Origin of the sequence: Ensifer sp. PDNC004 (assembly GCF_016919405.1) — a bacterium.
In the GTDB taxonomy this organism is placed as follows: Bacteria; Pseudomonadota; Alphaproteobacteria; order Rhizobiales; family Rhizobiaceae; genus Ensifer.
Genome location: NZ_CP070353.1, coordinates 57,672 through 114,510, shown reverse-complemented (window position 1 = coordinate 114,510; position 56,839 = coordinate 57,672). Strand labels below are relative to the sequence as shown.

The window sequence follows — 56,839 nt, the reverse complement described above, 5'->3', positions numbered from 1 at the left end:
GCAGACAGGAATGGCACGCCGAGCTTTCGCGCCCGGATCGCGCTCCAGGCCGCGTTCTTCGCACCACCGCCGACACTGCGGAGTGAACGGAGCGCCGGCCCGCCGAGCGACGTCAGCCGCTGATAGGCGAGGCTCTCGACCCCTGCGATGCCCTCGAAGATCGCCTTGAGGAAGGTCGCGTCGTCGGCCGGTCGCGGGCTCATGCGCGGGGCGAAATCCGGATCGGCGATCGGAAAGCGCTCGCCGGGCTTCACCAGCGGATAATAGCCGAGCCCGGTGTCGATGGCCGGATCGATCCCGGCCGAAAGTGTTGCGATCCGCTCCGGCGAGAAATGCTCGGCCAGCACCACGCCGCCCGTATTGGACGCTCCGCCCGCCAGCCACATCTCGCCGATGCGGTGGCTGTAGAGCCCGTATTCCGGCGCAAACAGCGGCCGGTCGGACAGCATCTTCACCGTCAGCGTCGTGCCGAGGGCGCTCACGCCATCACCCGGACGATCGGCGCCGGTGGCCAGAAACGAGGCGCAGCCGTCCGTGGTGCCGGCAACCACCACCACGTCATCCGAAAGCCCGAAAGCATCGGCCGCTTCCGGAGCAATCGTCGCGATCGGCGCGCCGGCCGGCAGCACGTCGGGCAAAAGCTCGACGCGTGCGCCGGTCCTTTCCATCCAGTCCGGCCAGGACCGCGACACGGGATCGTAGCCGGTCTTCAGCGCATTGTTCTCGTCGGAGACATCGTAGAGACCGGTGAAATGCCCCGCGAGCCAATCGGCCTGATGGATCACCCGGAAGACACCCGGCAGCGACTGAAAGGCGAGAAGCTTGGCAAGGCCGGAGGTGGCGCCATGGGCAGCACTTTCGCGCGGTGCATGGGCCGAGACCGCGTCGAGCAGCGCGCGGTCGGCAACCGGATCGTTGTACATCATTGGCGTCGCCAGCGGCGCGCCCGTCCGATCGACCGGCAGCATCGTGCCCGACGTGCCGTCGATCGAAAGTGCAACGACCTTCCGCCTGTCGATACAGCCAAGCGCTTCCGCAAGCGCCGCCTGCACCGCTTTCCACCAACCCACGGGATCGCGGTGATCCGCGGAGAAAGCCGAGAGCTTCGCCGCACCTGATGCGACGACGGTCCCGTCCACCGCCATGGCGACCGCACGGGCGCCCGAAGTGCCAAGGTCGATGCCGACGACGAGCTTGTCGAATTGGCCGCTCATTGCAGCACCTGCCCCGCGCGGTTGAGCTGCTGTCGGTATTTCTCGGCATCCCAGCCGAGAAGTTCGGCGTTTTCGGCTTCCGTCAGGTAGCGCAGCCGAGCGTCCGCCGGAATGCGGGTCGTCACGTCAGCAAGGCATCGCGCCATGGCGAAGGCGCCGGCGGAAATCTCCTTCTGCACCAGCACGCCCTTGCCCGGGAAGAGCAGCAACGGCGGCGGGCTGTTACCTGCCGCACGCAGCTTCGTCTCGATCGAAAGGGCGGTCTCGCCGGGCGCGGCGACCACGACACCCTTGCCAAGGAAGATGACATGGTCGGGGTAGAGGCTGCCGCCGGCGGCAAGCCGGCAACTGTCGAGATCTGCAGCGACCGAATGCAGGGCAACGTCCTCCGGCAGACGGTAATCGCTGTCGACCGCCAGGCGCGAAAGCGCCGCCACATCGGCGGCGGGAGCGATCCTGCGTGCGCCGGTCAGCCGACGGGTAATATCCGTGAGCAGGATCGCCGCATCGACCACGGTTTCAGCAGCGACCACCAGGCCGTGATTACCGAGCACCAGCACCGACGTGTTGTCCTGCATCCGTTCGGCAATCGCCCGCGCAAGCGGCAGACCCGGCCGGGCGTAGGGCACGAAGACATGGGGGTAGCCGGCAAGCCGCTCGGCAGCGATTGCCGCACCGTTGGTCTGCACCGCCGTCGCGATCGTCTCGACGCAGTGCACATGCACCACCACCTTTTGCGGCATCAGCGCATGCACGGTCGTTTCGATCGAGGGGCGCAGGCCCGAGGGGTTGCGCTCGGCGATCACGAAATCCTGCGCCTTTTCTGTCGCCGGGTCGTTCGCATCCAGTGCTTCGAGCAAGGGCTCGAGCGCCACCGGCACCATGACGTCGCGCTGGCGGGCATGCGCCAGCCACAGGCCAGACGCCTTGATCCAGAGCGTTCCGCCCTCCTTGATCGAGGTGTTGCCGCCCGCCCCTTGCACCAGCAGCGGGTCCGCCCCGACGCGGGCCGAAAGATCGAGAAGCGCTTCGAATTCCAGACTTCGCATCCGTTCTCCTTCAGGCCGCGGCCTGCTGGCGGTCCAGCCAATGGGTAAAAGCCTGCCGCTCGGCCTGCGTCATGTGCAGACCATGCTTGGTGCGCCGGTCAAGAATGTCGTCCGCCGTCAGCGCCCATTCGTTTTCAATCAGGAAGCGCGCCTCGCACTCACGGAAGAGCGGACCGAAGGCCGGACCGAGATCGTCGAGCGACGTGGCGCCAGCCAGCAGCGCATGTGTCCGGGTGCCATAGAGGCGCGCGTAGTGCTTGGCGAGGTCCGATGGCAACCAGCGATAGCGAGCCTTGAGCTCGCCCAGGAACAAATCGAAATCGGCCTCCGCCATGTCACCGCCCGGCAGATGCGCCTTCGCCGTCCAGGCCGGCCCCATCCTGGGGAAGAAGGGCTTCAGCCGTTCCAGCGCATGTTCGGAAAGCTTGCGAAACGTGGTGATCTTGCCGCCGAAGACCGAAAGCAGCGGCGCCTGCCCGTCGGCCGCATCGACCTCGAAGATATAGTCGCGGGTGACCGCCGACGGGTTTTCGGCATTGTCGTCATAAAGCGGGCGCACGCCGGAGAAGCTGTGGACGATATCGTCAGACGTCAGCTGCTGCTTGAAGTAGCGGTTCACCGATTTCAGGAGATAGGCGATCTCGTTGTTATCCGCCGCCACGTCCTCGGGCCGACCCTCATAGGGAATATCCGTCGTGCCGATCAGCGCCAGGTCGTTCTGGTAGGGATTGATGAAGATCACGCGCTTGTCCGGGTTCTGCACCAGATAGGCCTGCCGCCCCTCCCAGAATTTCGGCACGACGATGTGGCTGCCCTTGACCAGCCGCACGCTGCGGCTGGAGTTCAAGCCGCCGATCCGGCCGATGACGTCGTTGACCCAGGGACCGGCGGTGTTGACCACACAGCGCGCCCTCGCCTCGGTCTTGGCGCCGGTGCGCGTATCGGTCATCTCGATAGACCAGAGCCCGTCGCGCCTACGGATCGCGCTGCAGGCGGTGCGCGTCAGCACCCAGGCACCACGATCACGGGCATCGAGCGCGTTCAGAACGACGAGACGCGCGTCGTCCACCCAACAGTCGGAATATTCGAACGCCTTGCGATACGCACGCTTGATCGGCGCGCCCTCGGGCGCGGTCGCAAGGTCGAGGCTGCGGGTGCCCGGCAGACGCTTGCGGCCGCCGAGATGGTCGTAGAGGAAAAGCCCGAGCCGAACGAGCCAGGCCGGCCGGTCCTCAGGGTTGTGCGGCAGCACGAAACGCATCGGCCAGATGATGTGCGGCGCGGATTGCAGCAGCACCTCGCGCTCGATCAGCGCCTCGCGCACCAGGCGGAACTCGTAATATTCGAGGTAGCGCAGGCCGCCATGCACCAGCTTGCCGGAGCGCGAGCTGGTGCCCTGGGCCAGATCGTCCTTCTCGCACAGCAACACCGAGAGCCCGCGCCCTGCCGCGTCGCGTGCAATGCCCGCACCGTTGACGCCGCCGCCGACGACGAACAGATCGTATATTCCGGTCTCGGAACTCAACGTCGTTCCTCCTGTCATCAGCACGGATTGACCGGCGGCAGACCGGCGATATAGCGGCGGACTTCCTCGGCCGCCATTTCGGCGGCAAAGGTGACGGTGCGCACCGAGGCGCCGGCGATATGCGGCGTCAGCGTCACGTTCGGCAGCTGCAGCAGCGGCCAGCCCTCCGGCACCGGCTCGATCGCGAAGGTTTCGAGCATCGCTGCCGACAGATGGCCGCTCACCAGATTGTCGTAAAGCGCGTCGTAGTCGCAGAGCGGTCCGCGTGCAGTGTTCACGAAGATTGCGCCGGGCTTCATCTTGGCAAAGGTCTCGGCGTTCATCATGTTGCGCGTCTCTTCGGTGACCCGCGGATGCAGCGTCACGACATCGGAGCGGGAAAGCAGCGTGTCGAGCGAGACCTGCTCGACGCCGGCGTTGAGATCGTCGGCCGAGAGCTGCACATAGGGATCATGCACCAGCACCTTGGTGCCAAAGGCCCGCAAGAGCCGTACCACCTTGGTGCCGATATTGCCGTAGCCGATGACGCCGACGGTCATCTCGCAAAGCTCGCGGCCGGTGCGATCGGCGCGGTAGAGATCGCCGCGCCATTCGCCCTTGCGCAGCGCCTCATGGCCGGTGCGGATCAGCCGCGTCTCGGCAAGGATCGCGCCGAGCGTGAACTCGGCGACGGCGTTGGCATTGCGGCCGGGCGTGTTGACGACACGAACGCCGGCATCGCGCGCGGCTCCCATGTCGATATTGACAGGACCGCCGCGCGAGACGGCGACGAGCTTAAGGCCGGGCAACGCCTCGAGCATTCCGCGCGACAGCGGCGCGAGCTGCGTCACCAGGATTTCCGCGTCGGCGATGAAGTCGATCATTTCTTCCGGCTTGCCGAGATATTCCTTGAGACCGTCCATGCCTTCGACGGCATAACCGTGCTCCATCGGCACATCCGGCCAGGGCAGTTCGAGCGTGCGGATGTCATGGCCGTTGCCGGTTGCCTCGACGATCTTGTCGCGAAACACGTCCGGCAGCATGAACCGGTCGCCGATAATGGCTATCTTCTTCATTTCGATGTTTCCTGTTGAGTTCCCGCGGCCGCACCTTGGGAGAGTGCGTGCCAGACGGGCCTGAGCGCTGTGCGCGACTGCTGGTAGGTGGGGAAGAGTTCGTCATAGCGGCGGGCAAGCGCCGGGTCGGCGGCTTCCGCGGGACGCTGATAGGGCGTAACCCAATCGCCGAGGCAATCGGCCATCGAGGGATAGATGCCGAGCGAGACGGCGGCGATCATCGCCGCACCGGCAGCCCCCGCCTCCTCCCGCTCGCTCGTCTGGACGCTGGCGCCAATTGCGGCGCCAAGAATGCGGCGGAGCGAAGCGCTGCGGGCAGCGCCACCCGTCAGGCGAATACGCCCGGGCAGCGGCCCCATCTCGGCGTAACAATCGCGCGCGGCCATGGCGAGCCCGTCAAGGACCGCCTTCACCATGTCGGGAAAGCCGTGGGTGATCGAGAGCCCGACGAAGGACGCCCGCGCCGTCGCATCGACGAAAGGTCCGCGCTCGCCGGCCTCCGAAATATAGGGCTGGAAGATGAGCGGCGTGTCCTTCGCGTCCGCCAGCCAGCCATCGACATAAGCGAGCAACTCGCTCTTGGATTTCTCCACGCCCATGCCCTTCAGCAGGCCGGATGCGAGCGAGAGGATCCAGTCGATATTGAGCGTCGCGGCCATGTTCGACTGCATCTGCGCGTAGGCGCCGGGGATCGGCATGCACATGGTGTAGCCGGTCAAGTCCCGGTTCAGCCGCACATCGTCGGCGCCATTGGCGAGCCGCATATGCATGCCGGTCGAGCCGATGATCGAGCAACCCGTATCGGTGCCCGGATCATAAAGCCCGGCGCCAAGCGCGGTGCAGACGACATCGACGTAACCGAGCACGATGGGCGTGCCCTCGGTGAGGCCGGTGATGGCAGCGGCCTCAGCCGTAAGCGCGTGATGCGTCGCCGCACCGTCGACGATCTCCGGCAGAACATGTTTCAGCTTTTCGAGCCCGAGAAAGCGGATGACATCGTCGTTGTAGCTGCGGGTGCGAAAATTGCCGAAGCTGAAATTCGCCTCGGAGGGATCGGTCGCCCGCTTGCCGGTCAGCTTGAAATAGAGCCAGTCCTTGCAGTGGAACGTGGTGGCGACGCCCGAGAGCATCTCGGGCGCATGGTCGCTCATCCAGCGAAGCTGCGGCCCCTGCTGGCAGGCGGCAAGGCCCGAGCCGGTGCTCTCGAACCGGGCGATATCGCCGCTGTCGGCGCGAAGCCGCTCCACCGTCTCGCCGGCGCGCGCGTCGAGCCAGAGCCAGCCCTTGCCGACCGGCGCACCCGCTCTGTCGATCATCCAGGTGCCGTCGCCCTGACCGGTCACCGCGATCGCGGCGACGCGGCCGGCGAGGTTTCCGATCTTGTCGGAGAGCTGCTTCAGCGTCGTTGCCGCGTCGGCCCAGGTGCGGTCGAGATCCTGCACGCTGCCGGCGCGGCCGACGGCCTCATAGGCGTTCGGCAGCGCCGCCGTGGCGATCTGCCGGCCGCGAAGATCGAAGGCCACCGACTTGATGACCGACGTCCCCGCATCGATGCCGATGAGGATGTCCCGCATCAGGCGAGCTCCTGTCCATGGCTGATCGCCCGGCCGCTCTCGCCGTCGAAGACGTGCAGGCTCGACGGGTCGAGATGGATGCCGATCGGCTGGCCGACATCGAGCTCCGTGCGGTCATGCTCGACGAGCACCAAGGTGCCGCCGGCGAAGTCCGCGGCAATATGGGTCTGGTCGCCGAGCCACTGGTTGACGGCGACCCGTCCGGTCACGCCATCGGCGCTGCGGCGCACCGAATAGGGCCTGATGCCGAGCACCACCTTCTGCCGTTTGATCAATTCGTCGCGCACCGCATGCGAAAAATCGGAAGCCGGATATTCGAGCCGCACGCCGTCCTTGAGGCCAAAGGCCATCTTGCTTTCGGAGCCGGTGACGCTCGCCTCAAAGACATTCATCGGCGGCTCGCCGACGAACGTACCGGTGAAGAGATTGGCCGGCCGCTCCTTGATCTTCTGCGGCGTGTCGAACTGCTGCAGCACGCCACCTTCCATGACGGCGATACGGTCGGCAAGCGCGTTGGCTTCCGTCTGGTCGTGGGTGACGAGGATCGCCGTCAGCCCGCGCTCCTTGATGAAATGCTTGATGCGGCCGCGAAGCAGCGCGCGAAGCTGCGGCTCGAGCTGTCCCATCGGCTCGTCGAGCAGGTGCAGGTTGGCGTCGCGGATCAACGCTCGTCCGAGCGAAGCGCGCTGCTGCTGGCCGCCGGAGATCGAGCTTGGATAGCGCCCGAGAATGTCCTCGATTTCGAGCAGCTTGGCGATGCCGGCCACCTTCTCGTCGACGACCCTCTGCGAGAGCTTGGAGGCCTTGAGCGCGAAGGCGATGTTCTCGCGCACCGTCAGCGGCGGATAGAGCGAGTAACCTTCGAACGCCATGGCGACGTTGCGGCGCACCGGCGGCAGGGTCTGGACCTCGCGTCCGGCAAGCGAGATCGTGCCGCGCGACACCGCCTCGAAGCCGGCGATCATGCGCAGCGTCGAGGTCTTGCCGCAGCCGGACGAGCCGAGCAGCGCGATGATCTCGCCCTTCCTGACATCCATGTTCAGCTTCTTCACGGCATGCACGCCGTAGTCGACGGGGCCGTAGAACTTGTCGACGTCCTTGATCAGAAGGGCGGTGTCGGTCATGCCGCTTCTCCATTGCGCTTGGCTGCAAGGTCGGCGCGCGGCAAAAGAGCACCGCCCGCCTTGTCGAAGAGAAAGGCCTGCATGCCATTGACGGCAATATGGGCAGGCCCTGCGGTCGGACCAGGCGTGCCGGCCGGCCGCGACACCAGGATTTCGCGGCCACGGGCGGTCAGCGCCAACGTTACGGTCTTTTCGTTGAGCGGCGTTTCCGCCTCCACCGTCACAGGGATGGCACCCGGTGCTGCCGCATCGACGAAGCTGATCGTCTCGGGACGCAGGCCAAGCACGCACTGGCGGCCGACGACATCGGCGCCGTAATCCCCAAGCCGCACCCGGACGTTCGAAAGCTCGACGAAGACGTCTCCACCGCTGCGCTGCGGCGTGACATCGAGCAGGTTGATGGTGGGATCGCCGAAGAGCCGGGCGATCTCGATATCGGCAGGCGCGTTGTAGATCTCCTGCGGCGTGCCGATCTGGCGGATACGGCCAGCGGCCATGACCGCGATCCGGTCGCCGAGCGCCATCGCCTCCTTGTAGTCCTGGGTGACGTAGACGACCGTCGCGCCTTCAGCAGCCAGGAGCCGCGGCAGTTCAAGCCGCATCTCGAAACGCAGCTTGGCATCGACGTTACGCAGCGGGTCGTCGAGCAAAAGCAGCGGCGGCGAGCCGACAAGCGCACGGGCAAGGGCCGTGCGCTGCTTCTGGCCGTTCGACAGTGCCTTCGGGTGATGCGTCAGCACATGGTCGATCTTCAGCAGCTTGGCGACCTTCTGCACGCCGGCGGCGATCTTTTCCTTCGACGAGCGCGTCGCCGTCAGCGGGCTTGCAATGTTGTCGAAGGCGCTCATATGCGGGAACAGCGCGAAGTTCTGGAAGGCCATGCCGACGCCGCGGTGCTCGGCGTCCACATCGGTCATGTCCTCGCCGCCGATCAGCACCCTGCCCTCGTCCGGCTCGATGACACCGGCGACGAGGCGCAGGAGCACCGTCTTGCCGGCGCCAGAGGGGCCGAAGAGCACCAGCCGCTCGCCATCGGCGACGTCAAGAGTGAGGTCGTCGAGAACCGTCTGGCTCTTGTAGCGCTTGACGATGTTTTGCAGTTGCAAGGTGGTCATGAGTTACCCTTTCACCGCGCCGAGCGACAGGCCTTCGACGAGGTAGCGCTGGGCGTAGAGTGCAAGTGCGAGCGTCGGCGTGACCGAAAGAACGATGGCCGCGGCGATCTGCCCGTATTGGATGCCCGATGAAGTGACGAAGGCAAGTGCGCCGACCGTCACCGGCTGCTTATCGGCGGACGCCAGCACCAGCGCGAACACGAAGTTGTTCCAGGCGAAGATGAAGGCGAGCAGTCCGGCGGCAGCAATGCCGGGGCCGGCAAGCGGCAGCGCGATCTTGCGGAAGGTCGCAAACCAGGAATGGCCGGCGATGCGATAGGCATATTCGACGTCGGCGGAGATGTCCTCGAAGTAGCCGCGCACGATCCAGAGGATCAGCGGCAGGCAGATCAGCTGGTAGACCCAGATCAGGCCGAAGTAGGTGTTGGAGAGGCCGAGCCACTGGAAGTACTGGGTCAGCGGCAACAGCACCAGGAGCGGCGGCGCGAAGCGGAACGAAAGCAGCGTGAACGCGATGTCTTCCGAGCCTTTGAACTTGTGACGGGCAAAGGCGTAGGCCGCAGGCACGCCAAGCACCAACGCCACGGCAACGGAGGCGACCGACAGGAAGATCGAATTGCCGAGATTGCGCATGAAGGCGATGTCGAGCGTGCCCGCCGCCGTCTGCAGCTTGCCGGTGATCAGCGCCGCATAGTTGGACAGCGTCGGCGAGAACACGACCGACGGCGGGATGGCGAGGATCGTCTCGTTCGTCTGGAACGACATCAGGAAGATCCAGAAGATCGGGAACATGAAGAAGACGACGACGAGCGTCAGGGCGAGACCGCGCAAAGTCCGTTCGAGCGGAGACATGGTTTCCATTGGTCCCTCCTTTACGCTTCGCCGCGTGCGCGTTCGCGCAGCCGCAGCCAGTTCTTGATGAAGACGTTGGACAGCGTGTAGGTGATCGCCCACAGGATGATCAGCAGTGCTGCCGAACGGCCGACATTGGTCGACTGGAAGAAGTTGAGATAGGCCTCGACCTGGAAGACGGTGAGCGTGTTGCCGGGCCCGCCTTGGGTCATCGCGTAGATGATGTCGAACTGCTGGATACTGTCGAGCAACCGGAACAGCGTCGCCGTCAGGATGTAGGGTGTGAGCATCGGCAGGGTGATGCGGAAGAAGACGAAGCTGCGCGGAACGCCATCGAGTGCAGCCGCCTCGAAGGGCTGGGTCGGCAGCGACCGCAGGCCCGCAAGCAGCAGGATCATGATGAAGGGCGTATAGACCCAGATGTCGACGAGCACGACGGTCAGAAGTGCGGTATCCGGCGAGGATGCCCAGCGAAAATCATGCAGACCGATCAGGCTTGCGAGATAGCTGAGGATACCGAAGCTCGGATTGGTCATCAGCTTCCACATCAAGGCGGCGAGCGCCGGCGCGATCATCAGCGGCAAGAGCAGCATGATCGAGATGAAATTGTTGACCGCGGAGCGCCGCTGCAGAAGCAGCGCGATGCCGAGGCCGAGCAGCAGTTCCAGCGTCACGGTGAGGCCGGCATAGAGCAGCGACACCTTGAGCGTGTTCCAGAAGGCCGGATCGGTGAAGAAGTTGAGATAGTTTTCGCCCCAGTTGAACTGGCGCGCCCAGGGCTGGCTGAGGCGATAGCGCTGGAAGGAATAGATGACCGCCGTGAAGAACGGGATGAGGATGCCGATACAGACGAGCAGCGCCGGCAGGCTCAGCACGTAGGGAAGCATCTTCCTGCTGATCCTGAAACCGGAGGCTGGTCTTTTGAGGGTTTCTGTTGAAGCCATGTCGAGCTCCGTTCCTGACGTCTTTAAAGAGCACGCGGCACGCGGCGGCCTTCAGGCGTCGCGCCAGTTCCTCGGCATCTCAGGTTGATTTCGATGCGGCCTCAAAGAGGTCGCAACAGGCCGGCTCAGCCGGCATCGCGGGATGCCCGGCGCCACCGGAGCGCCGTGCGTTCAGACGAACGCACGAAGGACGCTCTGGCACTCTGGCGCCGGGCATCGCTTGGGAGGCCTATCAGCCGAGACCCGCCTCTTGGAGCTGGCGGTTGATGCTTTCGACGAGCTGGTCGAGACCTTCATCTACGGGCACCTGCTTGGCCACCATCTTCTGCAGCGTCGATGCCCATTCGGTGGTGACGTCGAAGAACAGCGGCTGCGGCGTGAACTTGATGGAGGCGCCGGCGGCCGAGGCGTCGAACATTTCGACATAACCCGGATACTTGCCGTTCAGCTTCTCGCGGAACATCTCGTCCTTCCAGATCGACTGGCGAACCGGATCGACGAAGTCCATCTTGGTGGCGCCGAACAGCGCGTGCTCCGGACCGGAAGCCCATTGCAGGAAGTACCAGGTGGCGTCCTTGTCCTTGGAGAAGTTGGACATGGCAAGCGACCAGATCCAGATGTTCGGCGTCGAGGCGGTCGCTTCCGGGTTGGCGGCAAAGGCCGCATAGCCGAGCTTGCCGGCCATCTTGTTGTCGCCGCCGTTCATGAAGTAGCCGAGGCAATCGGCGTCGAAGATCATCGCCGATGCGCCGGCGCCAAGGTCGGTGCCGACCTGGTACCAGGTGTAGGTCGACCAGTCCTTCGGACCGCTTTCCTGGATCATCTGCACGAACTTGGCGTGATAGGCCTTGGATTCCGCCGTGCCCATCGCTGCCGACAGCTTGCCGTCAGCCGAAACGTTCAGGTCCTTCTGGTTGAAGTTCGCATAGCCCGACAGGAAGCCGGGATGGATCGTTGCCCAGGAGCGCGAACCGCGAACGCCGATGCCGTAGATGCCGCCGATGTCCTTCTGCAGCTTGGCCGCAACCGTGATCATGTCGTCGAGGTTCTTCGGCAGCTCGACGCCGGCCTTGTCGAACATCTCGCGGTTATAGGTGATGTTGTTCTGCTCGAATGCCCACGGAATGCACCACTGCTTGGCATCTTCCGAACCGAGCGCCCCGCCCGGCTGGCCGTTCCAGGCGCAGGAGTTCTTCACGCCAGCCAGGAAATCGTCCCAGTTGTAGTTGGGGTTGGTCTTGGCCGGGTCCTTGATCCACTCGTTGAGGTCGGCGATCCAGCCGGCCGGACCGTAGGTCCAGGTCATGTAGGCGCCGGTCATGAAGGCATCGTATTCGGCCGAGCCCGACGACAGCGCCGCCGTCACCTTGTCGAAATAGACGTCTTCCGGGAACACGTCATAGGTAACGTCGATGCCCGTCAGGTCCTTGAAGGCCTGCAGGTTGGCAATCATCGCATCGGCGTACGGATGCTTGTTCAAAAGCAGCTTCAGCTTCTTGCCGGAATGTGCCTTCCAGTCGAAATCGGCGGCCAGCGCCTGCGTCGACATCATGTTGAACAACGTGCCGGCCGTGCCGGCTGCCAGGCCTGCAGCCCCCAATCCCTTGAGCATGCCGCGGCGGTCCACCTCCCCACGCAGGAATGCGCTGATGAGGTCCTTCTCCTTCTCGTACATTCGTCTTCTCCTCCGTTGCGGGTATGATTGCGACTGCCGGCTACCCCACCGGTATTCCTCCCTTTAAGACCGCGAGCAGATCCTCCCTGCCCTCATGGCCTCGAATGTCTCAGCGCCTCATGCGCCGTCGGCGGCCAGCGCCCTCGCAGTCCTCTCGTCGGTAATGAGACCGCTCAAATGCCCGCTGGCGAGAACGGCGCGGATGGCCGGCACCTTGATCTTGCCGCCGGCCACAGCGACCGTGCGGCGGTTCTTCAGGTCCTCGCGGCTGAGCGTAAACGTGCGGTCGGAAAGCGTGGTTTCGACCGGCTTGCCGTCGCGGTCGAAGAAATGGCCGAGGAGCTCGCCCATTGCCCCGCCCTTCTGGATGTCCTCGATCTCGCTGGTCTCGATCATGCCGGTCGAAACCAGCGAGGCTTCGCGCTCGACGGTGCCGATACCGACCATCAGGAGATCGGCGGTCTTGGCGAGATCGAAGACCTCGCGCACGCCGCGCTGGCTGAAGAGCACGTCGCGATCCTCGACCGTGTTGGCGAAGAACGGCACCGGCATGACATAGGCCTCTGCCCCGGTTCGTTCCGCAAGCCGGTGGATCACGTCGTGCGGGTTGGCGGAGAACTTGCGGGTGAGCCCGCCAAGCAGCGAGACGAAGCGGGTATTGCCGCTCGAAATCCGCGGCAGATACTCGACGCAGGCCGCAAGCGTACGGCCGTGGCCGACGCCGACCAGCGCCGTTTCGCCGCGCTCGATCTCGCGCTTCAGGAACTGCGCGCCGGAAATGCCGAGCGCCTTCAAGGGCAGCTCGTCAGAGTCAAAGTCCGGCACCACCTCGCAATAGTCGAGGCCATAGCGGGCCGAAAGCGCCTGCTCGAGTTCGACGCATTCGGAAACTTCGCCGTCGATATAGACCTTCACCAACCCTTCCTGGTTGGCCTTCATGATTAGCCGGTGGGCTTTCAGCGAGGTCAGCCCCAGCCGCTTGGCGACCTCCGCCTGGGTCAGGCCGCCGGCATAGTGCAGCCAGGCCGCCCGCGTCGCCATGCTGGTCTCGTCGTCACGAATGCCCGTCCCGCCAATCGTCATTGTTTCCACCCGGCTCTTGTTGCGTTGCATGATATTTTTTGCACCGCGTGATATTTTTATCCGTTAATGAAAGAAATTTCATGGCGTGAAAAAAATGTCAATAGCGCCTGACAAATGAGCGATCACGTTTGTGAAGACGCGGTTGAGCGCTCGCGGCGGCCGCACGCAATGGCAGCGGCCGTCGGCAGGCAACGGAGATCGGGAGCTTCTTGAAAACTGGGAATGCACCGCACGACGGACGATCGACTGACCGTCGGCGGTGCACGGGTCGCCGGATTATTGCCCGAGGTTTCGGAGGTAGAGCGACAGCAATTGCGTCTGCGAGGAAATGCCGAGCTTGCGGTAGACGTTGCGGCGGTGGACCTTCACCGTGCCGGTGGAGATGCCGAGCCGAAGCCCGATCGATTCCGACGAATGGCCCTGCAGCACCAACTCGATGATCGAGGCTTCGCGCTCCGTCAGATTGAGATGTTGCCAGACGCCGTCGGCCGGCGGGTGTGTCGCCTTGCGTTTGCTGCGCCCGGTTTTCGCCAGCGCCGCATCGAAGCGGCGGCCGAGATCGGCCCAATGATGGCGTACCAGGCCAGAGACCAGCGGCTCCACCTTTTTCAGAAGCGCAAACTCAGCAGTGCTGAAAGTCCCCGTTGCCTCGCGCCGCATCAGCGAAAGCACGACGGTGATCTGCTCGTCGACCGGCACGAAGAAACCGACCTCTTCGGCAAGCCCGGTCTGAACGTAATAGGTGCGGTAGTATTCCGAGGAGAAGAACCGGTCGGGCGCCAGCTCCCGCATCCGCCAGACGCCGGGCTCGCTCTTGATCGCTGCGTGGTAGAACGGGTCCAGCAGGTAGGGCCCGGCCTGGTAGAGGCTGACGAAGAGCACGTGATCCCTGGCGTTGAAGGTGCTGTAGAGATCGATCGGCCGTTCCTTGCCGCGATAGGCGAAAACGACCACGTAGTCGAAGGTCATCAGCTTTGACATCAACCGCCGATAAGTGGAGCCGACGGTCTCGTCGTCCATCGCCGCACCCGCCACCAGCGGCGCCATGACCTGAAAAAGTCCTTCGAGATCGACGCTCAAACCGCCCTCCCGGCCGGTGTTTCCTGCTCTGAGGTATACTCCTCACACAGAGCAATCCGCGTTGAAATACCTCTCTCGGGGTATATACCGGCTAGGCATGTGGTGACTAGGCTGCGTGTCAATGACGGTGGAGTGCCGGGATACGAGATCCTGGCGACATCCGAAAACAACCGCAGGGAACAGACGTGACATCCGCTTCGACGAACGACATCGAGTTCCGTTCGGTCGCCAAACGTTATGGCGCCGTGACGGCCGTTTCCGACATCAATCTCGAGGTGCCGCGCGGCGCCTTCATGGCGCTTCTCGGGCCGTCGGGCTGCGGCAAGACCACCTGCCTGCGCATGATCGGCGGCTTCGAGCAGCCAAGCGAAGGCACGGTCTTCATCAGCGGCGAACCGATGAACGGGGTTGCCGCCTATCGCCGCCCGGTCAACATGGTATTCCAGCATTATGCGCTGTTCCCCCATCTCGATGTCGAAGCCAACGTCTCCTACGGCTTGAGGCAGATGCGGCCGCGCATCGCCAGCGCCGAGATCGCCCGCCGCGCCCAGGAGGCGCTGGAAATGGTACGGCTCGGCGGCTTCGGCAAACGCCGCATCCACGAAATGTCCGGCGGACAGCAGCAGCGCGTGGCGCTCGCCCGCGCCATCGTCAACAAGCCGAAGGTGCTTCTGCTCGACGAGCCCTTGGCAGCCCTCGACAAGAAGCTGCGCACCGCCATGCAGATCGAACTGCAGACCCTGCAGCGCGAACTCGGCATTACCTTCGTGCTCGTCACCCACGACCAGGAAGAAGCGCTGTCGATGAGCGATTTCGTCTGCGTCATGAATTCAGGTCGCATCGTCCAGGTCGGCCCGCCGCAGGAAATCTACGACCGGCCCGCAAGCCTTTTCGTCGCCGATTTCGTCGGCAAGACCAATCGTATCGACGCCACCGTCGACGGCGCCTCGTCGCTCGTCCTTGCCAATGGCGCCCGCTTCGCCACCTCCGCCGTCAACGGCACAAAAGGTGCAGCAACGGTGGCGCTGCGGCCCGAGGCGATCCGCCTGACGCGCAACGGTGCTGTCAGCACGTCTGCGCTGGCGGGCACGGTCACGCACCGGATCTTCCTGGGGTCAGCGGTCGAATATTCCGTCGCGGTCGACGGTCTCGGCGATTTCCTTGTCACCGCCGAACGCCGCACGCTCGGCGACAGCGAACTGGTCGAACCCGGCGAAAAGGTCGGCCTCGCCTTCGATCCGAACGCGCTTCACGTCTTTCCAGCCTGACATCGCCCGGCTTCGAAAAGCCGGTTCTGCCGCCTACGCATGAACGTCAAACGATAAAGGGAACAGCGTCATGAGCAAATGGTACAGAGAAAATGCCCCGATTACCGCCGACCAGCTCTCGGACGAACTGATGCGCCTGAAGCGCGGCTCGGTCACGCGCCGCCATTTCCTCGGCGTCACCGGCCTTGGCCTTGCGACCGCAGTGCTCGCACGCCAGCCGGGCCTCTTCAATTCCACCGCCTTTGCCGGCGATCTCGGCACGCAGATGTCGATCGCCACCTGGCCGAACTACCACGACCCGGCGACCTTCGAAGCCTTCCAGGCGGCGACCGGCGTTGCGGTCGAAGTCAACGTCTTCGGCTCCAACGAGGAGATGCTGGCGAAACTCCAGGCCGGCGGCACCGGCTGGGACCTCTTCGTTCCGACCAACTACACGATCTCGACCTATGTGAAGCTCGGCCTCATCGACGAGCTCGATATGTCAAAGCTTCCGAACTACGACGCCACGACCGAGACCGCCCGTTTCACGAACGAGGGCACTGTCGATGGCAAGACCTATGCCGTGCCGAAGAACTGGGGCACGACCGGCATTGCGGTCAATTCGGGGAAAATTAAGAAGCCGGTCACCAGCTGGAAGGAATTCTTCGAAATCGCCATGACCGACGGCGACGGCCGCGCCATGGTGCACGACTACCAGCTCACCACCATCGGCAACGCGCTGGTGTCGCTCGGCTATTCCTTCAACTCGATCAAGCCGGAAGAACTCGCCAAGGCCGAGGAACTGCTGATCAAGGTGAAGCCGCATCTCTACGCCATCAACAGCGACTACCAGCCGTCGATGCGCGCGACCGACGCCTGGATGACCATGTGCTGGACCAATGACGGCGCACAGCTCAACCGCGACATGCCGGAAATCCTGTTCACGCTCGGCAAGGACGGCGGCGAGATCTGGTCGGACTTCTACGCGATCCCGAAGAGTGCCGCCAACAAGGCCGCCGGCTACGCGCTGCTCAACTACCTGATGGCGCCGGAAAACGCCATGAAGGAGCACATCGCCAACGGCGCACCGACCACCGACAGCCGCGTCATGAAGCTGCTGCCGGTCGATGTCACCTCCAACAAGATCGTCTATCCGGACGAGGCCGCGCTGACGCCGCTCGAATTCGGCGCCGCCGTGACCCTCACCGACCCCGGCCGCGCCGAACTGATGGCACGCTTCAAGTCGGCTTGATCTTGCATGTGACTGCCCGTCATCCGCCGGCCGGCCCCTTCTCCCCGCAAGCGGGGAGAAGGAACAAGCGGCAGGCTCCCTGCCCTCCTGCTTCTGCCGGAAGAATGCGACCGGGCGGGCGCCACTAGTCCCCTTCGCCCCTCCTGCGGGGACAAGGGGCCGGCAGGCCGGATGAGGGGCTTTCCTCACCGTTTTGCGCGACGACCAAAACATTCCAGAACACAACGGACCAAACCTATGACCGCGGCAACGAATACGAAGAGAAACCTGGTGACGGCGGCGCTGGTGGCGCCGGCCGCGGCCTGGTTGATGATCTTCCTCGTGCTGCCCTTCATCGCCATGCTGGTCTTCGCCTTTGGCGAGCGCGCACCGGAAGGCGGCTATCAAGCGGCCTTCACCTTTGCGCAATTTGCCAACCTGCCAACGCGAGCGGCCGCCTTCTGGAACACGCTGATCCTGGCGCCGATCGGCGCGCTTGCCTGCCTGCTGATCGCCTACCCGGTCGCCTATTACCTCGCGGTCAAGGCGAACCCGCGCTACCGGCTGATCCTGGTGTCGCTCGTCGTCGTGCCCTTCTGGACGAGCCTGCTCGTGCGCACCTATGCCTGGATGTACATTCTCGGCTCCCGCGGCATCCCGAACCTGCTTTCGATGATCGGCATCGAGGATGTCAGGATGCTGAACACGCCGGGCGCAGTCCTGCTCGGCATCGTCTACGGCTACCTGCCGCTGATGATCATGCCGATCTATGTGAGCCTCGAAAAACTCGACCGCCGCTTGCTCGAAGCCTCCGCCGACCTCGGCGGGAGGCCTGTCTCGACCTTCTTCGGCGTCACCCTGCCCTTGTCGCTGCCGGGGGTCATGACCGGCGTCGCGCTGGTGACGATCCTGCTGCTCGGCGAATACCTGATCCCGCAGCTCTTGGGCGGCGGCAAGGTGTTCTTCATCGGCAATGCGCTTGTCGATCTCTTCCTGCAATCGCGAAACTGGCCGTTCGGCTCGGCGATCGCCGTCACGCTGGTTGCCGTCGTCGTGGTGATCCTGATGGTGGCGATGCGCATCGCCTTCCGGGTCGCGGGCACAAGACAGGTGGATCTCGTCTGATGCGCGCCTTCATCTCCTCCGTCTATCTCTTCCTCTATGCGCCGATCGCGCTGGTCGTGCTGTTCTCCTTCAACGCCGGACGCAACGCCAGCGAGTTCACCGGCTTTTCGACCGCCTGGTACGGCAAGGCGCTTGGCAACACCTTCCTGGTCTCGGCCCTGCAGAACAGCCTGCTGATCGCCTTCACCAGCGCCACGCTCGCCGCGATCTTCGGCACCATGGCAGCGCTCGGCATGGAGCGTCTGGCGCCGCGCAACCGGGCGATCTTCGATGCGCTCTTTGCAGCGGCCATCGTCGTTCCCGGCGTCGTCATCGGCATCGCCACGCTGGTGGCGCTCGTCGCCGTCTTCTCCTTCGTCAATCCGGCGCTGGCCACCATCTGGCCCGGCGACCAGCCGCCGCAGCTGGGGCTCGGTTACGGCTCGATCATCGCCGCCCACGGCTTGTTCTCGATGGCGCTGGTGACGATGATCGTCAAAGCCCGCATCGCCAGCCTCGGCCGCGACATCGTCGAGGCGTCAAGCGATCTCTATGCGACGCCGCTCACCACCTTCCGGCTCATCGTGCTGCCGCAGATTCTGCCCTCGATCCTTGCGGGCTTCCTGTTGGCCTTCACCTTCTCCTTCGACGATTTCATCATCGCCTTCTTCGTCGCAGGCTCGAAGACCACGCTGCCGATCTACGTCTTTGCCTCGATCCGCCGCGGCGTGACGCCCGAGATCAACGCGATCGCGACGCTGGTGCTCGTCGCCTCGCTGCTTCTGATCCTGACCGCCCGCATCCTGATGCGGGAAAAGAAAACGAAATCCGGGGAGTGAAACCATGATCCTGAAAGACCGGGTCGCGATCGTGACCGGAGCGGGCTCCGGGATCGGTCAGGCGGGTGCGGCCATCATGGCGCGCGAAGGCGCCCATGTCGTCGTGGTCGACCGCAGCCTTTCGGCAGCAGTAACCGCCGTGGAAGACATCGCCGCGAAGGGCGGCAGCGCCGAGGCGCTGGCGATCGACGTGACGGATGACGCCGCCCTTTCCGACGGCATCGCCGACATCCTCTACCGCCACCGTCGCATCGACATCCTGCACAATCACGCCGGCGCGCAGGTTGCAGGCGATCTGGAGGAGGTCGAAGTCGCAGGCTTCGACCGTTCCTGGAACCTCAATGTGCGCGCCCATTTCATGGCGGCGCGCCTGGTCATGCCGTCGATGCGGGCTGCCGGCCGCGGCGTCATCCTCAACACGTCCTCTTCCTCGGGCGTGCTCTACGACCGCGAGATGATCGCCTATACGACCACCAAACACGCCGTCATTGCCATGACCAAGCAGATGGCCGGCGACTACGCCCGCCACGGCATCCGCGTCAACGCGCTCTGCCCCGGCTGGGTCGACACGCCCTTCAACGAGCCTTTCATCGCCCAGATGGGCGGCCGCGGCGCGATCGAATCCTATATCCGCGAAAAGGTGCCGCTCGGCCGCTGGGCCAGCGTCGACGAGATCGCCGAGTCGATCCTCTTCCTCGTTTCCGACCGCTCCTCCTACATGACCGGCCAGATCCTGGTGGTCGATGGCGGCGAGACGGTGGTGTAGCGAGCCGTTAGGACGGGACAATACCCCGGCAAGCCCACGCAACCGCCGCAAAGGACCGCGGCCCATCCGGCTGGCCGGCTTCGTAGGCGGCGCGAATGGCCGCGTCGAGCTTCGCCCGCATCCCCGCATCCAGCGAGCCGACATACTTGCCCAGCGGCCCCTCGCCCGCAGAGATCGGCTCCCAGAAATCGGCGAAGGACTGATAGTCCATGCGGATCAGGAGCGAGGTCTGCTCGACGTCCGTGAGCCCATTCGCGACGAAACTCTGCATCATTTCGCCCGGCCGCATCATCGGCTGGAAACAGTAGCGGCTGCGCACCTGCTCGGCATTGCCATCCAGCATCGCCGCCACATCGAGCACCATGCGCATGCCCGGCATGCCGCCGAAGTGATCCCACACAGCGGCCGCAACGACACCGCCCGGCCGCACGACGCGGCGCATTTCGGCAACAGCCTTGCCGGCTTCCGGCACGAAGTGCAGCACCAGCAGCGCCAGCGCCCGGTCGAAGGACGCATCGGCAAAGGGCAGCGCGCAGGCGTCGGCCTGCTGGACCTTGATCCGCGGATCGGAATTCGCCTTGATCGTCGCCTCGACGAAGACGGGCGAGAAGTCGATCGCGGTAATCTCGCTGACATCGGCCGCACGCGGCAGCGCAAACGTCAGGCTTCCCGTGCCGCAGCCGACGTCCAGAACCCGCTCACCGTCGGTAACACCCGCAAAATCGATGAACAGCGGCGCAAGCTGCCGGCTCCATCGCCCCATCAGCTGCTCGTAGCCGGCAGCACTCTGCACATTGAAGCTCGACGTCATGATCGCCTCCGGCAGTGAGGCGTGCATTGTAGCGTGCGGCAGGAGCGACACCAAGACACCGACGTGCCGCTTGAGCGCGGTCAGCAGCAACAGTGAGAGGAACGTCGGCAGATCGCCTGCGTGAGTGTACTTTCCGCCCCTGCGCGAGTGAACAATCGCCGCCTTGGGCGGCAAGGTGTTTGGCGCATTTGCGACAATTGCGAAAGTGTGGTGTCTCGACGTTTCGCAACGCAGAGAGGATCAACAGCTTTCGCCTTTTTTTGTAACGGCCCGTTCACGCACAAGCGTCGCAGACAGTTTTATCTATTTCGCACCAGTTTCAGCAACGTCTCCAAGATAGTTTGCGCGGCGAAGCCCACAAACGACATTCGCGGCATTGAAATCACAACGGAAACAGAGAAATGAGAATTGTACGTACCCGTCTTTTGAGCATTTTTATCCTTCTGTCTGGTCTTCTGCTGCTGACGTATTGGCTGAAGGAGCAAGATAAGGACAGCCTATCGCGTCAGACCGCAGCACAGCTCTATTCTGAGCAATGCTTCGCAGGGCCGCATCAGAAGCAGTGGGATGATAGAACGCGTTCGTTCTGCTTCTACTACGACCAAAATGGCGACAAACTTTCAGAGAGCGACGCCGAAGCCCGTTACGAACGACGAAAGGACGCGAGGTCGGCCGAAAAAGACCGACTCCGTTCAATTGGCGCGGAAGTGGCCGAAAATGATTCGTGGCTGTGGCAGCACCCTTGATCAGAAAGCTCTCTTTTTTCCAGTGGCACAGGCGGGCAGCTTTCCAAGCGGCTTTCCAAGCGGTCCACCTGCCTCGCTGAATCCTCAAATGTCCGCGCCGGGTCGGGACGTTGGCGGCATTTGCGACTTAGTTCCGCATTTCCGTGCTCGTCTCTGACATCCAGCCACGGCGCGTCCGCGCCATGAATGCCCCTGCTCGACGCGAGGATGAAAGGTTCTCGCGCCGCCGGCGCGGCGCTGCTGGAACTCTGTGACGAGCGCAGAGATGGGGCGGAAACGCCCCCCAAAGCCGAGCAATTACCCTACACCTTCACGTGCCCGATACCCTTGGCGGCGATCTCCTCGAAGCTCTCGTCATAGCCGGCATCCGCATAGCGGATGACGCCGAGGGACGTGTCGTTGGTCAGCGCATAGTCGAGCCGCTCGTCGGCCTCGACCGTGCCGTCTGCAACAACGGTTACGCCGCAGCTCGTCATGTAGCCGGCATAGCCGCCGCCGCCGGAATGCACGACGACGAGGTCGGCCATGGACGAGCAGAGCAGCATGGCGTCGAGCAGCGGCCAGTCGGCGATCGCGTCCGATCCGTCCTTCATCCGCTCGGTCATGATGTTTGGATGCGCCATGGCGCCGGCGTCGAGATGGTCGCGGGAGAACGCGATCGGCCCCTTGAGTTCGCCGGATGCCACCAGTTCGTTGACGCGTCGTGCTAGGGCCGTGCGCTCCCCGTGCCCGAGCCAGGCGATGCGGGCCGGCAGGCCCTCGAAAGGGATATGCTGGCGCGCAAGCCTGATCCAGTTGGTGACGATGCGGTTGTGCGGAAACATGTCGAGCAGCAGATCGTCGATCCGCGCAATATCGCTTTCCTCTCCCGACAGCGCCATCCAGCGGAACGGACCGATGGCGCGGGCAAAGAGCGGGCGCAGATAGGCCTCGGTGAAGATCGGTATGTCGAAGGCATTGGCAACGCCGCCCTCGCGCGCCTGGGTGCGGATCAGGTTGCCGTTGTCGAAGACTTCCGCGCCCTTTTTCTGGAAATCCAGCATCGCCTTGACGTGCTCGACGATCGAGGCCCGGCTCGCCGCCATCAGCTGTCCCTGGCCGTCGTCGCGCAGCGATTTCACCTGGTCGAGGCTCATGCCCTTCGGCACGTAACCGTAGACAAGGTCGTGCGCCGAGGTCTGGTCGGTCACCACGTCCGGCACGATGCCGCGCCGGGCGATCTCCGGATAGATCTCCGCCGCGTTGCCGACGAGGCCGACGGAAAGCGCCCGCTTGTCCTTGACCGCCGCGTCGATCATCGCGAGCGCCGTATCGAGATCGGGCGCGATCTCCTGCAGGTAGCCGATCTCCCGGCGTTTCTTCGCCCGATCGGCGTCGATATCGACGCAGAGGATCGCCGCTCCCGCCATGCGGCCGGCAAGCGGCTGCGCGCCGCCCATGCCCCCGAGGCCGGCGGTCAGCACGAAACGGCCGGAGAGATCGCCGCCGAAGCGGCGTTCGGCGATGCGCATGAAGATCTCGTAGGTGCCCTGGATCACCCCCTGGCTGCCGATATATTGCCAGGCGCCGGCCGTCAGCCCTCCCCAGCAGATCAGCCCTTTTCGCTGCAGATCATAGAACACCTCGGCCTTCGCCCATTGGCCGACGATGTTGCAATTGGCCATGATGACGAGCGGCGCCTTGGCATGAGTCTTGAGCAGGCCCACAGGCTTGCCCGACTGGATGATGAGCGTCTGGTCCTCGTCCATTTCGGTAAGCGTCTTGACGATGGCGCGGTGCGCCGGCCAGTTGCGCGCCGCCTTGCCGAGCGCTGCATAGACGACGAGATTGTCCGGGTCCTCGCCGACCGAAAGGACGTTCTCCAGGAGCCGCAGCAGCGCTTCCTGCCGCCAGCCCTTGGCGCGCAGCTCCGGCCCGCCGGGAATGGGAAAACCAGGATGACGGGGATTGGCCTTGGGCATCGTCTCGTTCCTTGTTGTTGTCTCGGCGGGGCGGTCCCCAAGTTCACTTCGGCGGCAACGTCTCGACGAAGGTAATCGCCCCATCGAGCAGCCGCTTTCGCAGGGCATCATCGCCATAGGCATCCGCCCCGGCACGCACCCAGCCATGCATCGCCCGCCCGTTCATCACCATCAGCTCGATATCAGGCAGCGCCAGCGCCCAGCCGTCATTGCCCTTGCCGAGCCGGACGAGCAGCGAACCCTCGCGCGCGCCGAGCAGCAGGTTGCCGTGAAGCAGATACGCCCAGCCGCCGAACATCGCCTTTTCCGAGAGCCCGGCGCGGTCGCCCAGCTCTTCGCGGATCAACTCTTCCAGTCCGGCATCGCGCACCATGGCGCAGCTCCCTCAGTTGCCTGCAAGCGCGTAGCGGGCAAGCTCGATACCCATCGCCTTTTCGACCGAGGGATAGACCGTCGGGTCCAGCACGCTGGAAGACAGCGGGATCACAGTCTTCGGCACATGCAGCACGAAGATCCTCATGCCCACTTGCAGCTGGCCGACGCTCAAAGGTTCGCCCTCCGGCGACAGCGTCGTGATGACGTCGGGGAAGGTCGCAAGCCGCGTGCCTTCCGCAGAGTCAACCGCCATATATTCGTTCATCACGTGCAATACCGTCGAGTCAGCGCCCTTCCCCAGCGTCCCCTTTTCCAGTGTAACGGTGCCGATGTCGAAGGCTTCCTTGGTGTAGACGACGGACTTATCGGTGATCGTGCCCTCGGCGAGGATCGCGCCATTGGTCGTCTTGACGATCGCATCGATGATGGCGCTGCCGCCCTTGGCTTCGGCAGCGATAATCGCCTCACCGAGTGCCAGCGCCAGCGAGATGCCGCCGAGCGCCGCATTGGCTTTGACGTAAGATGCCCTGACCGGATTGCGGCAGGAGGCGATGAAGCCACCGGACATGTCGGAAGCGGTGCGCAGGATCGGCGAAACCTTGGCGGTGGCGCCGCGCACCACCAGCTCGATATAGCGGTTCTCGTCGCGGTTGCCGCCGACCGCCGTCTGGATCATCGGCTCGGGTGAACCGGCAAGGCCGATCGAGCCCATGTCGCCGGTCGGGTGCGCGCGGATATCGCCGACCGCGTCCACCACCTTGGTGCCGAGGATCGCCGAGGGCAGCCAGCCGTTGAGCGTCGAGGACTTGCCGTTCTGGCCGATGATCAGGCCCGAAAGCTTTTCGCCGAGCGCCTCCTGCAGCAATTGCACCGCCTTGACGTAGTCGACCCCGCGCATCTCCCACGGCGTGGTCGAGGCCGGCGCGCCGATCGCGGCCGCCGTCGCCACCCAGTCCTGCGCGTCGAGTTCGTCGATCGAGACGAGCTCGGGCTTGCCGATCGAGACCGCAGCATAACCGAGCATGCGCCCATGGTCGGCCCAGCCACCGCCGCCGGCCGCATAGACGGAACCGCCCTTGACCGCCGCCTCGACGTCCTTTTCCTTCAGTATCCGGCCCATCTCACACCTTTTCCTGCAATTTCTTGTCGAGCCTCTTCACCGCATCGAAGAGAACGGCGGCGCCAAGCGCGATATCGTCGTTTTCGGCCCACTCCTCTGGCGCATGCGAACGTCCGCCGAGGCAGGGAATGAAGATCATCGCCGAGCGGGTGATGCGCCCCATCCAGGCGGTGTCGTGACCGGCGCCGGAGGCCATGCGCCGGTGTTTTGCTCCGATCGCGTCGCAGCTTTCTTCCAGCGTCGAAAGCAACAGCGGATCGCCCGGCGTCGGGTGGTTGTCGGAGATCACATTGGCGGGCGGGATGGTCACGCCCGATGCCTCGGCGACACCCTGGCAAAGGGAGCCGAGCGTTGCCAGGAACCGCTCCATCTGCGGCCGCAGCTCGGCACGCGCATCGATCAGCAGCCGGACGCGAGACGGCACCACATTGGCCGCGTTCGGCTCGATCGAGAATTCACCGACCGTCGTGGTGAAATGCCCGTCGCCATGCGAAAATTCCGTCGCCAGCCGCTCGATCTCCAGCACCAGGTGCGAGGCGGCGACCAGCGCATCGCGCCGGTGGCCCATCGGCGTCGTGCCGGCGTGGTCCGCCTGCCCCTCGACGATGATCTCGATGCGAGTGATGCCCGAGATTGCGGTAACGACCCCGACATCGAGCCGGCCAGTCTCCAGCACCGGCCCCTGCTCGATGTGCAGTTCGAGGAACGCCTTGATGTCGGAGCGCTTCGAACCCGAGAGCCGCGACGGATCACCGCCCACTTCGACGATACCCTGCCGCAGACTCAGATCCCCTTGCGTGCGGCTGAGCCAGCCATCCGGCAGCACGCCCGCCATGCCGCGGCTGCCGACGCAGGAAACGCCGAAGATAGACACTTCTTCCGCCAGGAAATCGACGATCTCCAGATCATGATCGAGCTCGATGCCGTTGTCGGAAAGCGCCCGCGCCACTTCGAGCGCCGACGCGACGCCGGCGATGCCGTCAAAGCGGCCGCCCTCCGGCACCGTGTCGGAATGGGAGCCGAGCAGGATGGTGCCGAGCGCCGACTTTTTGCCCTTGCGCCGACCGATCAGGTTACCGGCAGCGTCGATCCGTGTTTCAAGCCCGGCGGCGCGAAAGCGCCGGTCGAGAAAGGCGCGGCCTTCGAGAAACAGCGGCGTGAAGGCGCGGCGCGTATAGGGCCGGTCCGGCTCGGTGATCCCGGCGAGACCGTTGACGATCCCGGCAATGCGGCTCGCATTGACGGGCAGATTGGCCGGAACTTTGTGGGCGGTCTTGCTCATTTCGCCTCCTGAAGCGCCAGAGTTGGAAGCGGCCGGACAAACTGTCCGACACCCGGTTCGGCCAAGACCTGGCGACCATCGAAGGCAAGCCGGCCACGCAGATAGGTCGCAGCCACCCGCCAGGGCAGCCGGATACCGTTATAGGGCGACCAGCCGACAACGTTGTGACCGCTTGCCGCCGCATCATAGACATAGGGCTCCGGCGTCATGACAATGATGTCGGCATCCTTGCCGGGCTCCAGCGCGCCCTTTTTATGGTCAAGGCGGAAGTGCCGCGCCGGGTTCAGCGCCATCAGCTCCGCCGCCCGCGTCAAAGGGATGCCGCGTTCCAGCGCGCCCTTGACGAAGAGCGGCACCATGACTTCGAGACCCGGCACGCCCGACGCATTGGCGAGCATGTCCGGATTGGTCTTGCGGTCTTCCGACCAGCTCACGTGATCGGTCGAGACCATCGTCACCGTGCCATCGGCCACATGCCGCCAGAGCTTTTCCACCTCGGCGCGCGGGCGGATCGGCGGGTTGATCTTGGCCTTGCCGCCGAGACGGCGAACATCGCTCTCCTCGTCGAGCGTCAGGTAGTGGATGCAGCACTCGATCGTCGCCCTGTAGCCCTGGGCGCGGTAGGCAGCGGCGATCTCGTACCCGCGGCCGAGCGAGCAGTGCACAACATGTGCCGGGCAGCCGGTAGCCGCCCCCGTCTCGTAAATCTGGTTGGTGGCGAGCAGCTCCGTCAGCGGCGGGCGCGACAGGCCATGGGCGCGATAGTCGGTGATGCCGGCTGCCTTGACCTTGTCGATCGCCGCGCGCACCGCCTCGTCGTCCTCGTTGTGCACGCCGGCAGCAAGCCCCGTCGGCGCGATCGCACGAAAGCAATCTTCGAGCAAAGCTGCCGGAATGCGGGGGAAGCGCTTGGGGTCGGTGCCGAAGGTCGAGAACTTGAAAGCGGCAACACCGCCCTCCACCATTTCGAGAATGCGCGCCGGTCCTTCCTCCGGATCGACCGTGCCATAAAGCGCGAAATCGACGCGCGCCTGCGGTGCCGCATGGTCGATCTTGCGGCGGAGCGCGTCGGCCGAGCAGACGAGATTGCCCTCGTCATAGGGCATGTCGACAATAGTGGTGACGCCACCGGCGGCTGCCGAGCGGGTCGACCAGATGAAGTCTTCCTGGTTCTTCTGCGACAGCGAATGCACCTGCGCATCGACAGCGCCCGGCAGGATCAGCGCGTTGCCGAGATCATGCCGCTCGCGCGCCGCCGGTGCCGCCCCCTGCCCGACATGCACCACCTTGCCGTCGCTGACCGCCACGTGGCCGCCCTCGACGATCCTTTCGGGGAGAACAACGGTGCCTTTCAGAACGAGATCGAAATCGGACATGCTGCTCTCCCAATCGGATTATTTGTCGAGCGCGAAGAAGTCGTCGAACTCCGGCATCGGCGCGGAGGCGACGAAGGAGCGCAGGAGATCATGGCAGGTGAAGGCAGCCTGCAGCGCCTCGATCTCCTTCGAAAGCGGCCGGTCCTTCAGATAGATCGCGCTGACGGAGCGGGTCTGGTCGTAGGCCCGTTTGACGATCCCCTGCGGCTGGTCGCCGACGAGGTCGATCGCCTGCGCCGAAAGCATCGCCTCGATCGCCGCCAGTTGGCGCAGATCGCGCACCTGCGTTTCCATGCGCTCGACGATCAGCGGCAGGAAGGTCGCCTCCTCCTCGAGCCCGCCCGCCACCACGATCGACTGCGCCGAAAGCGGCACGGCGAGCGACTGCACGCGCATGTAGAGTTCGACCGCCAGCTTCATCAGCGGCCCGAGCCCGGTCGCGACCTCGCCCGGCGCCACCAGATTGACCGAGAGATTGCGGCGGCCGCCATTCGCAAGAAGGATGCAGCGGTTCAAGACGTTGCGCGCTGCGTGCGAAAAGGCGATCTGCGCCGCCTCGATATAAAGCGTCGTGGTCAGCGGCAGCGACGCGCCGGAGGAGTGGACCTGCCCGCCGATGACAACAGGGTTGTCGTCGGAGAGATAGGTCTGCTCTATCAACCGGCCGGCCGCAACCAGCAGCGTATCGACCACCGCGCCGAACACCTGGGCGGTCATGCGCAGGCTCAAGGGATCATGAATCGCCGTCGGCACCGGCCAGTCGGAGATGCCCGATTGGCCATAGAGCCATGAGCCGACCACCGCCTCGCCACGAGTCGAGAGTGTTGCCGCCACCCGCCAGGGATCGGCAGATGCTCCGAGCGCTTGCGACGACATGACCCCGGTGACAAGCAGCACGCGGATGGCCGAGGCCGCTTCGCGCAACACGTTGACTGCCGCCGCGAAGGAAATGGCGTTGACGCTGAGCGCCGCCAGCGCATCGCGCGGCCGCATCACGAAGGGCTCGAGGCTGGCTTCGGCAAGCGCCGTCTCGGCCGAGACGAGACGCCCCTGATAATAGGCCTCGCCGACGCCCGTCAGCACCGAGGCGATCTGGCCCATCAGGCCGATATCGGCGCAGCCCATCGATCCGTGGCGGCGCACCGCCGGAATGATGTCGGCCTCGAGCAGCGCCAGGAACGCCCGGATGAGATCCGGGCTGCAGCCGGTGTGGCCGCGCATCGCAGTATTCACGCGGATCGCGATCGCCATGCGCACGATCGCCGGTGCGAAGAACTCGCCGGTCCCGAAATGGTGGGCGCGCACCAGCGCATTGTTGAATTCGGCGAGATCATCCGCCGTCCACAGGCGATCCTTCATCGAGCCGACGCCGGTGTTGGAACCATAGACTGGCAGCCCCATGGCGACGCGGTCGGCAACCACCTTGTGGGCGGCCGCCACCCGTTCCATGTCGCCGTCATCGGCCACCGGCCGGACCCGTCCCGTCCCGATGTCGCCGAGCGTCGCGAAATCCAGCGGTTTCCCGCAAAGAACAGTGGTTTTGGCCTGATGCAGCATGCCGATGGGTATCCTTCCGCGCCGGGCTCGCCTCGGTTTCGAAACGGTGCGCGGATGTTTGAAACTCTCGCAACCGTCGCTCGCAAATGGCCGGTTGCCGAAAGCATGCTATGCGCTTATCGCCGCTGCATGCTATATCCCAAATCTGGAACGGGCGATGCAAAATCCGGAACATGGCGATCGCAAGCCCTGCCGGCGGGGATGGACGAATGGATCTGGCAACGATCGCGCTGGTCGACGCGGTGCTCGGCGAAGGGGGCATTCGCCGCGCAGCAGTCGTCAGCAAACGCGCGCCATCAAGCGTCAGCGCCGCCGTCAAACGCTTCGAACAGGCGATCTCGATGCCGCTCTTCCGACGGGAGGAAACCGCCCTCGTCCTGACGCTGGAGGCCCGCGCCCGCGCGGTCGACATCCGTGACGCGACGGCAAGGATCGCCGCGATCCTCAAGGTCGCCGGCCGGCAGGAAGGCGAGCCTGTGCCGCCGATCGGCCTCGTCCCGCTCGACCGCTTCCTCCGCATCGCCCGTTCAGGCAGCATCCGCGCAACGGCAAAGGCGCTCGGCATCGGCCAGCCGCAATTGACCCGGCAGATGGTGGACCTCGAGCGCCATCTCGGCAGCCGGCTGTTCGAGCGCTCCCACGGCGGCATCCTTTGCACGACCGCTGGCCAGGCCATCATTCCGCTGGCCGAAGCTCTGCTGGATATCTGGGCGCGGCTGACCCATGCCTCCGCCGATCGCTTCCGCCGCGATGTCGCCACCTGGCGGCTCGGCGCCGTCATGCCGCTTGGTCCGGAAAGCGAGATCGCCCGCATGCTGGCCGCACTGACGGCGAACTGGCACCGCGCCCGCCCGCGTCAGCCGCTGTTCATTTCCAGCACCACGGCCGACGAACTTCTCGCCGGTCTACGCAGCCGCCGCTTCGATGCTGCCCTGCTCGATGTCGCCGAAATCCCCGCCGACTGCGACGGCCGGCTGGTATCGCAGACACCACTGGTTCTCGCCGGCCCAGCCTCCGCGCTTTCGGACCTGGGCGGCAACCTGCCGCGGCTGCTCGCCGCCTGCCCGATCGCGGTGCCGAGCGTCAGGAGCGGCCTTCGCCGCGAGGCCGCCCGTTTCCTCGACGACACGCTCGATGAAGCCGAGCGGCGGCGCATCACCCTCGTCGAGGTCGATTCCATCCCCGTGATCATCAACCTCGTTCGTCAGCACGGCTATCTCTCGGTGCTGCCGCAATCCTCGCTTGCCCGCGTGCATCGCCCGCCGGCCATGATCCGGCTCGGCCCGGCCTATCGGCAGTCGCTCACGCTCGTCTGGCCACGCGGCGCGTTTGCCGCCGAGATCGGCGAGCTGATGATTTCGATGATGAAGATGACCGCCGAGACCAGTTCGCCGGCGGAATCAGTTCCTGATCGTCGGCCGCCAAACGCCTGAAACGACTCTGAAAATTCCCGCTTCAATCGATACGTGAAGCAGCGCTCAGCTCTTCAGCTTCAACCGCCTCCGCGTCTCGCTCGGGCTTTCGCGATAATGCGCCCGGTAGCTGCGCGAAAACGACGACGACGAATTGAAGCCCGAGATCGCCGCGATATCGGCGAATTCCAGCCGCGTCTCGATCACCTTGCGGCGCGCCGCATTGAGACGGAGTGCCAGATAGTGTTCATGCGGAGCGACCCCCATCGTGTCGCGAAAGAGATCCTGCAGATGGCGCGTGCTGACACCGATGCGGCGGGCAAGCCGCGAGAGCGTCAGCGGCGCCTCCACAGTTTCCTCCATCAGCTTGACGGCAGCGCCGACGCGCGGATCGAGAATGCGCATGTTGCCGATCGTCGGCATCTGCAGAAGGTCGCCGCGGGTGCGCTCCTGCTCGTAGATGAAGAGGCGGGAGACTTCGAGCGCCAGAGAGTAGCCGTGCGCCCGGCGGATCAGCTCGAGCATCAGATCGAGCGTCGGCAGCGAGCCGCCGGTCGTGATGCGCTTGCCGTCGATGACGAAGCGCTCGCGCACCATCGTCACCTGCGGGTAAGCCGCGGTGAAATCCTCGAAATCCTCCCAGTGGGTGGTCGCCTTGAAATTGTCGAGCAGGCTGGTCTCGGCAAGCAGCCAGGAGCCTGACTCGATGCCGGCCATCATCTCGCGGTGCCGCGCCGTCTGCGACAGCAGCATCTTCAATTGCGAGGTGGCGCTGCGCTCCCAGTTGTAGCTGGAGAGGATGAAGAGCGGCGACGTCTCGCGCTGCGGCCGGAAGGCGCCGGAAACCGGAATGGGAATGCCGCTCTTCGTTTCGATCGGCGCCCCATCGGGGCTGTAGATCGTCCAGTCGTAGAGCGGGCGGCCGGCAATGCGGTTGGCCGCACGCATCGGCTCGATCACCGAGGCAACGAGGATCAGATTGGTCTCCGGCAGTACCAGGATATCGACGTGCTGCACCTGCGAAACGTTCTGATCCATACCCAAACTTCTCCGCTCTATCGCCGATAATGTATAGAATGAAGCCGATAATGAAAAGCAACGCGGTCTTTCTTGGCTCGTAATGGGCGCAATAAAAGGGAGACAGCAATGCCGCTCAGCATGAACCGCGAGGTATTCATCACCTGTGCCGTCACCGGCTCGGGAGACACCGTTTCAAAGTCCAGCCACGTGCCGATCACGCCGAAACAGATCGCCGAAGCGGCGGTCGAGGCGGCCAAGGCCGGCGCTGCCGTGATCCACTGCCACGTTCGCGATCCGGAAACCGGCGTACCGTCGCGCAGGCTCGATCTCTACCGGGAAGTGACCGACCGCATCCGCTCCGCCGATATCGATATCGTCCTGAACCTGACGGCCGGCATGGGCGGCGATCTCGTATTCGGCAATGTCGAGAAGCCCCTACCCGTCAACGAGACCGGCACCGACATGGCCGGCGCCACCGAGCGTGTCGCCCATGTGGCCGAATGTCTGCCGGAGATCTGCACGCTCGACTGCGGCACCATGAACTTCTCGCTCGGCGACTACGTCATGACCAACACGCCGTCGATGCTGCGCGAAATGGCCCGTCAGATGACGGCGCTCGGCGTTCGCCCGGAGATCGAGGCCTTTGATACCGGCCATCTGTGGTTTGCCAAGCAGCTCGTCGAGGAAGGCCTGATCGAGGATCCGGTGCTGATCCAGCTCTGCATGGGCATTCCGTGGGGTGCCCCTGACGACCTCAACACCTTCATGGCCATGGTCAACAACGTGCCCGCCAACTGGACCTTCTCGGCCTTCTCCATCGGCCGCAACGCGCTCGCCTACCCGGCAGCGGCGATCCTTGCCGGTGGCAATGTCCGCGTCGGCCTCGAGGACAACCTCTATATCGGCAAGGGCCAACTCGCGACCAACGGCCAGCTCGTCGAAAAGGCCGTCGGCGTCATCGAGGGCATGGGCGCCAAGATCATCGGACCGAAAGAGGTCCGCGAGAAACTGAAGCTGACGAAGCGCTGAGCAAGGACAGGACATCATGAGCTTTATCACCAAAGCAGCCTGTGTCGGTGGCGGCGTTATCGGCGGCGCCTGGGTGGCGCGCTTCGCGCTTGCCGGCATCGACGTGAAGATCTTCGACCCGCATCCGGAAGCCGAGCGCATCATCGGCGAAGTCATGGCCAATGCCGAGCGCGCCTATGCGATGCTGACCATGGCGCCCTTGCCGCCGAAGGGCAAACTGACCTTCTGCAAGAGCATCGAGGAAGCCGTCGAAGGTGCTGACTGGATTCAGGAAAGCGTGCCGGAACGGCTGGAGCTGAAGCGCGGCGTCATCACCAAGATCGATGCGGCCGCACGTCCGGATGCGCTGATCGGCTCGTCCACTTCGGGTCTGCTGCCGTCGGATCTCCAGGCCGAGATGCACCACCCGGAACGCATGTTCGTGGCGCACCCCTATAACCCGGTCTACCTGTTGCCGCTCGTCGAACTGGTCGGCGGCAAGAAGACGACGAAGGCGACGATCGAGCGCGCCATGCAGGGCGTCGAGCAGATCGGCATGAAGGGCGTCGTCATCGCCAAGGAGATCGAGGCCTTCGTCGGCGATCGTCTGCTCGAAGCGCTCTGGCGCGAGGCGCTGTGGCTGATCCAGGACGACATCTGCGATACCGAAACGCTCGACAACGTCATGCGCTATTCCTTCGGCATGCGTTGGGCGCAGATGGGCCTGTTCGAGACCTATCGCATCGCCGGCGGCGAAGCGGGCATGCGTCACTTCCTCGCCCAGTTCGGCCCCTGCCTGAAATGGCCCTGGACGAAGTTCACCGATGTCGTCGACCTCGACGACGCGCTGGTCGAGAAGATCGGCGCGCAGTCGGACGCGCAGGCCGCCGGCCGCTCGATCCGCGAGCTCGAACGCATCCGCGACGAAAACCTCGTCGGCATCATGCATGCGCTGAAATCCGGCAATGGCGGCGAAGGCTGGGGTGCCGGCAAGCTGCTTGCTGATTTCGAGGCCAAGCTCTGGGCCAACGCCCGGAAGCCGGAAGCCGATCTCGGCGACGTCAAGCCGCTGCGCATTCTCGACACCAAGGTCAGCGCCGCCTGGGTCGACTACAACGGCCACATGACCGAGCACCGCTATCTGCAGGTCTTCGGCGACACCTCCGACGGCGTGCTGCGCCTGATCGGCGTCGACCTCGAATACGTCCGCGACGGCCACAGCTACTACACCGTCGAGACCCACATCCGGAACCTCGGCGAAGCCAAGCTCGGCGAGGCGCTCTATTCGACCTGCCAGATCCTGTCGTCCGACGAAAAGCGCCTGCACATCTTCTCGACGATCTACAACGCCGCGACCAACGAGGCCGTGGCCACCGCCGAGCAGATGATGCTGCATGTCGACAGCAAGGCCGGCAAGGCGGTCACGGCACCCGAAAAGGTGCTGAGCAAGCTGCGTGCGATTACAGAAGCCCATGCGCAGCTGCCGACGCCTGACGGTGCCGGACGCTTCGTCGGCCAGAAGCGCGCCTGACCGCAACAGCGGCAGGCCAGCAACGACAGGCAGCTTCGCCTTGCGGGCGGAGCCGCAAACCGCAGCCGAAGGACGCTTGAGGAGGCGGCCATCGTTTGCGGCACCGACGTCAGCGGCGCGAAAACGAGGGGAACAACACAATGAATTTCGCACTGACCGAAGAACAGCAGATGATCGTCGATACGGTCAGGAGCTTCGTCGAAACCGAAATCTATCCGCATGAGGACGAGGTCGAGCGCACCGGCGTGGTGCCCCGCGAACTCGGCCAGGAGATCGCCCGCAAATGCAAGGAGATCGGCTTTTTCGGCTGTAACTTCCCGGAGGAAGTGGGCGGCGCAGGTCTAGATCACACCTCTTTCACGCTCGTCGAGCGCGAGCTTGGCCGCGGCTCCATGGGCCTCACCGTCTTCTTCGGCCGCCCCTCCGGCATCCTGATGGCCTGCAACGCCGAGCAGCGCGAGAAGTACCTGCTGCCGGCGGTCAAGGGTGACAAGTTCGATGCGCTGGCCATGACCGAGCCGGATGCGGGCTCCGACGTGCGCGGCATGAAGTGTTTTGCCCGCAAGGAGGGCGACGACTGGATCGTCAACGGCACCAAGCATTTCATCAGCCATGCCGACATCGCCGATTTCGTCATCGTCTTCATCGCCACCGGCGAGGAAGAGACGCCGCGCGGGCCGAAGAAGAAGATCACCTGCTTCCTCGTCGACCGAGGTACGCCCGGCTTCGAGATCCGCAAGGGGTACAACTCCGTTTCCCACCGCGGCTACAACAACTGCGTGCTCACCTTCGACGATTGCCGCCTGCCCTCCGCCCAGATCCTCGGCGAAGTGCACAAGGGATTTGACGTCGCCAATGACTGGCTGTTCGCCACCCGCCTGACGGTGGCGGCGACCTCGGTCGGCCGGGCGCGCCGCGCCTTCGACTATGCGCTAAACTATGCCGCCGAGCGCAAGCAGTTCGGCAAGCCGATCGGCGCCAACCAGGGCGTCTCCTTCAAGCTCGCCGACATGATCACCGAGATCGACGCCGCCGACCTTTTGACGCTGTCCGCCGCCTGGCGGCTCGACAACGGCCTGCCGGCGAACCGCGAGATTGCATCCGCCAAAGTCTACGCCACCGAAATGCTCGCCCGCGTCACCGACGAGGCGATCCAGATTTTTGGCGGCATGGGCCTGATGGACGACCTGCCGCTCGCCCGCTTCTGGCGCGACGCCCGCGTCGAGCGCATCTGGGACGGCACGTCTGAAATCCAGCGCCACATCATCAGCCGCGACCTCTTGCGGCCGCTGGGGGCGTGACGGGATGGGTCGGTTTCAGCGAGTTACCCCCCTCTGCCCTGCCGGGCATCTCCCCCACAAGGGGGGAGATCGGTTAGAGGCAACGAACCTCTCTTCCCTCCTCATTCCTGTGACAAGCACAGGAATGAGGGCGTTGATGGCGAGCGCTCCGACGGCCGTCGGCATGAGGGAGTGCAAAACGGCATGACCTCCACGCCCCGCTCCCTCAACCGCCTCATCCGTCCGCGCACCATCGCCGTTTTTGGCGGCAAGGAAGCGCGGCGCGTTATCGAACAATGCGACAAGATGGGTTTTACCGGAGAGATCTGGCCGGTGCACCCGCGCGAGGCCGAGATCCTCGGCCGCAAATGCTATCGCTCCGTCGCCGAACTTCCGGGCGCGCCCGACGCCTCCTTCGTCGGGGTCAACCGGCAGCTGACGATCGACATCATCCGTGACCTCGCCGCCCGTGGCTCGGGCGGTGCGGTCTGCTACGCCTCGGGCTTCCGCGAGGCGGCAAGCGAGCTCGACGACGGCAACGACATGCAGGAGGCGCTGGTGGCGGCCGCCGGCGACATGCCGATCGTCGGGCCCAACTGCTATGGCTTCATCAACATGCTCGACGGCGCCCTGCTCTGGCCGGACCAGCACGGCATGCAACGCGTCGAAAAGGGCGTCGCCATCCTGACGCAGTCCTCCAACATTGCCTGCAACATCTCGATGCAGACGCGCGGCCTGCCGCTCGCCTATGTCATGACCGCCGGCAACCAGGCGCAGACGGGCTTATCCGACATCGCCTGCGCCGTGCTCGAAGATCCGCGCGTCACCGCCGTCGGCCTGCACATCGAGGGCTTCGACAGTATGGCAGCGCTGGAGCGGCTGGCGACCCGTGCCCGCGAACTCGGCAAGCCGGTCGTGACACTGAAGGTCGGCAAATCGGAAGCGGCGCAACTGGCGACGGTGTCGCACACCGCCTCGCTTGCCGGCAACGACCGTGTCTCCTCGGCCCTGCTTGCCCGTCTCGGCATCGGCCGCGTCGACACGCTGCCCGCACTTCTGGAAACCCTGAAGCTGCTGCACGTGGCAGGCCCGCTCGACAGCCGCGACATCTCCTCGATGAGCTGCTCCGGCGGCGAGGCCTCGCTGATGGCGGATGCCGGCGAACGCTACCGAGTGAACTACCGCCCCTTGCGCGACGAGCAGAAGAAGCCGCTGAAGGACGCGCTCGGCGAGATGGTGACGATCGCCAACCCGCTCGACTACCACACCTTCGTCTGGGGCAACCGCGAGAAGCAGACGACCGCTTTCACCGCGATGATGAAGGGCGGCTATGCCATCAATCTGCTCGTGCTCGATTTCCCCCGTCTCGACCGCTGCGACCCGGCCGACTGGGAGACCACCTGCCACGCGGTAATCGACGCGGCGAGAGCCACCGGCGCCCGCGCCGGTATCGTCGCGAGCCTCGGCGAGAACATGCCGGAAGCAACCGCGCTCTTCCTGATGAAGGCCGGCATCGTGCCCTTCTTCGGCATCGAGGAGGCGCTGGACGCGATCGAGACGGCAGCCGATATCGGCGCTGTCTGGGCAAAGCCCGCCCCGCCTCGTCTGTTCGACGGCATTGAAGCCGAAGATGGTGAAGCCGTCACCCTCAGCGAAAACGAGGCGAAGGTGGAGCTTGCCGCCGCAGGCCTCACCGTGCCGAAGGGCAAGACGGCGGCAACCGCCGAGCAGGCAGCAGCGGCTGCCGAGACACTCGGCTTCCCGGTCGTACTGAAGGGCCTCGGCGTCGCCCACAAGACCGACGCGGGCGCAGTGAAGCTCAACCTGACGAGCCGCGATGAGGTCCATGCGGCGGCCAAAGCCATGGCCGGGGTTGCCTCCGGTTACCTCGTCGAAAAGATGGTGGCAAAACCCGTCGCCGAGCTGATCATCGGCGCCATGCGCGACCCCGTCGCCGGGCCGGTTCTGACCATCGGCGCAGGCGGCATCCTGGTGGAACTGCTCGACGATTCCGCCATCGTGACGTTGCCGACGACGCCGGAAGCGATCCGCGAGGCGATCGCGGGACTGAAGATCCGCAAGCTGCTCGACGGTTATCGCGGGGCGCCTGCCGCCGATTACGCCGCTTTGATCGAGGCTGTCGCGGCAGCGGCATCCTATGTCGTTGCAAACGCTTCGAAACTCGAAGAACTGGATATCAATCCTTTGATGGTGTTGCCGAACGGTCAGGGTGCCGTTGCTGCCGACGCCCTGATCCGCCGGAGGAAATAACAGCGATGACCGGACCGATCCGTACACGCCGCGAGGGCGGCATCCTCGAAGTCACCATCGACCGGCCGAAGGCCAACGCCATCGACCTGGCGACCAGCCGGGTGATGGGCGAAATCTTCCGCGATTTCCGTGACGACGACACCTTGCGCGTCGCCATCATCACCGGCGCCGGCGAAAAATTCTTCTGTCCGGGATGGGACCTGAAGGCGGCCGCCGGCGGCGACGCCGTCGACGGCGACTATGGCGTCGGCGGGTTCGGCGGCATGCAGGAATTGCGCGATCTCAACAAGCCGATCATCGCGGCGATCAACGGCATCTGCTGCGGCGGCGGCCTGGAGATCGCGCTTTCGACCGACCTGATCCTTGCCGCCGAACACGCGACTTTCGCGCTGCCGGAGATCCGCTCCGGCACGGTTGCCGACGCCGCCTCGATCAAGCTGCCGAAGCGTATCCCCTATCACATCGCAATGGACATGCTTCTGACCGGCCGCTGGCTCGATGCAGTCGAGGCCAACCGCTGGGGTTTCGTCAACGAGATCCTGCCGGCGGGCAAGCTGATGGATCGCGCCTGGGAACTGGCGCGCCTGCTCGAAAGCGGCCCGCCGCTCGTTTATGCCGCGATCAAGGAAGTGGTGCGCGCCGCCGAGGGCGACACCTTCCAGGGGACGATGAACAAGATCACCAAACGGCAGTTCAAGACCGTCGACATTCTCTATTCGAGCGAAGACCAGCTGGAAGGCGTGCGCGCCTTCACCGAGAAGCGCGACCCCGTCTGGAAGGGTCGCTAGAGCATCCCGCTTTCGCGTGAAATCACCGAAAGCGCATCCCCGCCAAGCCTTGGCGGCGCAGGCAACCGAGCCGGGCGACCGGCACCAAGACGTGACGAGACGCGCGGGAAAAGCCGCGCGCCATCAAACACGCATCCATAAGCCAACCTTATGGAAATAAATTGTAATTTAGGGCGTTACAAGAAGAGTTCCAGCGATTACGCTTATCGATCTGAACGAAGGACGCCCCCGGCTGGGGAAGGAGAAGACGACAGAAAGAGAAGAATAAGCGGCCGTCAGGCCGATCCGAAGCCATCTGATACAATGGCTGTACGCAGCAATCTCTACCAACCACTACGAACGGCGAATGCCGACAACAGAAGGGAACAGGGGAATGAGCGATTACAAGGATTACCTCACACGCCAGGTCATGCTCGGCAAGATGAACCGCCGCGAGTTTTTGGGCCGCGCAGCCGCTGCCGGCATTCTCGCCTCGACCGCAGGCACGCTGTTTGCCACCAGCGCTCAGGCGCAGGAGCCGAAGCGCGGCGGCCACCTGAAGCTCGGTCTCGAAGGTGCGGCTGCGACCGATTCGAAGGATCCGGCCAAGGCGCTTTCGCAGTTCATGTTCGTCGTCGGCCGCAACTGGGGCGACATGCTGGTCGAAAGCCACCCGACGACGGGCGCGCCAGTGCCGGCCCTTGCCGAATCCTGGGAGCCATCAGCCGATGCGTCGACCTGGACCTTCGCCATCCGCAAGGGCGTGAAATTCCATGACGGCAAGGAACTGACGCTCGACGACGTCATCAAGACGCTGCAGCGCCACACCGACGAAAAGTCGGAGTCCGGCGCGCTCGGTGTGATGAAGTCGATCAAGGAAATCAAGGCCGACGGCGACAAGCTGGTGCTGGTACTGACCGAAGGCAATGCCGACCTGCCGCTGCTTCTGACCGACTATCACTTGATCATCCAGCCGGGCGGCGGCATCGACAAGCCGGACGCGATGATCGGTACCGGTCCCTTCAAGGTAACGAGTTTCGAAGCCGGCGTTCGCGCCACCTTCGAGAAGAACGCCGACGACTGGCGCACCGACCGCGGCTACGTGGACTCGGTAGAACTCATCGCCATGAACGACGCGACCGCTCGCATCGCAGCCCTTTCTTCCGGCCAGGTGCACTACATCAACCGCGTCGATCCGAAGACGGTCAACCTTCTGAAGAAGGCGCCGACGGTCGAGATCCTGAACACGTCCGGCCGCGGCCACTACGTGTTCATCATGCATTGCAACACCGCGCCCTTCGACAACAACGACCTGCGCATGGCGCTGAAATATTCGATGGACCGCGAGACCATGGTCCAGCGCATCCTCGGCGGCTACGGCAAGGTCGGCAACGACTTCCCGATCAACGATACCTATGCCCTCTTCCCGGAAGGCATCGAGCAGCGCGCCTACGATCCGGACAAGGCGGCCTTCCACTACAAGAAATCCGGCCATAGCGGACCGGTGCTCCTGCGCACCTCCGACGTCGCGTTCCCAGGGGCTGTCGATGCGGCCGTGCTCTACCAGGAAAGCGCCAAGAAGGCGGGCATCGAGATTGAGGTCAAGCGCGAGCCGGGCGACGGCTACTGGACCAACGTCTGGAACGTGCAGCCCTTCTCCACCTCCTACTGGGGCGGCCGTCCGACCCAGGACCAGATGTACTCCACCGCTTACCTGTCGACCGCCGACTGGAACGACACCCGCTTCAAGCGCCCGGACTTCGACAAGATCCTGCTCGAGGCCCGCGCCGAACTCGACGAGGCCAAGCGCAAGGACATGTACCGCACCATGGCCATGATGGTGCGTGACGAAGGCGGCCTGATCCTGCCGATGTTCAACGACTTCGTGAACGCCTCCACCAAGCAGGTGAAGGGCTATGTGCACGATATCGGCAACGACATGTCGAACGGTTACGTCGCAACCCGGGTATGGCTGGACGCATGATGATGGAAAGCGGACCGCTCACTGGTCCGGTTTCGACGGATGGAACCGCGGGTGCAACACACCCGCGGTCTGCCGAACTTTCCGGAGTACCAGCAAAACCAAACCCTGCCGCCAATCCCTCGAATGGTGAAATCGACGGCACCTTCTGGCGGCGCTTCACCTTCCGCCGCCCGCTCGCGGCGTTGGTCCTGCAGCGCCTCGGCCTGAGCGTCGGGCTGCTCTTTGCCGTATCGCTGATGATCTTCGGCGGCATCGAGGCGCTTCCGGGCGACTTCGCCACCACCTATCTCGGCCAGTCGGCAACGCCGCAGGCGGTCGAAAACATCCGCAAGGATCTCGGCCTCGATCGCCCCTGGACCGAACGCTACGTCTCCTGGCTCGGCGGCGCCCTGCAGGGCGATTTCGGAACGTCCTGGGCGAGCAAGAACTCGGTCGGCGAACAGATTTCCAAGCGCCTCGGCAATTCGCTGTTCCTCGCCTTCTTCGCGGCCCTCGTTTCCGTGCCGCTCGCCGTCGGGCTCGGCATGCTTGCGGTACAGTTTCGAAACCGGCTGCCCGACAAGATCATCAACGTCGTCTCGCTCGCAGCCATCTCCCTGCCCGAGTTCTTCGTCGGCTATCTGCTGATCATGTTCTTTGCCGTCAAATACGGCGTCGCGACCTTCCCCGCGACCGTCTATGACAGCATGACCTTCACCGAACGGCTCTCGGCGATCGCGCTTCCCGTCGCGACGCTGGTTCTCGTCGTTCTCGCCCACATGATGCGCATGACCCGCGCGGCGATCCTCAACGTCATGTCGTCGGCCTATGTCGAGACGGCGGAACTGAAGGGGCTCGGCATGTTCCGCATCATCGCGCGCCATGCCGCTCCCAACACCGTGGCGCCGGTCATCAATGTCATTGCGCTCAACCTTGCCTATCTCGTCGTCGGCGTGGTCGTCGTCGAAGTGGTCTTCGTCTATCCCGGCATGGGCCAATACATGGTGGATGCGGTGACCGTGCGCGACATGCCCGTCGTCCAGGCCTGCGGCCTGATCTTTGCCGCCTTCTACATCTTCCTGAACATGGCGGCCGACATTCTCGCGATCATCGCCAACCCGAGACTGAGGCATCCGCGATGAACCTGAGATCCATTCCCTTCAGCGCCTGGATCGGCATCGCCGGCATCGCGATTGCGATCTTCTGCGCCCTCTTTGCGCCCGTCATCGCCCCCTTCGGCGAGCGCGACGTGGTCGGCGACGTCTGGCTGCCGGCCGGCGGCGACTTCCTGCTCGGCACCGACAATCTCGGCCGCGATCTGCTGTCGCGTCTGATCTATGGCGCCCGCACCACCATCTTCGTGGCGCTGGCGGCAACCGTGCTCTCCTTCTCGCTGGGCATGCTCCTGAGCTTCACCGCCGCCGTCGTCGGCGGCTTCACCGACCAGCTGTTCTCCCGCTTCAACGACCTGATGATGGCGATCCCGACACTGATCTTCGCCCTCGTCGTTCTCGCCGTGCTGCCGCAGCATCTCTGGATTCTGATCCTGGTGATGGCGGTACTCGACTCAACCCGCGTCTTCCGCATCGGCCGCGCCGTGGCGCTCGACGTCGCGGTCATGGAGTTCGTCGAGGCGGCAAGGCTGCGCGGCGAAGGTTCGCTCTGGATCATCTTCCGCGAGATCCTGCCGAACACGCTGTCGCCGCTGCTCGCCGAATTCGGCCTGCGCTTCGCCTTTTCCATCCTGTTTCTCTCCACCCTCTCATTCCTCGGCCTCGGCATCCAGCCGCCGGCCGCCGACTGGGGCGGCATGGTCAAGGACAACAAAGACGGCATCATCTTCGGTATCTCGGCAGCGCTCATCCCGGGTGCGGCGATCGCCACGCTCGCGATCTGCGTCAACCTCGTGGTCGACTGGCTGATGAAACGTACCTCCAGCCTCAAGGGAGGACGCGGCGATGCCTGAGATGCTTTCCGTCAAGAACCTCAAGATCGAAGCGACCAGCTATCCGCCTGGCGAACCGCCCAAGGTCGTCACCCTCGTCGAGGGCGTCTCCTTCGCCGTGCAAAAAGGCAAGGTGCTCGGCCTTATCGGCGAGTCCGGCGCCGGCAAGTCGACGATCGGGTTGTCTGCATTGGCCTACGGCCGCGGCGGCGTACGCATCACCGGCGGTCAGGTCCTGCTCGACGGCAAGGATATCCTGACGCTCGACAGACAAGGCATCCGCTCGATCCGCGGCGCCCGCGTCTGCTATGTCGCGCAATCGGCCGCTGCCGCCTTCAACCCGGCCCATAGGCTCGGCGATCAGGTGATCGAGGCGTCGCTGCGCCACGGCATCATGAGCCGCGAGGAGGCCAAGAAGCGGGCGCTCTATCTGTTCCGGGTGCTGGGCCTGCCCAATCCGGAAACCTTCGGTGACCGCTATCCGCATCAGGTCTCCGGCGGGCAACTGCAGCGCGCCATGACCGCCATGGCGCTCTGCCCCAATCCGGAACTGATCGTCTTCGACGAGCCGACGACCGCGCTCGACGTCACCACCCAGATCGACGTGCTCGCCGCGATCAAGCATGCGATCGAGGAGACGCACACGGCAGCCCTCTACATCACCCACGATCTCGCGGTCGTTGCCCAGATCTCCGACGACATCATGGTGCTGCGCCATGGCAAGACGGTGGAATACGGCTCGACGAAACAGATCATCGAGGCTCCGCGGGAAGACTACACCCGGGCACTCGTCAGCGTCCGCCAGACGAAACGCGAGGAAGCTGCCGACCAGACCGGGACGCAGCTGAAGATCGAGAATATCAGCGCCGGCTATGCCAACGGCTTCAAGGTGCTGCACGATGTCTCGATGCATCTGCCGAAGGGCCAGACACTGGCGATCGTCGGCGAAAGCGGTTCAGGCAAGTCGACGCTCGCCCGCGTCATCACCGGGCTCCTGCCGCCGACCGAGGGTCGCATCTCGTTCGAAGGCAAGGAGCTGCCGCGCGCCCTGAAGGGCCGCAGCAACGACGAGCTGCGCCGCATCCAGATGATCTACCAGATGGCCGATACCGCGATGAACCCGCGCCAGACGGTGCGTGACATCGTCGGCCGCCCGCTCTCCTTCTACTTCGGCCTGCACGGCCAGAAGAAGACCGAGCGGGTGAACGAGCTGCTCGACCAGATCGAGATGGGCAGCCGCTTCCTCGACCGGTACCCGGCGGAACTTTCGGGCGGGCAGAAGCAGCGTGTGGCGATCGCCCGCGCCTTGGCGGCGAAGCCCGAGCTGATCCTCTGCGACGAGCCGAGCTCGGCCCTTGATCCGCTGGTCGCCGAAGGCATCCTGAATCTGCTTTTGAAGCTTCAGGAGGAAACCGCTGTTTCCTATGTCTTTATCACCCACGACATCGCCATCGTGCGGGCGATCGCCGACAGCGTCGCGGTCATGCATCGCGGCCGCCTCGTGCGCTTCGGTCCGAAGTCGAAGGTGCTGTCGCCGCCCTTCGACGACTATACCGACCTGCTTCTGAAGTCGGTTCCGGAGATGGAGATCGGCTGGCTCGAGCGCGTGCTGAAGACACGGCGCATGGAAAGCGCCGGCAACTGAAAAACGAAAAGGCGGCACGGTGCGTGCCGCCTTTTCCCATCTCCCCGGATCAATCAGCGTTGCCAGAAGGCCTTGTTCGTCTCAGCGCGCACCTGCGCCATGGTCATCCCGATATCCCTCAGCCGCTCCGGATATTGGTCGGCCATCCGCTGAAGTTGCTCGCGGACACGAACGCGGTCCTCCCAGATGACAAGGATGCGGAAGGGATCGTGACGGCCAAGGCTGTCGGCCAGATGCTTGGCCGGCTGGCTGAGATCCAGCCGGACGGCGTGATAGAAATCGGACATTCCGGAAAGCAGGCTGCTCATCGCCGTTCCCACCTCTTCTGGCCCCCTCAGGGGCGTTGAAACACTGGTGAGAACTCTAGGCGCGTCGCCTGCGCGCCACATCGCGCAGCTGCTGTGTTTTCCTCTCCTGCATTTGTAGTATTTTGCCGGGAGCATCGCGCGTCCCGTTGGACGCGTGAGGGGCGCTGTGGCACCTTGCCCTATGTCGCCATTGAAAACGGCCCGGTCAGATGGCAGGAAGCAGCCATGAACCGTATCCCGACACCACAAGTCGCCACCGAAGCCTTGTCAGACCGCGAGCGCGCCGTGGCCGAGCGTTTTGCCGCCGGCCTGACCTATCGCGAAATCGGCGAGGCGCTGTTCATCGCGCCGTCGACCGTGCGCACGCATCTGGCGACGATCTACGGCAAGCTCGGCGTCCGCAACAAGATCGAGCTTGCCGCCGCGGTCGCGCAGATGGTGGCCGGCAGGACGGCAACGCAAGCAGTCGCGCCATCGCGGGTGGCTGAGCCGGCCTCACCGACACTCGCGGTCTTCCCCATCGAAAGCCTCAATCCGGAGGAGCGCTGGCACCGTTTTGCAGATGGATTGTCATCCGACATCTGCGTCGATCTCGCGCGCTTCGCCGATCTGCCCGTCATCGCCTTCCATACGATGAAGCTGCTCGGCAACAGGCCCGAAAGCTTCGAAGACCATGTTCAGGCGGTTGGCGCCACATATGCCATCACCGGGCAGCTGCGCGCCGACGACCGGCGGGTCCGCCTGACGATCCAGCTTTCAGACACGCGCAGCGGCATGACGCTCTGGAGCGAGCGCTACGAGCGCACGATGGAAGACGTGCTGACGCTGCAGGACAGCCTCACCGAAAGCGTCATCAACGTGCTCGCCGGCTGCTTCGGCACGCTGGCGGCCATCGGCCGCAAGGCGAGCCGGCAGAAGCCGCCGGGCAGCCTGCAGGCCTATGACTACTTCCTGCTTGGCGTCGAACAGCACAATCGCTTCAGCCCCGACGGCAACGCCGCCGCCATGCAGTTGCTCACCCGCTCGATCGAACTCGATCCGACGCGCGCACGCGCCTGGACGGAGCTTGCCTACGCCCATTCCATACAGGCAGCCAACGGCTTCGGCCACGACCTCGAAAGCGCAAGAAAGAACTGGCGAAGCGCCGCCGAGGCGGCGCTGCGGCTCGATCCGACGGATCCGGCCGGCCATACCTGCATCGGCGATTTCAAAGCCTGCATCGGTGATCTCGCCGGTGCTGCGGAGGCCCACGCCCGAGCGCTCGAATATGGCAGGAACAACGCCGATACGCTGGCGCTGCTCGCAGGGGCCAAGGCCCTGATCGTCGGCGATCCCGCCGATGGGATTCCCTTCATCGAGCGCGCCCTCTCGCTCAACCCGCTCGGCCCGCCCTGGTACCATGGCATGTTCGGGCGCGTTCTCTTCGTTGTCGGGCGCTATCGCGAATGCCTGTCCGCGCTTGAGAAAAGTTCGCAGGAATCGCCCAATACACTGATGTTCCAGGCGATGGCGCATGCCTACCTTGGCGAGATGGGTGAAGCGGCAGAGGTCGCGGCGCGGCTGCGAACCCAGTTCCCGTCGTTTACGGTCGAGGGCTTCGTTGCCGGCTATCCGATCTCCAATCCGCCGGCGCTTTCGGCCGTTCGGGAGGGTGCCCGGTTGGCGCGGCTCGACTGACGACAGCCTTTACTTCTGCCGGCAATCGACGTCGCCCACCCGCTGCGCCGCCTCGCCCTCGAAGGTCACCGTCGCCTCGCCCTTGGCCGTGCAATCGCCCTTTTCGCCGCTGCCGGCGCGGAAGTGCACGACAGGCTGGCCCTCGATCATGATGCTCGGCACGACCTCGTAAAGTTCCGGCGGGCAATTGGCGACGTCGGAGAGCCTGAGCGCCGGCTGCCCGCCGATCGTCACGCTGGAAGCACCCGAAAGCGCACAGGAAGGGATCGGCGCCCGTGCCTGCTCGGCCTTTGCCGGTGACATCGGCAAGGCGACGCACAGGCCGGCGATGGCGGCCACAACAGATTTCATTGACCCCTCCTCAATCTTCCCGTTTCGGCGGAACCTACCACATGGCGATGCCGTCTCAATATTCGGTCGGTATGCTCAAGAGCTCGGCATCGGGCGTATCGAGGAAGGCCCGGACCGTCTGCGGCAGGTGGCGCGAACCGAAGGACAGCACGCCGCAGCGCGAAAGCATCTGCCGCAAGTCCGGCTGTTCCCCGAGCGAGCGCCAGATCATCCGCGATGCGTAAGGCAGGTTCTCCTTGCGCCAGGAGACTCCCATGGTGGTGCCGCGCAGATAGACGCGCTGGTGCACTTCGAACGGCAGGAGGATCGTCTGCGCCAGCATCGGCTCCCGCCCGATGCTGCGCTCGGCGATGAAGATCCGGTTTCGCCAGAGAGTAACGAGGCCGACATATTTCGAGAACTGCTGGATCTCGTTTGCGGGATCGCGGATGCGCTCGATCGATTTCACCCGGATCGAGCCCGCCTCCTCGTAGATCCGCGCGCAGGAGCAGACGACGAGCCCCGGCCAGGAAAGCGACACGTGATAGGTCTGATAGTAGCCTATATGACGCCTGAGGCCGGCGATGTCGCCCGGAAAGCCCTCAAGCAACAGGCCGGCATCCGAGCGATCCCGATCCGGCCGCGTCATGCGCGCCTCGAACTGTTTGGCCGGCAACGCGAAGTCTTCGGCGGAGAGCCCGAAGAAGCGGGCAATGCGCGCGACATTGTGCGCCGATGGCCGCGCCTCGCCGCCGATGTAGCGGTTGAACTGCTGCCGGTTGATGCCGATTTCGCGGCAGATCTGCGAGATCGACCGTCGCGTCGCACAGGCAAACTTGAGATTGATGGCGAAGATGTCGATGTCCTGCACGATGCTTTCCGAACCCTATTTCATGCGCTTCCGATCCCTGTCGAACCGGAGGCATTCAGGTAGCGTAAAAGAGCGTAAACAAGCGTCAAGTCGCGAAATTGTGTGCCGGTCGGCAAACGCTAGGTTTTCCCTAACAAGCATCACTCCAAAGGGAACCCTAGAATGAGCGAATTCACCAAGCGTCCTGACGGCCTCCTTGTCCCGGCGAGCCTTTCCTCGACCGGCCTCAGCCGGCGCGGCTTCCTGGCCGGCACCGCAGCATTGGGCCTCGCGGCCGGTTTCGGCGGCACATTCGCCGCCACCGACGCAAGGGCTGAGCAGCCGAAGCGCGGCGGTCATCTGAAGCTCGGCCTCAAGGGCGGCGCCACGACGGATTCGCTCGATCCGGCGGCCTATAGCGGTTCCGTCTCCTTCGTCATCGGCCACCTCTGGGGCGACACGCTGGTCGAATCCGATCCAAAGACCGGCGCGCCGCTGCCCGCACTTGCCGAATCCTGGGAGCCTTCGGCCGATGCGTCGCAATGGACCTTCAAGATCCGCAGCGATGTGAGCTTCCACGACGGCAGTAAGCTGACGGTTGCCGACGTCGTCGCCACGCTGAAGCGCCATGCGGACGAAGGCTCCAAGTCCGGCGCGCTCGGGCTGATGCGCTCGATCAAGACGATCGAGGAGAAGGCAGGCAGCCTGGTTCTGACGCTCACCGAAGGCAATGCCGACCTGCCGCTGCTTCTGACCGACTACCACCTGATCGTCCAGCCGAAGGGCGGCGTCGACAATCCGGCCTCGCCCATCGGCACCGGTCCCTACAAGCTTTCAAGCTACGAGGCTGGCCTGCGCGCCACCTTTGAAAAGAACGCCGACGACTGGCGCTCCGACCGCGGCTTCGTCGACAGTGTCGAGATCATCGTGATGAACGACACGACGGCGCGCATCGCAGCTCTTTCGTCCGGCCAGGTGCACTTCATCAACAACATCGACCCGAAGACCGTGCCGCTCCTGAAGCGCGCCCCGCGCGTCGAGATCCTCAGGACCTCCGGCAAGGGCTTCTACAGCTTCCTGATGCATTGCGACACCGCGCCCTTCGACAACAACGACCTGCGGCTGGCACTGAAATATGCAGTCGACCGCCAGGCAATCCTCGACCGGGTGCTCGGCGGCTTCGGCACGCTCGGCAACGACTATCCGGTCAACGGCAACTATGCGCTGGCGCCTGAGGGCATCGAGCAGCGTACCTATGACCCGGACAAGGCCGCCTTCCACTTCAAGAAGTCCGGCCACGACAGGCCGATCCTCTTGCGCACCTCCGACGCCGCCTTCCCCGGGGCTTCCGACGCCGCCGTGCTCTTCCAGGAAAGCGCCAAGAAGGCCGGAATCGAGATCGAAGTGCGCCGCGAGCCGGAAGACGGCTACTGGACCAATGTCTGGAACGTGCAGCCCTTCTGCGCCTCCTATTGGGGCGGAAGGCCGACACAGGATTCGCGCTACTCGACCTCCTACCTCTCGACCGCTGAGTGGAACGACACGCGCTTCAAGCGCGAGGATTTCGACAAGCTGTTGCTTCAGGCCCGCTCCGAGCTCGACGAAGCCAAGCGCAAGGAGATGTATCACACCATGGCGATGACGGTGCGCGACGAAGGCGGGCTGATCCTGCCGGTCTTCAACGACTACGTGAACGCCGCCTCCGCCTCGCTCAAGGGCTTTGTCGACGACATCGGCAACGACCTCTCGAACGGCTATGTCGGTAGCCGCGTCTGGTTCGACAGCTAAGCCATTGCGATGAAAGCCGGACGCGGGTTCGCGTCCGGCATTTCCCGAGAAAACAAGAGAGATCGTTAGAACCACATGTCAGAACGCGAATTCACTGTCATCGAAAACGAATGGATCCGGCTGAAGGACGGCACCGAGCTTGCCGCCCGCATCTGGATGCCCGCCGGCGCTAAGGCCGATCCGGTTCCGGCCGTGCTCGAGTACCTGCCCTACCGCAAGCAGGGCGGCACGAGCCTGCGTGACGAGTCCACCTACCCCGTCTTTGCCGCCGCCGGCATTGCCGGCGTCCGCGTCGACATTAGAGGCTCCGGCGAAAGCGAAGGCGTGATTGACGGCGAATATACGCCGCGCGAGCTTTCCGACGGCTGCGAGATCGTGGAATGGATCGCCGCCCAGCCCTGGTCCAACGGCAAGGTCGGCATGATGGGCATCTCCTGGGGCGGCTTCAACTGCCTGCAGGTCGCGGCCTTGAAGCCGCCGGCGCTGAAAGCCGTCATCTCCATCGCCTCCACGGTCGACCGCTACAACGACGACATCCACTACAAGAACGGCTGCCATCTCTCCGCCCAGCTGTCCTGGGCGGCGACGATGCTCGGCTACCAGTCGCGCTCGCCGGATCCCGCCATCGTCGGCGATCGCTGGAAGCAGATGTGGATGGAGCGGCTGGAGAAAGAACCCTTCTTCATGGAAGAGTGGCTGGAACACCAGCGTCGCGACGAATTCTGGCAGCACGGATCGATCTGCGAAGATCTCGACAGGGTCGGCATCCCGGCGCTGGTCATCGCCGGCTGGGCCGACGGCTACCGCAACACGCCCTTGAAGGCGGTCGAAGGCCTTGGCGACAGGGCCAAGGCGCTGATCGGCCCTTGGGTGCACAAATACCCGCATTTCGCCTTCCCGAAGCCGCGCGCCGATTTCCATGGCGAGGCGATCCGCTGGTGGAACCGCTGGCTGCGCGACGAGGAAAACGGCGCCGAGAACGGGCCGCAGGTGCGTGCCTATATCCTCGACGGCCCGCGCCCGTCGCTTCGGCGCGACAGCGATCCCGGCCGCTGGGTGGCGAAGGACGCCTGGACCGCACCGGAAATGCAGCTCTTCGGCGTCTCGCATGACGGACGGCTGACGCCATCTGCCGGCGGCACCGGCATCGGCGAGATCTACCTGAAATCGCCGCTCGATACCGGCACGGCGTCCGGCGAGTACTTCACGCTGAAGCCCGATGCCGAAATGGCCGGCGACCAGCGCATCGACGATGCCGGCTCGCTTGTCTTCGAAACCGCGCCGCTGCTGGACGCCGCCGACTATCTCGGCCAGCCGACGCTGACCGTCGACGTCACCTGCCAGGCGCCGACCGCCAATCTCGCCGTGCGCCTCGTCGACGTGCATCCGGACGGTGCCGCCACCCGCGTCGCCTTCGGCGTACTCAACCTTTCGCACCGCGACGGCAACGCCCAGCCACGCACCATGGAGCCCGGGCGCAAGACGCGCATCACGCTTGCGCTCGATGCCTGCGGCTACCGCTTCCGCGCGGGAAATCGCATCCGCGTCTCGCTCTCGACCTCCTATTGGCCGCTGATCCTCCCCACCCCCACCGACCCGGGTCTTTCGATCGACACAGCAAGCCTGTCGCTCGCCCTGCCGCTGCTGGGCGCGCACAAGGAGATCGTCGTGCCCGAGCCGGAGAACCCCGATCCGCTGCCGAAGTATCGCGAGCTGACGCGCGGTATTTCGAGCCGCACCGTCGAGCGCGACATGACCCACGGCATGACCCACTATCGGATCTACGAGGACACCGGGCTCTCCGAACATCCGGATACGGGCCTTGCCACCCAGGACGTGCGCGACGAGACCTGGTCGATCGCACCGGACGACCCGCTGTCGATGATCGGCACTTCGACATGGACCTGCGTCGCCAAGCGCGAGGGCTGGTCGGTGCGCACCGTCGCGACCTCGACGCTCCACTGCACACAGAACGAGTGGATCACCGAGGCCGAGGTCGCCGCCTACGAGGGAGACACGCCGATCTTCGAGAAGCACTTCAAGAAGCGCATCCCGCGCGATTTCATGTGAGCGGCACCCACGGAGCGGGCCGGCGGCCGATCGGCGCCACGCCCGGTCCGGCGGCCCTGTCTTGACATCGTCGGCACATAATTGTACCAATCGGTAAACAATTGACCGATTGGTACACAAATGCGCCATTTCTTCTCGCGTCATCAGCCTCCCGTTCATATCAACCGTGGCCTGATTGCCGGCATCGGCGGCCTCGTCGCCATCGCCGCCGTCGGCGCGCTGACAGGCCTTGTCGGCCACCCCATGCTGATGGCGCCCTTCGGCGCCAGCTGCGTGCTGATCTTCTCCGTCACGGCAAGCCCGCTGTCGCAGCCGGCCAACGTCGTCGGCGGCCACTTCGTCGCCACCCTCGTCGGCCTGGTCCTCAGGTCAGTCTTTCCGAATGAGTGGTGGGCGGTGGCGATCGCCGTCGGTGCAGCGATCGCGCTGATGGCGGCGTTGCGCGTCACCCATCCGCCGGCGGGCGCCAATCCGCTCGTCGTCTTTGCCGCCGACCCCGGCTTCGAATTCCTGCTCTTCCCGGTGCTGACCGGCTCGCTTATTCTCGTCGCCGTTGGCGCGCTGTTCCACCGCTTCGCCAAGGTCGAGTATCCGCTGGCGAGGAAACCCGCATGAGCCGCGTGGTCACCGAGCGAAAGGATGTCATCGCCATGCTTGCGGAAATCTTCCGCGAGCACGGCTATGACGGCACCAGCCTCAGCCTGATCACCGAGAAGACCGGGCTTGGCAAAGGCAGCCTCTACCACTTCTTCCCGGGCGGGAAGGAGGAGATGGCCGAGGCCGTGCTTGGCGATATCTCCGCCTGGTTCCGCACCCACATCTTCGAGCCGCTGCGCAATGCGGAAGACCCCGCCGCGGCGCTGGATGCAATGTTTGCCGCCGTCGACGGCTACTTCCGCCAAGGCAGACGCCTCTGCCTGATGGGGGTGATCGCGACCAGCGGCGCCCACGACCGCTTTGCCCGCGAACTCAACCGCTATTTCTCCGACTGGCGCGCCGATCTCGCCGCTACGCTGGAACGCGCCGGCACGCCCGCTGCCGAGTGCGAAGGCCTTGCAGAGGAAATCGTCGGCGGCATCCAGGGCGCGCTGATCCTTGCCCGCAGCCTCGAGGACCCCGGTGCCTTCGGGCGGGTGCTGACCCGCCTCAAGGCGCGGTGCCTCACGGTATCATCGTAAACCAGGCGACCAGGCTTCCACCCCTCGCCCAAATTGACAAAAATCAGATCGTCGCTTGAGCCAGCCTTGACAATCGCCTTTGCGCGCGGATATTAACCGATAAGTTAAATAACTCTACGGTTAAAGACTGGGCGCATTGGGGCGCCCAGAGGAGGAGGATTCATGACAGCGGCGACCGCAAACGCAGCACGCAAGGATATCAGCTTGGAAATCGTGCGCGACTTCGAGGCGCCGATAAACCTCGTCTTCAAGGTCTGGTCGACGCCGGAGCATCTGTTGCGGTGGTGGGGACCGCGGGATTTCACGCCGCATTCGGTCAACATGGACTTCCGTCCGGGCGGCGCGTGGCGCGCCTGCATCCGCTCGCCCGAAGGCCAGGACTATTGGATGAGCGGCATCTTTCGCGAAGTGCGCGCGCCCGAGAAGCTGGTCTTCACCTTCGCCTGGGATGAAGACGGCGAGCCCGGCAGCGACACGCTGATCACCGTTTCCTTTGCCGATATCGGCGGCAAGACGCGGCTCACCTTCCAGCAAACACCATTCGAGACCGTCGAAGAGCGCGACTCGCACCAGGATGGCTGGGGCGAGTGCCTCGAGCGGCTCAGGGATTACGTCGACCATGTCTGAGATTTCGAACCTTCAAACCGAAAACGCGCCCGGTCCGAAGGCGACCCGGCGCGAGTGGATCGGGCTCGCCGTGCTGGCGCTGCCCTGCATGCTCTATTCCATGGACCTGACGGTGCTGAACCTCGCCGTCCCGCAGCTTGCCGAACAGCTCAAGCCCTCGGCCGCCCAGCTTCTCTGGATCATCGATATCTACGGCTTCATGGTCGCAGGCTCGCTGATCACCATGGGCACGCTCGGCGACCGCATCGGCCGCCGGCGGCTGCTGATGATCGGCTCTGTCGCCTTTGGCCTGGCGTCGATCTTCGCCGCCTTTGCCTGGAATGCCGAGACGCTGATCATCGCGCGTGCCGTGCTCGGCGTGGCGGCGGCGACCCTTGCGCCCTCCACCCTCTCGCTCATCCGCAACATGTTCCTCGACGATCGGCAGCGCACCTTTGCGATCGGGGTGTGGATCGCCAGTTTCTCGGCCGGCGGCGCCATCGGCCCCGTGGTCGGCGGGCTGATGCTGTCGCAATTCTGGTGGGGCTCGGTCTTCCTGCTCGCCGTGCCGGTCATGGTGCTGATCCTCATCCTCGGCCCGATCCTCTTGCCGGAATTCCGCGACCCCGAGGCCGGCCGGATCGACCTCGTCAGCGCCGCCCAGTCGCTCGTCGCCGTGCTTTCGGTGATCTACGGCATGAAGCACGTTGCCGAGGCCGGCTTCGATACCATCGCGGCCTTCTTCATCCTGCTCGGCATCGTCGTCGCGATCCTGTTTGCGCGGCGCCAGCTCCGTCTCGCCGACCCGCTGATCGATCTGGCCCTGTTCAGGACGCCGGCCTTCAGTGCCGCCCTTGGCGTCAACATTCTCGGCCTCTTCGTCGGCTTCGGCGCCTTCCTGTTCGTGGCGCAGTACCTGCAGCTGGTGCTCGGGCTCACCCCCTTCGTCGCCGGTCTCTGGTCCGTGCCGACGGGCGTGGCGATGATCGTCGCGTCGATGACCGTGCCGATGCTTGCCACCCGTTTTGCCGCCTCAAACCTGATTGCAGCGGGCTTCGTGCTGACGGCGATCGGCTTTGCCATCTGCACCCAGGTCGGCACCGAAAGCAGCCCGCTGCTGGTGACGACCGGTCTTGTCGTACTCTGCCTCGGCTTTGCCCCGGTCGGCACGCTGACGACGGATATGATCGTCGGCTCGGCACCGCCGGAGCGCGCCGGTGCCGCGTCCGCCATCTCCGAGACCAGCTTCGAGTTCGGCGGCGCGCTCGGCATTGCCGTGCTCGGCAGCCTTTTGACCTCGGCCTATCGCGGCCGCATGGACCAGCTGGTGGTCACCGGCCTGCCGGAGGAAACCGTTGCCGCCGCCCGCCAGACACTCGGCGGTGCGGTCGCCGTGGCTGCCGACCTGCCACCTGCAGAGGCAGAGCGGCTGCTGACGGCGGCGCGCGACGTCTTCACCCAGTCCTTCGCGTTCACCGCCTCGATCTGCGTGCTGCTATCGCTCGGCACCGCACTCATCGCCTTCCTGCTCCTGCGCAAGGCCAGCGATGACGGTGACGGCAAGGCGCAGGTGGCCGCCGACCAGCCGGCGCATTCGGGCAACGCGGGATAACGGCGCCAGACGCCAGACGCCAGACCGGAAACGCAAACTAGCGCAGATCTCAAGCGGCGCCGGCCACTCGGCCAGCGGGTGGTGATCTGCGCCCAATCCCAGGGAGGAAACCGATGAAGAAGCTCTATCTCGGCAGCTGCCACTGCAAGGCTGTCACCTTCGAAGGCCAGCTCGATCTTGCCGAGGGCATCCGCCGCTGCAACTGCTCCTTCTGCGCCAAGACGCGCATGCAGAAGGCCTTCGCGCTGCGCGAGGAATTCGAGATCACGTCAGGCACGGACCGGCTGACGAGTTACCGGGCCGACAATTCGAGCTGGATCGTGGGCGACGTCGATCACTACTTTTGCAGCCGCTGCGGTGTCCGGCCCTTCTCGCGCGGCTACCACAAGGATTTCATCGGCCACTTCTACGCGGTCAATGTCGCCTGCCTCGATGGCGTCAGCGACACGGAACTCGCCGCGGCGCCGATCATCTATGAAAACGGTCGCGACGACGACCACTTCAACACGCCCGCTGACACGCGCTTCATGTAGGCGCGGCGCCTGTCAGGCGACGGTCAGCGCCCGGAGCGCATCGAGCGCCCGCTCGGCATCCTCTTCCGGCACGAAGATATGGTCGTGGTAATAGGCGGCGATCACATTGGCGCTGATGCCCTCGCGCGTCAGCGCCGCAGAAACGGCGGCAGTCAGGCCGACCGCCTCGAGCGCCGAGTGCACGTTGAGCGTGATGCGCCGCAGCAGCGGGCCGTAGCCAAGCCCCGCCCCGTCGGCGGCAGCGCGGGTAACGACCAGCGTCAGCCCTTCGTCCTCGCGATAGGTGGCAAGCGGCTCCAGCGCCTCGTAGCGCGCCGCGTCCCGATAGGCGACGGTGCAATAGACATAGGTCTGCGGAAACAGCACCGGGCTCATCGTCGCCAGGAGTTTCGCGAGATCCGTTTCTCCAGCCATGGCATTGCCCCCTGCTCTCGGCGCCTCATATCCGTCCCGTGGTAGCGGATCGTCACGTTGGCGTGAAGCACGCGATCGCGATTTGACCGTTGCCAATCCCATGAAAACATGAGGTCATCGAACGTCCCGCGCTGAAGCCGGACGATGGGAGGACGCGATGGCGCGCAGCAAGTCGGCACAGATTGCAGGCAGACCTTTCATGAACCTGGCAGCGGCAGTCTTTGCCGCGCTGATGGCATCGGCGCCGGTCGCCGCCGCACAGGAGCCGGCCGTCTCCATTCCGCCGCCTTCGCTCGACGAGAAATCATCCGCATCGACGGAAATCGCCGTCTTCGCCGGCGGCTGCTTCTGGGGCGTTCAGGGCGTCTTCCAGCACCTCAAAGGCGTGAAGAAGGCCGTCTCCGGCTATGCCGGTGGCACGGCGGCAACCGCCGACTACGAGACGGTGAGCGGCGGCAAGACCGGCCACGCGGAATCGGTGGAAGTGACATTCGATCCGCGCGAAGTGACCTATGGCCGGCTGCTGCAGGTGTTCTTCTCCGTCGCCCACAATCCGACGCAACTCAACTATCAGGGGCCGGATCATGGTCCCCAGTATCGCTCGGCGCTCTTTGCCGTCACTGATGAACAGGAGCGGATCGCCGATGCCTATATAGACCAGCTCGGCAAGTCTGGCGCCTTCCCGGCGAGGATCGTCACGCAGGTCTCGCCCTTCAAGGGATTCTACGCCGCCGAGGACTATCATCAGGATTTCCTGACCCGAAACCCGACCCATCCCTACATCGTCTATAACGACCTTCCGAAGATCGAGAACCTGAGGACCCTGTTCCCTGACGCCTTCCAGGCAAATCCGGTGCTGGTGTTCAAGGCGAAGAGCTAGAGCCGTTCCAGCCGACCCGACGGTTCGGCGCTGCCGCGCCCGATGCCAGCGCGTCAGCGCGTTCCGACGAGAACGGTAATGCCTTCCGCCAGCCGGCGGAAGCCGTCCCGCGCGCCCTCGCTCATATGCCGCGCCCTGAGCCAGGCATGGATCATCTGCGGCTCCTCGCGGAAGGTGACGTTGACGCCGGCGGCCGCAAGCCGGGCGGCATAGAGGCGGGCATCGTCGCGCAAGGGATCGAAGAAGGCGCCGGTGATGTAGCTCGGCGGCAGGCCGGAAAGGTCCGTTTCCGCCAAGGGGGCGGCGAAAGGATTGTCAGCCGGCGCCTTCAGGATATCGCGATAGTAGCTGACATCGGCGGTCGTCAGCCCCGGCGCCTCGGCCATTTCCTCGTAAGATCCCGAGACGAGATCGCCGCCAAGGCCCGGATAGATCAGCGCCTGGCCGACAATGCCCTTGAGACCTTCCGCCCGAGCCTTCAGAATAATGCCCGCCGTCAGGTTTCCGCCGGCGCTGTCGCCGGCAACGACAACAGGACAGCCATCGGACAGCAATTCCTTCAGCACCGCGTAGCAATCGTCGAACGCGGCCGGCCAGACCTGTTCGGGCGCCAGGCGATAATCGACCGAAACCAGTTCGGCGTGGGCGAAATCGGAGAGTTCGGCGCAGATCGCATCATGGCTGTCGAGCGAGCCGACGACAAAGCCGCCGCCGTGGATGTAGTAGATACGCGCCTCGGTCGAAACCGTTGCCGGCGTGTAGTGCCGGATCGGGATGCGGCCATCGACGAGCGTGTCTTCGCGTGTAAGCCCTTTCGGGCTCGGCGCATCGAATTCGGCGCAGAGCGCATCGTACCATTTGCGCTGCTGATCGATCGAGGCATCGACCGCATCGGCCGGATAGAAGTCCTCGCAGCGGCGATGGAAAGCGAGGATACCGGGCTCGCTCGGCATCGGTTTGGCGCTTGCCCTGTTGTCCATTTCACGTCCTCGCTCGATCAAGCGGCATCACTGGCATTCACGTCACGGGAGCAGGTCGGCTCAGAA

50 protein-coding genes (1 of these 50 running past the window's edge) are annotated in these 56,839 nt (G+C 64.6%); 25 read left to right on the top strand and 25 right to left on the bottom strand.

Going from position 1 to position 56,839, the window contains the following annotated elements; genetic code table 11:
• The 12 genes from JVX98_RS08445 to JVX98_RS08390 form a co-directional block, all read right to left on the bottom strand.
• A protein-coding gene (locus tag JVX98_RS08445) for an FGGY-family carbohydrate kinase (protein ID WP_205238300.1) crosses the window boundary here: on the bottom strand, window positions 1-1,214 show its 5' portion. It extends 73 nt beyond the left edge of the window; 1,214 of the gene's 1,287 nt are visible here — the first part of the coding sequence; its start codon is at window positions 1,212-1,214; its stop codon lies beyond the left edge, outside the window.
• Entirely contained in the window at window positions 1,211-2,263 is a 1,053-nt protein-coding gene (locus tag JVX98_RS08440; RefSeq protein WP_205238299.1) for a class II aldolase/adducin family protein, read from the bottom strand. The genes JVX98_RS08445 and JVX98_RS08440 overlap by 4 nt, the downstream gene beginning before the upstream one ends.
• 10 nt (window positions 2,264-2,273) lie before the next feature.
• Window positions 2,274-3,806 (bottom strand): glycerol-3-phosphate dehydrogenase, encoded by a 1,533-nt coding sequence (locus tag JVX98_RS08435; RefSeq protein ID WP_205239405.1) that lies wholly within the window; start codon window positions 3,804-3,806, stop codon window positions 2,274-2,276.
• Window positions 3,806-4,843 (bottom strand): 2-hydroxyacid dehydrogenase, encoded by a 1,038-nt coding sequence (locus JVX98_RS08430; protein ID WP_205238298.1) that lies wholly within the window; start codon window positions 4,841-4,843, stop codon window positions 3,806-3,808. Before JVX98_RS08430 ends, JVX98_RS08435 begins: the two co-directional genes overlap by 1 nt.
• Entirely contained in the window at window positions 4,840-6,417 is a 1,578-nt protein-coding gene (locus tag JVX98_RS08425) for an FGGY-family carbohydrate kinase (protein WP_205238297.1), read from the bottom strand. The genes JVX98_RS08430 and JVX98_RS08425 overlap by 4 nt, the downstream gene beginning before the upstream one ends.
• Window positions 6,417-7,541: an ABC transporter ATP-binding protein gene (locus JVX98_RS08420; RefSeq protein WP_205238296.1), complete on the bottom strand. Its 1,125-nt coding sequence runs from the start codon at window positions 7,539-7,541 to the stop codon at window positions 6,417-6,419. Before JVX98_RS08420 ends, JVX98_RS08425 begins: the two co-directional genes overlap by 1 nt.
• A complete protein-coding gene (locus JVX98_RS08415; RefSeq protein WP_205238295.1) occupies window positions 7,538-8,656 on the bottom strand; it encodes an ABC transporter ATP-binding protein in 1,119 nt (372 codons plus the stop codon). Before JVX98_RS08415 ends, JVX98_RS08420 begins: the two co-directional genes overlap by 4 nt.
• A gap of 3 nt (window positions 8,657-8,659) precedes the next feature.
• A complete protein-coding gene (locus tag JVX98_RS08410) occupies window positions 8,660-9,517 on the bottom strand; it encodes a carbohydrate ABC transporter permease (RefSeq protein WP_034792198.1) in 858 nt (285 codons plus the stop codon).
• Between the two features lie 11 nt (window positions 9,518-9,528).
• Window positions 9,529-10,452, bottom strand: coding sequence for a carbohydrate ABC transporter permease (locus JVX98_RS08405; protein ID WP_034792195.1), 924 nt, complete (start codon window positions 10,450-10,452; stop codon window positions 9,529-9,531).
• A gap of 232 nt (window positions 10,453-10,684) precedes the next feature.
• The gene (locus tag JVX98_RS08400; RefSeq protein WP_043615733.1) at window positions 10,685-12,127 is read right to left on the bottom strand and encodes an extracellular solute-binding protein; all 1,443 of its coding nucleotides are present in this window, start codon (window positions 12,125-12,127) and stop codon (window positions 10,685-10,687) included.
• 117 nt (window positions 12,128-12,244) lie between these two features.
• On the bottom strand, window positions 12,245-13,210 hold the full coding sequence (locus JVX98_RS08395) for a sugar-binding transcriptional regulator (RefSeq protein WP_205239404.1): 966 nt from the start codon (window positions 13,208-13,210) through the stop codon (window positions 12,245-12,247).
• Between the two features lie 276 nt (window positions 13,211-13,486).
• Complete coding sequence (locus tag JVX98_RS08390; protein WP_371826555.1) at window positions 13,487-14,230, bottom strand: LuxR C-terminal-related transcriptional regulator; 744 nt, start codon at window positions 14,228-14,230, stop codon at window positions 13,487-13,489.
• Window positions 14,231-14,475: 245 nt separating this feature from the next.
• Between JVX98_RS08390 and JVX98_RS08385 the strand changes: the two genes are divergently transcribed.
• The 5 genes from JVX98_RS08385 to JVX98_RS08365 all read left to right on the top strand — a co-directional run bounded on the left by JVX98_RS08385 (window position 14,476) and on the right by JVX98_RS08365 (window position 19,477).
• Window positions 14,476-15,558: an ABC transporter ATP-binding protein gene (locus tag JVX98_RS08385; RefSeq protein ID WP_205238293.1), complete on the top strand. Its 1,083-nt coding sequence runs from the start codon at window positions 14,476-14,478 to the stop codon at window positions 15,556-15,558.
• A gap of 70 nt (window positions 15,559-15,628) precedes the next feature.
• Window positions 15,629-16,789 (top strand): spermidine/putrescine ABC transporter substrate-binding protein, encoded by a 1,161-nt coding sequence (locus JVX98_RS08380; RefSeq protein WP_205238292.1) that lies wholly within the window; start codon window positions 15,629-15,631, stop codon window positions 16,787-16,789.
• Window positions 16,790-17,026: 237 nt separating this feature from the next.
• Window positions 17,027-17,893, top strand: coding sequence for an ABC transporter permease (locus JVX98_RS08375; protein WP_113540374.1), 867 nt, complete (start codon window positions 17,027-17,029; stop codon window positions 17,891-17,893).
• Window positions 17,893-18,711 (top strand): ABC transporter permease, encoded by an 819-nt coding sequence (locus JVX98_RS08370; protein ID WP_104663006.1) that lies wholly within the window; start codon window positions 17,893-17,895, stop codon window positions 18,709-18,711. Before JVX98_RS08375 ends, JVX98_RS08370 begins: the two co-directional genes overlap by 1 nt.
• Before the next feature lie 4 nt (window positions 18,712-18,715).
• Window positions 18,716-19,477, top strand: coding sequence for an SDR family NAD(P)-dependent oxidoreductase (locus tag JVX98_RS08365; RefSeq protein WP_205238291.1), 762 nt, complete (start codon window positions 18,716-18,718; stop codon window positions 19,475-19,477).
• 7 nt (window positions 19,478-19,484) lie between these two features.
• Here JVX98_RS08365 and JVX98_RS08360 read toward each other — a convergent pair whose 3' ends face one another.
• A complete protein-coding gene (locus JVX98_RS08360; RefSeq protein WP_205238290.1) occupies window positions 19,485-20,288 on the bottom strand; it encodes a class I SAM-dependent methyltransferase in 804 nt (267 codons plus the stop codon).
• A 401-nt stretch (window positions 20,289-20,689) separates the two neighbouring features.
• On the opposite strand from JVX98_RS08360, the gene JVX98_RS08355 reads away from it, so the two are divergent.
• Entirely contained in the window at window positions 20,690-21,034 is a 345-nt protein-coding gene (locus JVX98_RS08355; protein WP_192446800.1) for a hypothetical protein, read from the top strand.
• 302 nt (window positions 21,035-21,336) lie between these two features.
• On the opposite strand, the gene JVX98_RS08350 is transcribed toward JVX98_RS08355, so the two are convergent.
• From JVX98_RS08350 to JVX98_RS08325, 6 genes are read right to left on the bottom strand one after another with little or no spacing between them, the layout of a single operon-like run.
• Window positions 21,337-22,995, bottom strand: coding sequence for a urocanate hydratase (locus JVX98_RS08350; protein ID WP_205238289.1), 1,659 nt, complete (start codon window positions 22,993-22,995; stop codon window positions 21,337-21,339).
• Window positions 22,996-23,038: 43 nt separating this feature from the next.
• Window positions 23,039-23,368, bottom strand: coding sequence for a TfoX/Sxy family protein (locus JVX98_RS08345; RefSeq protein ID WP_205238288.1), 330 nt, complete (start codon window positions 23,366-23,368; stop codon window positions 23,039-23,041).
• Between the two features lie 12 nt (window positions 23,369-23,380).
• Window positions 23,381-24,490 carry a DUF917 domain-containing protein gene (locus JVX98_RS08340; protein WP_205238287.1) on the bottom strand — a complete coding sequence of 370 codons (1,110 nt, stop codon included), beginning with the start codon at window positions 24,488-24,490 and terminating at the stop codon, window positions 23,381-23,383.
• 1 nt (window position 24,491) lies between these two features.
• On the bottom strand, window positions 24,492-25,772 hold the full coding sequence (locus JVX98_RS08335; protein ID WP_205238286.1) for a Zn-dependent hydrolase: 1,281 nt from the start codon (window positions 25,770-25,772) through the stop codon (window positions 24,492-24,494).
• Window positions 25,769-27,148, bottom strand: coding sequence for a dihydroorotase family protein (locus tag JVX98_RS08330; protein ID WP_205238285.1), 1,380 nt, complete (start codon window positions 27,146-27,148; stop codon window positions 25,769-25,771). Before JVX98_RS08330 ends, JVX98_RS08335 begins: the two co-directional genes overlap by 4 nt.
• A gap of 18 nt (window positions 27,149-27,166) precedes the next feature.
• Window positions 27,167-28,705 (bottom strand): aromatic amino acid lyase, encoded by a 1,539-nt coding sequence (locus tag JVX98_RS08325; RefSeq protein WP_205238284.1) that lies wholly within the window; start codon window positions 28,703-28,705, stop codon window positions 27,167-27,169.
• A 209-nt stretch (window positions 28,706-28,914) separates the two neighbouring features.
• Between JVX98_RS08325 and JVX98_RS08320 the strand changes: the two genes are divergently transcribed.
• Window positions 28,915-30,138 (top strand): LysR family transcriptional regulator, encoded by a 1,224-nt coding sequence (locus JVX98_RS08320; protein ID WP_192446807.1) that lies wholly within the window; start codon window positions 28,915-28,917, stop codon window positions 30,136-30,138.
• A 45-nt stretch (window positions 30,139-30,183) separates the two neighbouring features.
• Here JVX98_RS08320 and JVX98_RS08315 read toward each other — a convergent pair whose 3' ends face one another.
• Window positions 30,184-31,155: a GlxA family transcriptional regulator gene (locus JVX98_RS08315; protein WP_205238283.1), complete on the bottom strand. Its 972-nt coding sequence runs from the start codon at window positions 31,153-31,155 to the stop codon at window positions 30,184-30,186.
• 108 nt (window positions 31,156-31,263) lie between these two features.
• Here JVX98_RS08315 and JVX98_RS08310 point away from each other — a divergent pair, with 108 nt between their 5' ends.
• The 9 genes from JVX98_RS08310 (at window position 31,264) to JVX98_RS08270 (ending at window position 43,547) form a co-directional block, all read left to right on the top strand.
• The gene (locus JVX98_RS08310; protein WP_205238282.1) at window positions 31,264-32,166 is read left to right on the top strand and encodes a 3-keto-5-aminohexanoate cleavage protein; all 903 of its coding nucleotides are present in this window, start codon (window positions 31,264-31,266) and stop codon (window positions 32,164-32,166) included.
• Between the two features lie 16 nt (window positions 32,167-32,182).
• Window positions 32,183-33,676: a carnitine 3-dehydrogenase gene (locus JVX98_RS08305; RefSeq protein ID WP_205238281.1), complete on the top strand. Its 1,494-nt coding sequence runs from the start codon at window positions 32,183-32,185 to the stop codon at window positions 33,674-33,676.
• A 140-nt stretch (window positions 33,677-33,816) separates the two neighbouring features.
• A complete protein-coding gene (locus tag JVX98_RS08300) occupies window positions 33,817-34,977 on the top strand; it encodes an acyl-CoA dehydrogenase family protein (protein WP_205238280.1) in 1,161 nt (386 codons plus the stop codon).
• A 183-nt stretch (window positions 34,978-35,160) separates the two neighbouring features.
• Complete coding sequence (locus JVX98_RS08295) at window positions 35,161-37,227, top strand: acetate--CoA ligase family protein (protein ID WP_205238279.1); 2,067 nt, start codon at window positions 35,161-35,163, stop codon at window positions 37,225-37,227.
• Between the two features lie 5 nt (window positions 37,228-37,232).
• The gene (locus JVX98_RS08290) at window positions 37,233-38,015 is read left to right on the top strand and encodes a carnitinyl-CoA dehydratase (protein ID WP_043624779.1); all 783 of its coding nucleotides are present in this window, start codon (window positions 37,233-37,235) and stop codon (window positions 38,013-38,015) included.
• 373 nt (window positions 38,016-38,388) lie between these two features.
• A complete protein-coding gene (locus tag JVX98_RS08285; RefSeq protein WP_205238278.1) occupies window positions 38,389-39,978 on the top strand; it encodes an ABC transporter substrate-binding protein in 1,590 nt (529 codons plus the stop codon).
• Window positions 39,963-41,099 carry an ABC transporter permease gene (locus JVX98_RS08280; protein ID WP_205238277.1) on the top strand — a complete coding sequence of 379 codons (1,137 nt, stop codon included), beginning with the start codon at window positions 39,963-39,965 and terminating at the stop codon, window positions 41,097-41,099. Before JVX98_RS08285 ends, JVX98_RS08280 begins: the two co-directional genes overlap by 16 nt.
• Window positions 41,096-41,923: an ABC transporter permease gene (locus JVX98_RS08275; RefSeq protein WP_043624703.1), complete on the top strand. Its 828-nt coding sequence runs from the start codon at window positions 41,096-41,098 to the stop codon at window positions 41,921-41,923. Before JVX98_RS08280 ends, JVX98_RS08275 begins: the two co-directional genes overlap by 4 nt.
• Window positions 41,916-43,547 (top strand): ABC transporter ATP-binding protein, encoded by a 1,632-nt coding sequence (locus JVX98_RS08270; RefSeq protein WP_205238276.1) that lies wholly within the window; start codon window positions 41,916-41,918, stop codon window positions 43,545-43,547. Before JVX98_RS08275 ends, JVX98_RS08270 begins: the two co-directional genes overlap by 8 nt.
• Window positions 43,548-43,600: 53 nt before the next feature.
• Here JVX98_RS08270 and JVX98_RS08265 read toward each other — a convergent pair whose 3' ends face one another.
• Entirely contained in the window at window positions 43,601-43,855 is a 255-nt protein-coding gene (locus JVX98_RS08265) for a DUF1127 domain-containing protein (protein ID WP_192446817.1), read from the bottom strand.
• Window positions 43,856-44,080: 225 nt separating this feature from the next.
• On the opposite strand from JVX98_RS08265, the gene JVX98_RS08260 reads away from it, so the two are divergent.
• The gene (locus tag JVX98_RS08260) at window positions 44,081-45,532 is read left to right on the top strand and encodes a LuxR C-terminal-related transcriptional regulator (protein ID WP_205238275.1); all 1,452 of its coding nucleotides are present in this window, start codon (window positions 44,081-44,083) and stop codon (window positions 45,530-45,532) included.
• Window positions 45,533-45,541: 9 nt separating this feature from the next.
• Here JVX98_RS08260 and JVX98_RS08255 read toward each other — a convergent pair whose 3' ends face one another.
• On the bottom strand, window positions 45,542-45,883 hold the full coding sequence (locus tag JVX98_RS08255; RefSeq protein ID WP_205238274.1) for a PAAR domain-containing protein: 342 nt from the start codon (window positions 45,881-45,883) through the stop codon (window positions 45,542-45,544).
• Window positions 45,884-45,938: 55 nt separating this feature from the next.
• Window positions 45,939-46,733, bottom strand: coding sequence for a helix-turn-helix transcriptional regulator (locus JVX98_RS08250; RefSeq protein ID WP_205238273.1), 795 nt, complete (start codon window positions 46,731-46,733; stop codon window positions 45,939-45,941).
• A 162-nt stretch (window positions 46,734-46,895) separates the two neighbouring features.
• Between JVX98_RS08250 and JVX98_RS08245 the strand changes: the two genes are divergently transcribed.
• The 7 genes from JVX98_RS08245 (at window position 46,896) to JVX98_RS08215 (ending at window position 54,499) form a co-directional block, all read left to right on the top strand.
• Window positions 46,896-48,500, top strand: coding sequence for an ABC transporter substrate-binding protein (locus tag JVX98_RS08245; RefSeq protein WP_205238272.1), 1,605 nt, complete (start codon window positions 46,896-46,898; stop codon window positions 48,498-48,500).
• A 75-nt stretch (window positions 48,501-48,575) separates the two neighbouring features.
• Window positions 48,576-50,570, top strand: a complete 1,995-nt coding sequence (locus JVX98_RS08240; protein WP_205238271.1) for a CocE/NonD family hydrolase — start codon at window positions 48,576-48,578, stop codon at window positions 50,568-50,570.
• A gap of 120 nt (window positions 50,571-50,690) precedes the next feature.
• Window positions 50,691-51,185 (top strand): HPP family protein, encoded by a 495-nt coding sequence (locus tag JVX98_RS08235; protein WP_192446822.1) that lies wholly within the window; start codon window positions 50,691-50,693, stop codon window positions 51,183-51,185.
• Complete coding sequence (locus JVX98_RS08230; protein WP_205238270.1) at window positions 51,182-51,748, top strand: TetR/AcrR family transcriptional regulator; 567 nt, start codon at window positions 51,182-51,184, stop codon at window positions 51,746-51,748. Before JVX98_RS08235 ends, JVX98_RS08230 begins: the two co-directional genes overlap by 4 nt.
• Before the next feature lie 162 nt (window positions 51,749-51,910).
• Window positions 51,911-52,375, top strand: coding sequence for an SRPBCC domain-containing protein (locus JVX98_RS08225; RefSeq protein ID WP_192446824.1), 465 nt, complete (start codon window positions 51,911-51,913; stop codon window positions 52,373-52,375).
• The gene (locus tag JVX98_RS08220; RefSeq protein ID WP_205238269.1) at window positions 52,368-53,966 is read left to right on the top strand and encodes an MFS transporter; all 1,599 of its coding nucleotides are present in this window, start codon (window positions 52,368-52,370) and stop codon (window positions 53,964-53,966) included. The genes JVX98_RS08225 and JVX98_RS08220 overlap by 8 nt, the downstream gene beginning before the upstream one ends.
• Window positions 53,967-54,079: 113 nt before the next feature.
• Window positions 54,080-54,499 (top strand): GFA family protein, encoded by a 420-nt coding sequence (locus JVX98_RS08215; protein WP_205238268.1) that lies wholly within the window; start codon window positions 54,080-54,082, stop codon window positions 54,497-54,499.
• A gap of 12 nt (window positions 54,500-54,511) precedes the next feature.
• Here the strand turns inward: JVX98_RS08215 and JVX98_RS08210 are convergent, their stop codons facing one another.
• A complete protein-coding gene (locus JVX98_RS08210; protein ID WP_205238267.1) occupies window positions 54,512-54,913 on the bottom strand; it encodes an ACT domain-containing protein in 402 nt (133 codons plus the stop codon).
• 199 nt (window positions 54,914-55,112) lie between these two features.
• On the opposite strand from JVX98_RS08210, the gene msrA reads away from it, so the two are divergent.
• Window positions 55,113-55,793: a peptide-methionine (S)-S-oxide reductase MsrA gene (gene msrA, locus JVX98_RS08205; RefSeq protein ID WP_205239403.1), complete on the top strand. Its 681-nt coding sequence runs from the start codon at window positions 55,113-55,115 to the stop codon at window positions 55,791-55,793.
• Between the two features lie 53 nt (window positions 55,794-55,846).
• On the opposite strand, the gene JVX98_RS08200 is transcribed toward msrA, so the two are convergent.
• Window positions 55,847-56,773 (bottom strand): alpha/beta hydrolase, encoded by a 927-nt coding sequence (locus JVX98_RS08200; RefSeq protein ID WP_205238266.1) that lies wholly within the window; start codon window positions 56,771-56,773, stop codon window positions 55,847-55,849.
• Window positions 56,774-56,839: the final 66 nt, after the last annotated feature.

What these genes read in the sequence shown, in the direction of transcription:
- JVX98_RS08440 (WP_205238299.1), bottom strand. Translation starts at nt 2,263, where the DNA reads ATGCGAAGTCTGGAATTCGAAGCGCTTCTCGATCTTTCGGCCCGCGTC.
- JVX98_RS08435 (WP_205239405.1), bottom strand. Translation starts at nt 3,806, where the DNA reads ATGACAGGAGGAACGACGTTGAGTTCCGAGACCGGAATATACGATCTG.
- JVX98_RS08430 (WP_205238298.1), bottom strand. Translation starts at nt 4,843, where the DNA reads ATGAAGAAGATAGCCATTATCGGCGACCGGTTCATGCTGCCGGACGTG.
- JVX98_RS08425 (WP_205238297.1), bottom strand. Translation starts at nt 6,417, where the DNA reads ATGCGGGACATCCTCATCGGCATCGATGCGGGGACGTCGGTCATCAAG.
- JVX98_RS08420 (WP_205238296.1), bottom strand. Translation starts at nt 7,541, where the DNA reads ATGACCGACACCGCCCTTCTGATCAAGGACGTCGACAAGTTCTACGGC.
- JVX98_RS08415 (WP_205238295.1), bottom strand. Translation starts at nt 8,656, where the DNA reads ATGACCACCTTGCAACTGCAAAACATCGTCAAGCGCTACAAGAGCCAG.
- JVX98_RS08410 (WP_034792198.1), bottom strand. Translation starts at nt 9,517, where the DNA reads ATGGAAACCATGTCTCCGCTCGAACGGACTTTGCGCGGTCTCGCCCTG.
- JVX98_RS08405 (WP_034792195.1), bottom strand. Translation starts at nt 10,452, where the DNA reads ATGGCTTCAACAGAAACCCTCAAAAGACCAGCCTCCGGTTTCAGGATC.
- JVX98_RS08400 (WP_043615733.1), bottom strand. Translation starts at nt 12,127, where the DNA reads ATGTACGAGAAGGAGAAGGACCTCATCAGCGCATTCCTGCGTGGGGAG.
- JVX98_RS08395 (WP_205239404.1), bottom strand. Translation starts at nt 13,210, where the DNA reads ATGACGATTGGCGGGACGGGCATTCGTGACGACGAGACCAGCATGGCG.
- JVX98_RS08390 (WP_371826555.1), bottom strand. Translation starts at nt 14,230, where the DNA reads ATGGACGACGAGACCGTCGGCTCCACTTATCGGCGGTTGATGTCAAAG.
- JVX98_RS08380 (WP_205238292.1), top strand. Translation starts at nt 15,629, where the DNA reads ATGAGCAAATGGTACAGAGAAAATGCCCCGATTACCGCCGACCAGCTC.
- JVX98_RS08375 (WP_113540374.1), top strand. Translation starts at nt 17,027, where the DNA reads ATGACCGCGGCAACGAATACGAAGAGAAACCTGGTGACGGCGGCGCTG.
- JVX98_RS08370 (WP_104663006.1), top strand. Translation starts at nt 17,893, where the DNA reads ATGCGCGCCTTCATCTCCTCCGTCTATCTCTTCCTCTATGCGCCGATC.
- JVX98_RS08365 (WP_205238291.1), top strand. Translation starts at nt 18,716, where the DNA reads ATGATCCTGAAAGACCGGGTCGCGATCGTGACCGGAGCGGGCTCCGGG.
- JVX98_RS08360 (WP_205238290.1), bottom strand. Translation starts at nt 20,288, where the DNA reads ATGACGTCGAGCTTCAATGTGCAGAGTGCTGCCGGCTACGAGCAGCTG.
- JVX98_RS08355 (WP_192446800.1), top strand. Translation starts at nt 20,690, where the DNA reads ATGAGAATTGTACGTACCCGTCTTTTGAGCATTTTTATCCTTCTGTCT.
- JVX98_RS08350 (WP_205238289.1), bottom strand. Translation starts at nt 22,995, where the DNA reads ATGCCCAAGGCCAATCCCCGTCATCCTGGTTTTCCCATTCCCGGCGGG.
- JVX98_RS08345 (WP_205238288.1), bottom strand. Translation starts at nt 23,368, where the DNA reads ATGGTGCGCGATGCCGGACTGGAAGAGTTGATCCGCGAAGAGCTGGGC.
- JVX98_RS08340 (WP_205238287.1), bottom strand. Translation starts at nt 24,490, where the DNA reads ATGGGCCGGATACTGAAGGAAAAGGACGTCGAGGCGGCGGTCAAGGGC.
- JVX98_RS08335 (WP_205238286.1), bottom strand. Translation starts at nt 25,772, where the DNA reads ATGAGCAAGACCGCCCACAAAGTTCCGGCCAATCTGCCCGTCAATGCG.
- JVX98_RS08330 (WP_205238285.1), bottom strand. Translation starts at nt 27,148, where the DNA reads ATGTCCGATTTCGATCTCGTTCTGAAAGGCACCGTTGTTCTCCCCGAA.
- JVX98_RS08325 (WP_205238284.1), bottom strand. Translation starts at nt 28,705, where the DNA reads ATGCTGCATCAGGCCAAAACCACTGTTCTTTGCGGGAAACCGCTGGAT.
- JVX98_RS08320 (WP_192446807.1), top strand. Translation starts at nt 28,915, where the DNA reads ATGGATCTGGCAACGATCGCGCTGGTCGACGCGGTGCTCGGCGAAGGG.
- JVX98_RS08315 (WP_205238283.1), bottom strand. Translation starts at nt 31,155, where the DNA reads ATGGATCAGAACGTTTCGCAGGTGCAGCACGTCGATATCCTGGTACTG.
- JVX98_RS08310 (WP_205238282.1), top strand. Translation starts at nt 31,264, where the DNA reads ATGCCGCTCAGCATGAACCGCGAGGTATTCATCACCTGTGCCGTCACC.
- JVX98_RS08305 (WP_205238281.1), top strand. Translation starts at nt 32,183, where the DNA reads ATGAGCTTTATCACCAAAGCAGCCTGTGTCGGTGGCGGCGTTATCGGC.
- JVX98_RS08300 (WP_205238280.1), top strand. Translation starts at nt 33,817, where the DNA reads ATGAATTTCGCACTGACCGAAGAACAGCAGATGATCGTCGATACGGTC.
- JVX98_RS08295 (WP_205238279.1), top strand. Translation starts at nt 35,161, where the DNA reads ATGACCTCCACGCCCCGCTCCCTCAACCGCCTCATCCGTCCGCGCACC.
- JVX98_RS08290 (WP_043624779.1), top strand. Translation starts at nt 37,233, where the DNA reads ATGACCGGACCGATCCGTACACGCCGCGAGGGCGGCATCCTCGAAGTC.
- JVX98_RS08285 (WP_205238278.1), top strand. Translation starts at nt 38,389, where the DNA reads ATGAGCGATTACAAGGATTACCTCACACGCCAGGTCATGCTCGGCAAG.
- JVX98_RS08280 (WP_205238277.1), top strand. Translation starts at nt 39,963, where the DNA reads ATGGCTGGACGCATGATGATGGAAAGCGGACCGCTCACTGGTCCGGTT.
- JVX98_RS08275 (WP_043624703.1), top strand. Translation starts at nt 41,096, where the DNA reads ATGAACCTGAGATCCATTCCCTTCAGCGCCTGGATCGGCATCGCCGGC.
- JVX98_RS08270 (WP_205238276.1), top strand. Translation starts at nt 41,916, where the DNA reads ATGCCTGAGATGCTTTCCGTCAAGAACCTCAAGATCGAAGCGACCAGC.
- JVX98_RS08265 (WP_192446817.1), bottom strand. Translation starts at nt 43,855, where the DNA reads ATGAGCAGCCTGCTTTCCGGAATGTCCGATTTCTATCACGCCGTCCGG.
- JVX98_RS08260 (WP_205238275.1), top strand. Translation starts at nt 44,081, where the DNA reads ATGAACCGTATCCCGACACCACAAGTCGCCACCGAAGCCTTGTCAGAC.
- JVX98_RS08255 (WP_205238274.1), bottom strand. Translation starts at nt 45,883, where the DNA reads ATGAAATCTGTTGTGGCCGCCATCGCCGGCCTGTGCGTCGCCTTGCCG.
- JVX98_RS08245 (WP_205238272.1), top strand. Translation starts at nt 46,896, where the DNA reads ATGAGCGAATTCACCAAGCGTCCTGACGGCCTCCTTGTCCCGGCGAGC.
- JVX98_RS08240 (WP_205238271.1), top strand. Translation starts at nt 48,576, where the DNA reads ATGTCAGAACGCGAATTCACTGTCATCGAAAACGAATGGATCCGGCTG.
- JVX98_RS08235 (WP_192446822.1), top strand. Translation starts at nt 50,691, where the DNA reads ATGCGCCATTTCTTCTCGCGTCATCAGCCTCCCGTTCATATCAACCGT.
- JVX98_RS08230 (WP_205238270.1), top strand. Translation starts at nt 51,182, where the DNA reads ATGAGCCGCGTGGTCACCGAGCGAAAGGATGTCATCGCCATGCTTGCG.
- JVX98_RS08225 (WP_192446824.1), top strand. Translation starts at nt 51,911, where the DNA reads ATGACAGCGGCGACCGCAAACGCAGCACGCAAGGATATCAGCTTGGAA.
- JVX98_RS08220 (WP_205238269.1), top strand. Translation starts at nt 52,368, where the DNA reads ATGTCTGAGATTTCGAACCTTCAAACCGAAAACGCGCCCGGTCCGAAG.
- JVX98_RS08215 (WP_205238268.1), top strand. Translation starts at nt 54,080, where the DNA reads ATGAAGAAGCTCTATCTCGGCAGCTGCCACTGCAAGGCTGTCACCTTC.
- JVX98_RS08210 (WP_205238267.1), bottom strand. Translation starts at nt 54,913, where the DNA reads ATGGCTGGAGAAACGGATCTCGCGAAACTCCTGGCGACGATGAGCCCG.
- msrA (WP_205239403.1), top strand. Translation starts at nt 55,113, where the DNA reads ATGAACCTGGCAGCGGCAGTCTTTGCCGCGCTGATGGCATCGGCGCCG.
- JVX98_RS08200 (WP_205238266.1), bottom strand. Translation starts at nt 56,773, where the DNA reads ATGGACAACAGGGCAAGCGCCAAACCGATGCCGAGCGAGCCCGGTATC.